Origin of the sequence: Gynuella sp. (genome assembly GCF_050297175.1) — a bacterium.
GTDB lineage: Bacteria > Pseudomonadota > Gammaproteobacteria > Pseudomonadales > Natronospirillaceae > Gynuella.
The window spans coordinates 1-57671 of record NZ_JBNKSF010000041.1 but is presented as its reverse complement, the minus strand read 5'-3'; the positions used below and the strand labels follow the sequence as shown (position 1 = coordinate 57671).

The window sequence follows — 57671 nt, the reverse complement described above, 5'->3', positions numbered from 1 at the left end:
TGGTCAGAGAAAGTCATACCGCGTTCCACTACCACGTGCGGTTTCGGGCACGCACGTTTCAGTTACCGGAATCTGTACTGGAGGAGGTAGAACCATGAAACCTGTGCCAACGAATCAACCTATTGAATATAGTTTGGCCTACCATCGTTTGAGTGTGGTTCAACAGTTGTTTGAATGCTCCATTGATGAACTCGATCAACAGCAGCGAGAGCGGGTTGAAACCGTCGTCGCGCGCAAGTACGAGCTGGAACATAAAGTACTGTCAAGTGATCAGGCCATGGGACTGAGCGTTCCAGAAACAGAAATTCAAAAGGCATTACAGGAAATCCAGCAGCGTTATGAACAGCCGGAAGAATTTTCTGCAGCGCTGGCGCAACATGGTTTGAATGATGACACTTTTGTCGAAGCACTGACTCGTGAATTGTGGGTCGATGCGGTACTGGACCGCGTTGGTGGGGAGGTGGCCGAGGTTGATGACACAGACATTGAACTTTACTACTACATGCATCCTAAGCAATTCGAAAAACCGGAAACTCGTATTGCCCGTCATATATTGATTACCATTAACGAGCAACTGGATGGCAGTAGACGCGAGCAGGCACTGGAAAAAATAACGGCCATTGCGCGGCGGCTGCAGAAAAAAATCAACCGTTTCCAGGAGCAGGCGGCCAAGCATTCTGAATGTCCTACTGCTTTGAATGGTGGGCTGCTGGGTGAAATCAAACCCGGTTTGCTGTATCCACAGCTGGACCAGGTATTGTTTCAACTGTCAGAGGGGCAATTAAGCCCAGTGGTGGAATCGGAGCTGGGCTGGCATCTGTTGTTGTGTGAAAAAATTCATTCAGCGGGTGTTATGCCATTATCTCAGGTGGCTGACACGTTGCGGAATCATCTCACTGAGCAGCGCCGTAAAGTGCACCAAAAACAATGGCTGGTGTCGCTGCGTAACTGAACGTTTGGAGGTTAACCATATGGCTAAAAACGCCGTTCAGGAAAATATATGTTGCTCTTTCTGCGGTGTGTCGCAAAGTCTGGACGTGCCCCTGATTGCTGGTAATGAGGGTAGAATCTGCGAAGCCTGTGCGCTATTGGCATTTCAGGTAGTCAGTAGTTGGGGAAAACGTAAACAAGCTAAGAATCTGCAGCAGCAGATTAAAACACCGGTGGAAATCAAAGCATTTCTCGATCAATTTATCATCGGTCAGGATGCTGCCAAATCGACCTTGGCGGTCGCAGCCTTCAATCATTATTTACGGGTGACTAACCTGGACAAAAACGTAACCTTCTGCGGCGATGGTGATGTGGAGGTGGAAAAATCCAATGTGTTGCTGGCTGGCCCGTCCGGTACCGGCAAGACATTGCTGGTCAGGACACTGGCGAAAATTATTGGCGTTCCTTGTATCGTGGTCGATGCCACGACACTCACTCAGGCCGGCTACGTTGGAGAAGATGTCGACTCCATGATTCAGCGATTGGTGGATGTAGCCGATGGTGATATCGATCAGGCCCAATGGGGCATGGTGTACATTGATGAGGTGGATAAGTTGGCCCGCAAATCGTCTGGACCGTCTTCGGGCAGAGATGTGTCAGGTGAAGGTGTTCAGCAGGCATTACTGAAGATGGTGGAAGGCTCAGAAGTTAAAATCAATAGAAATCCGCGCCAGGGCCGCCAGTCTCAGGGAGGTGAAAAAACAGTCGATACGCGAAATATCCTGTTTATTGCGGGTGGCGCTTTTGCGGGTTTGGAGGAGCTGATCGCGAGCAGAATGCAACCGGAAAAACAGGGCATTGGTTTTAATGTTCCAACACTGGAGCGTAAAAAACCTTCTGTGAATGATTTGCTCGCGGCGTTGCTGCCGGAGGACTTGCAGCAGTTTGGCTTAATTCCTGAGTTTATCGGTCGTTTTCCAGTGATTACGTTCTTGCAGGAACTGGATAGTGCAGATTTGATCCGGGTACTGCAGGAACCCAAAGATGCGTTGATCAAACAGTACCAGCAGTTATTTGCTTATCAGGGAGTGGGGTTGGAGTTTTCCAATGCAGCGTTGCAGTATATTGCTCACCAGGCTGTCTCTCGTAAAACCGGTGCCAGAGGGTTGCGTGGGGTTATGGAGGCCTGTTTGCGTGACACTATGTACCATCTGCCGTCTTCGTCTGAAGTACAGTTGTGCCGGGTGGATATCCGGCTCACGGAAAAGGGGGAGGAACTGGTGGTGGACAAGGAATATGCGGCCGAGTCTGAGTCTGACAGTTTAACCGCGGCTGATGTTTGAGGTGAACGGCTTACTTGCCGTTCACCAGTTCGAACAGATGGTCGATGACGTTTGACTTCGTTTCAATTTCCTCAATCTCTCCCTGAATGTCATTAATGTACCGAGTGCATTCCTCAATTTGCTGCGTCGCCTCGGCTGAAGAATTCAGCACCTTGTTCAGATGTTCATTCAGTGATGTTGAACCCGAGGTAATCCAGCTCATGAATTCTTCGGTATCGTTAATGGCTTTCCAAATCTGCTCCACTGCCGCTGAGACAGCATCAATGGTATCACCGGTTTTTGCCAGACTTTCCTGAGTATTACGCGATAGCTGACGGACTTCATCGGCAACGACAGCAAAACCGCGACCGGCATCTCCGGCACGAGCTGCTTCAATGGCGGCATTCAGAGCCAGCAGATTGGTTTGATCAGCAATGCCAGAAATTACTTTTAGAATGCTTAGTACTTCATCGGAGCTTTTTTGCAGATTCTCTACCTGGCTATGCAGGTTCTTGCGGCCGCCGGTCCGTGATCCAATGTTCTGAACATATTCGAGCAATTGCTGCTGAATGGTTTCCAACACCTCATTATTGGACAACGCATGTTGCGAGAGGCGGTTATAGTTTTCAATCAAATGCCCGGTCATCGTTTTATAGTCCCGCAGAATTGCCCCGGAATATTGTTGCATTTGATTAATGTGGGTCAGGCTGTTGATACGGGCCTTTAAAAAATACTCACGAAAATGACTATATTGAAATGGAAACTGGTCGGTATAGTTATCTGAAAATTGCTCACTTTCAGCGATTTTGAAGAAAAACAATGCTGTCAGGGTTTGATTCATATGAACCCCAAGCAGCTCTCCGAAGGTTGAAAAGCCAGCTACCGTGAAGTCCTTGAATGTCGTTATCTCGTTCAAATTTTGGGCATTATTGAGCCGCCGTAAAATACAGTCATTGGCCAGCATGGCAATTGGCTTTCCGGATTTTCCACGCATGAAATCATTAAATGCTGATGCGGTACTGGCGGCAAAATTTTTGCTTTTAACGAGAAATAGTTGATCGCCGAACCCGAGATCAGAGAAAAAGCTAACGCTGCGGTCGTTGGCATTGATCGATGCAACCGAACGGACAAATATTTCGTTGCCGATTTCTACGCCGAAAGTGTAATCGCTCATCTTCTCGGTCAGAACAGAAGCAGAACAGTTTAACAAATTACATAGTGCGTCGACGATAGAGATGACTTCATTGTTATGGATGACAGTATGCACTTCACGGGTGTAGGGATCAGAATCGGCGATAATAAATGACATGCCGGTCTTTTCGAAATTATGGGACTTCATAATGCCATAGCGAATATCTTTGGCCAGCTTTAGAAAAATGACAACGGCTTTGTTTTTAGCGACCTCTTTACCGTCGTATAGTAATGCTTTTTGAAAATCGAGTTTGCCGCCAGCGGAACCTCCGATGAAGTAGCATGGAAAACGATCAGCGGCATAAAGCCCCTGCATAAAGAAATTTTCACTTCGTGACATACCATCAAAAAACGTCAATGCAACGGTGTCCTGATAGTTGACTGGCAACGTTACTTTCAGATTTTTAATTTCTGTCCGAATTCTACGGATCCGCTCTTCGAGACTGAGCTTGATCTTTCCGGATGAAATATCTTCGCTGAATAAGGGAATGGAATGAACCTCCAAACTGGCGACGATATCGTGACTGAAACTTTGCAGCACAATATTATCCCAGCTGCCATCTGCGGAATGATACAGGTGTTGCTGGCAGGAACTCAGTTCACCGGCAGTCATGATACCGATTACTTGACTGACAAAAGGCATCGCTTGTTTAAGGTGATTAAGGGTTTTTTCAAATTCAAGATGAGGTGAAACAAATGCCAGTACCAGAGCCGTTTTGGTTTTGCCAAAATCAAGTGTTGAAAGAGTATCCTGGCTGATGTCTTTGCTGCTGATCGCTTGGACTCGGATGTATTGGCTTGCCTGGTAGGTGGTGAAGGTTTCTTGTTTGTTTTTTTTAAAAAACCACGACATATTTAAAATACCTTCAAATCTTCGCTTGTCGGCAATGAGCCAACAGCATGACACAAAAGAACTATTATCTCAGCGTAGTTCAAAAACGGCTAATGTCCATTAGACGGATATTATGGATGGCTTAGAAAGAAGCCTGAAAATGGAACGATATTTTTTTACTCATTCGGTTAATCAGATAATAATGAGTCTCAAAAACAGTTGAGTGGAATTCTTTGACTGGGGTGTCGGCTTATCCGATACCGTTATGAACATCAAGTTCCCACCCACCGGATAAACTGTTCAAGTATTCTGTCCTGAACAGGGGCCGGCGGGTTGGTAGAACCCGGCTACAGGTTCAGATCAAAATCCGCTGCGATACTTTTTAACCAGCGATTCAGACGTTCTTCAGTGAGGTTGCTCTGATTATCAAGATCCAGTGCCAGACCGACAAACTGATTGTCGACAACAGCTTCTGAGTGATCAAACTCATAACCTTCGGTCGGCCAGGCACCGACGACTTTTGCTCCCTGGTCGGTTACGACATCATAAATCTCTTTCATGGCATCGACGTATTCCTTCGGATAACCCACCTGATCGCCAAGACCAAAAATCGCAACAGTTTTGCCGCTGAAATCCTGATCTTCCAGCTGCGGTAAAAATTCTTCCCAGCTTTCGTTTTCACATTCTGCGGATAACCCGGGTAATTCACCTTCGCCCAGTGTCGGTGTACCAAAGATCAGATAATCATAAGCCATGACTTCTTCAACGCTGCAACGGTTAACATTCACCGGCTTGTCCATTGTGTCATCGTCGAACAGTTTTTTAATCATCTTGGCAACTTTGCGGGTTTTGCCGGTATCTGTACCAAAAAATATACCAATGCGAGCCATGCTATGTTCCTCCAATGGCTGTTTCATGTAGGTGCAGCAGAGGTTTTGCACACTGTGTGCCAGTGATCTGTTTAGATGCAGGATGCTAACTGATTGAAAAATAAAGAATATTTGGATGAGCTGTAAATTGTGGTGAGTAAAATGTCTCGAATGCGACAATCCGGATAGGGTAAAGAAAAAGCCGCTGTGTCGGTTTTACAACAAAAGTGCTGTGTAAAATGCCCCGTTCGAATCAGCGGCTGTCATTGGGTGACGTCATCTCATTAATAAATTGCGGGTTTTTTATGGGCAACACCTAGATGACAGTCCACGCAAGTTTCGTTGTTTTCCAGCCACGCTGCCGGATCATGATGATTTCTGGCCCGTATGCTTTGCATATCGGTGTTCCATTGTTCCGGGTTGTGGCAGTTTTTACATTCATTGGAATCCCGGTTTTTCATTGTGTTGTAAACCACTTCTGCCTGATGTACTCGTAACTGCTCAAAATTCTCCAGCGTTACCGTGCCTTTTAATTGATGATAAATGTCCTTGGTTGCGCGGATTTTAACCAGCATTTTGGGAAAGAATTCTTTGGGGACATGGCAGTCGGCGCATTGGGCCTGAACACCGGTTTCATTATTAAAGTGGATGGACTGTTGATATTCTTCAACGATGGTATCCATGCCGATATGACAGCTGTAGCAAAAGGCATTGGCATTGGTTGCGTTAATCGCTCCATGAAAAGTGCTCAGCATAACAGCTCCCACCGCCATGGCTGCGAAACCACCAACCGGAATACCCAGTAACCATTTTCTTCGTGAAGGAATCCAAAGTCGCCGCCAGAATGATTGTGTCTGGTTCATAAACACCTCGTGATGCCCCCGCCGGCAAACAGCGGGGGACGGTCGGTCATGTATTAATCTTCGTTGGCATAACGTTGTTTGAATTCCGCCTGAGCTTTCTGGCGAGCCTCTGTTACCTCTGCGGGTTCATTACCGGTAAACCAGAGATGTTCCGGGCTTTCCAAAATTTCAGCCAGTACTTTGCGGGCTGTTTCTGCGGCTTCGTGTTTTCCTGCTTTTTCGGCCTTTTCAATGTATTCGTTGTATTCCGGAATCAGTTCCATATAAAACCGTTCTGCGACTTCGTAGAGGCCATGCCATTGGGTGTAGTCCGGTGCCATCATCGCTGCACCATGACGCGCGCGGCGACCCTCGTGATGCCACAGATAAAACCATGTCCATTCGATTTTTTCGTCGAAGGCAACATCGGTCATCAACCCCTGTTCCTGTAGCGTTGCCATCATACGTTTGCCTGGAATAGCGAATTTGGTGTTATACAATTCGACCAGACTGTCAAACTGAGTGTAGAAAGAATCGATCATGGAGCTGGTATGGCAAGCATCACATACGGCACTCATATCACGTCGACGTTCCTGCCAGGTTTTGACGGTTTGGCCCTGCTTGATCGCCTTGGCATCAATTTTCTCCGATACTGCCGGGCGCAGAGTCCAGGAAATCCGGTTACCGACATCATGGGTGACTGGCAGTTCACGAGTGGCCGACATATGGCAGGTGGCACAAGTAGGGGCGGCGTCATAATCTTCACCAACAATCCATTTTGCCGATTCCATATTCATACGGTCGACGTTGGCATAAAAGTTAATGCCGTGTTTGGATTCATCGTAAATTTCTTTTTGTGGATGATCCGGACCCAGGTGACACTTTCCACAGGCTTCCGGACGGCGTGCCTGTATCATGGAAAACTCGTGCCGCTGGTGACAGGCAGTACAGGCACCCACAGAGCCATCCGGATTCAGACGACCTATACCGGTATTGGGCCAGGTGGTTGGGTCAAGGTCACCATTGGGCATGACTTTTACTTCCGATCCATGGCATTGCCAGCACCCGTTGACCGCTGCCGGTGATTTTCCGTTCATGGTGAGCGCTCCTTCTACTACCTCCGCCAGCATGTTATCAAGAGAACCAATTATCCTGCCGGCATTGGCGTGATGACTGGCGGAAAATTCCGCTACCTCTTCGTTATGGCAGGCGGAACAGTCTTTAGGTGAGACGATGACTGAAATAGTATGACCTTCATGACGAATGGCATCCGGTTCATCATTGCTAGCTTGATGACACTCATAACAGCCGACATTAGCACCGAAATGTTTGGAGCGACCCCACTGGGCATAGATACTGGGATCTTCCTGCTTATGACAGGCAACACATTCCTTACTTTGATCGCTCAGATTCTTAAACGGTTTGAGCATGAGTGCTTTTGCATTTGCCTGTCCGGAAATGGTTATTATGAAAACCAATAGGGCGACCCAGGAGAATAATAAATATATTTTTGATTTCATCGGGGCATATTCCTTTTAATGGTATTCCCATCTGAAAACTGGACAGACATTACTCAGTAGACAGCCAGGGTGCATTTTTATTTTGAATTTTATTTTTTAGCTTAGCTGACGATGAATAAATATCTTAATGGACTTCTGGTTCATTCGTAGGTGTCTGCTTTGACCTGAGTCAATAAGCGATGGTGATAAATTTGATTGTTGATTTTGGACTATTAAACGGAATTTATTGCAATACCTATTAATGGTTATTTTGGCAATTTATTCGTATTTCTTTATAGGTATTAAGGGTGTTTGCGACCAATACGCGTGGGATAAAAAAGATCAGACTCGTGAGTCTCTCACTTGTACTCACACATAAAGAATCAACGCCATCAAGCTGACTGATATATACATGAGGGACAGTACAAGTATGGCAAGTCAGCTTGATTGATTGAGATCAGAATCATCAGATCGGACCGAAAGCCCTTGTTACTTTAATCATCATCATCATCATCGTCATCATCCTGAACTTTGATGATCTGACGGTAGATTTCGACCCTGTCGCCATCGTGTAACGGAGTATCCAGCTTTACCAGCTTGCCAAAAATACCGACCCGTTGTTTGTTCAGGTCAATATCCGGAAAGCGCTGCAGAATTCCCGATTGTTCAATTGCCTGCTGCACATTGATATCCTCCGTCACCTGGATGGGAATCCAGGCACTGCGAATCTGCTCATTGTATGCAACGGAAACCCTCATCATGCCTCCTGTAATTGAGTTAGAGTATTGTTTGTGGCTGGCTTCATGCGGTGCTGATCAATCAAGCGTTTGATCGACAATAAAAACCCCAGCATGATGAAACCGCCAGGTGGTAGCGCCATCAACAGTGCGCCCTGATAGTTGTCCATGACTGTAGTATCCAGCCAATGCAAATGTTCACCCAAGAGCAACGATGCATTGTGAAACAGTGTGCCGTTGGCGATGAGTTCGCGTACTGCGCCGACCACGACCAGTACCCAGGTAAAGCCGAGTCCCATAGCCAGCGCATCGGCCAGAGATGCTCTGGCAGTCTGCTTGGAGGCGAATGCCTCAACCCGGCCAAGAATGGCACAATTGGTAACGATTAACGGAATAAACAGGCCCAGTACCTTGTATAACTCGTGCATCCAGGCATTAATAAACATTTCCACTACGGTGACCACAGAAGCAATCAAAACAATAAACGCGGGAATGCGAACCTGTGGTGTAATGACACCTTTCAGTAATGAAGATAGCAAACTCGCGGCAATCATCACCGCTATGGTGGCAAGGCCCATGCCGAGCCCGTTAGTGGCCGTGGTGGTGACCGCCAGTAATGGACACAGTGCCAACATCTGTTCGAGAGCGACATTGTTGCGCCATAGGCCATCGCTGAATATCTCTGCATAGGTAGGATTGCTCATTTATGGTTCCTCGCTGGCCGGCAAATCAATACTCATTGTCTGCTCGTTTTGTTGGACAAACAGAAGTGCTTCATAAACAGCCTTCACCACCGCTCTGGGTGTAATGGTTGCACCGGTAAACTGATCAAATTCTCCGCCATCTTTTTTGACATGCCATTGTTGGGCCGAGGTGTTGTTCAGCGAGTGGCCCTCAAACCGGGTGATCCAATCATCTTTGGCCACCTCGATTTTGTCACCCAGTCCAGGCGTTTCTGCATGGCTGATCACTCTGACTCCAAGAAGCTCACCGCCAAGAGTGACACCGATCATCAATTGAATATCACCGCTGTAACCTTTGGCTACTGTTTGAAACGCAATTGCCACCAGATGACTGTTTTGACGGGCCGGATAAATAACCACCGGTTCTGGCAAGTAGCTGGTATCTGTTACCTGAAAGGTTTCCTGATCAGGTTGGTTATCATATAAACCGGTTGGCAATACCTGCTGCAATAACGCTTGACGGTCTTCACTCATCCTCAGGCGAATATCCTCCGTGGTGGAGTGATAGCCCATGTAAATGATAATGCTGATCATACAGCACAGTCCGGCGAGCATGCCGGCCTGGTAGCTGACTTGAGTGCGGTAGCTTGGATCAGCCTGGCCTTTGATCACATCCTGATGCATCGTGTTACCTCTTCTGCCGTGTTGTTAATGGCTGGCCGCTACGTCTGCGGCCATAGATGCGTGGGCGTAAATATTGGTCCAGCAAGGGAGTGAGAGCGTTCATCATCAGTACTGAAAAGGCAACTGCTTCAGGATAGCCACCCCAGGTACGGATCAGAAAAGTCAGCCCGCCGCAGCCGGCAGCAAATATGATCTGCGCGCCTTTTCCAGCGGGGGAGGTGACCGGGTCAGTGGCAATGAAGAAAGCACCCAGCATCAGCCCTCCGGACAGGAGATGAAACGTAGCTGGCGGGTAAAGTGCCGGATTGAGGTGATGGAAAAAAGTTGCCAGCGCAACGACTGTAGTCAGCATAGTGACCGGAATATGCCAGCTGATCACCCGGGCCAGTAATAACCAGATCCCGCCAATCAGCATTAACAATGCCGATGTCTCACCCATGCTGCCACTGGTCAGGCCCAGTCCGGACGAATATATGGAAAATTGATGTAATGTCTGTTGCGCCGGGATATTTTGAGTTAAGGCTGTCTTTAACGCACCCAGCGCCGTCGCCCCAGTCATTCCATCAGCCAGTGGTAGCACTCCAAACGTGATCTGCAGGCCTTGCCAGAATCCCGGTGCATTAGGTGAAAATATTGGAGTTGCATGTGCCCAGGTAGTCATCGGCACTGGGAACGAAATTAACAGTGCCGTTCGCGCCAGCATGGCGGGATTAAACAAATTCTGACCCAGACCACCGTACAAATGTTTACCTATGGATACGGCAAAAACGCTACCGAATACTGCGATCCACCAAGGAGCCCAGGGAGGCAGGCACAGTGCCAGTAACCAGCCGGTCAGCACAGCTGACCAGTCCAGCAGGCGAGTGGTACTCTGGTGTCGTAATTTGAGCATGACATATTCCGTACCTATGGCTGTGGCCACACTGAACAACCAGAGATTGATGGCAGGCCAGCCAAAAATATAAAAGCAAAACGCTGTTCCTGGCACCAGAGCCAGACAAACATACGCCATGATTCGATTAATGCTTGAGCGATCATGGGCATGGGGAGCAGAAACCAGATTCACGATGGTCATGCGGTGCCCTCTTCAGTATGACTGGACTTTGATTTTCGTTTGGCTGCCTTGGCGGCTTTTGCTGCGGCTTTGGCCTCAGCTTCCTGTTGTTGCCGGGCGGCCTTGGCATCACTGAGCTGGCGGGTAAGGTCGAGTTTTTTCTGCTCATTCTGACGCTGACTCAATGCGCCTTTGGCATATTGAAAGTGGTGTACCAGCGGAATATGTGCCGGACACACATATGAACAGGAGCCACACAGAATACAGTCGCCCAAGCCATAATCCTGAGCACCGTCAAGATCGTTATTCTGGCTGTGTTGTGCCATGGCATTCGGCATTAACCCCATTGGACAGGCAGAAACGCAACGGCCGCAGCGTATGCATTCCATGATTTCGGTATTGCCGACTTCGTCACGAGTCAAGGCCAGCATACCGGAAGCTCCTTTGATCACAGGCACATCCAGTGAATGAATGATATGACCCATCATTGGACCGCCGATCAATATTCGTTCCGGCTCGGTGGTTAAACCGCCGCAGGCATCAATCAGAAAACGTGCAGGAGTGCCAATCAGTGCATTGACGTTACCAGGGTTTTGAATATGACCACCGGCCACCGTAACGATTCGGGAAATCAGCGGTTTGCCATCTCGCAACGCCATACTGATGGCACGGGCCGTGGCGACATTGTGCATGATCACACCAATATCGGAGGAGCGCCCGCCAGCGGGAACTTCACGACCTGTCACAGCCTGTATCAGCTGTTTGGCTGACCCCATGGGATACCGAGCCGGTACGACTTTGACATGAATGTCATTGTGGCTGTTGCAGGCCTCGGTCATGGCTGCGATAGCCGCTGGTTTGTTATCTTCGATACCAATGATAGTGTTGCAGGCACCGCTGATATACTGAATCAATCGCGCGCCATCCACTACAGCCCCGGCATATTCCTGCATGACCCGGTCATCAGCGGTCAGGTAAGGTTCACACTCGCTGCCATTGAGAATCAGCAGATCAACTTTTTCGCGGCTTTTATCGAGTTTGACGGCCGCTGGAAAAACGGCACCACCAAGACCGACAATACCAGACTCCGCAATTTTCCGTGCCAGCACCTCGGGCGCCAGTGTAAATGGATCTTCAACCTCCGGTAACTCACACCATTCGTCTTCCCCGTCACACGCCAGCACTATGCCGGGTGCCGTCAGTCCGGAAGGGTGGGGAACCGGAATATCCCCCAGGGCTTCGATGGTGCCAGAGCTGGGCGCATGTACCGGCGCAGAAACTGAACCGGCAGCCGTCGCAAGTAGTTGTCCTTTTTTCACTTGCATGCCAGGCTTAACAATAACTTCTGCCGCTGCGCCAGCATGCTGCCGTAGGGGCAGGTATAGACGCTCCGGAATACCGAGTGTGGTAATGGGAGTTTCGGCAGTATATTGTTTGTGTCCTTCTGGATGAACACCACCACGAAAAAAGCGGAAATTGAACATCATGTCATGCTGCCTTCGGTTTGGGCCATTGCCAGTTGTCAGCATTGGTTTTTATGCTGACCATTTCGATGCAGTCATCGGGGCAGGCGTCAAGGCATTTTCGACACCCGGTGCAAGCATCTGCAAATACCTGATGGATCTGTTTGTTGGCGCCGATGATCGCGTCTGTTGGACATACCTTGTAGCAGCGTGTGCAGCCCGAACAGTTCTCTGCCACGATCATTGCGACTTTTACCTCCGCAACGACTGCCTCGGCATCAAGCTCTACGCCCAATAATTCTGCCAGCTGGGTAGCCAGTTGCATGCCGCCTGGCGGGCAGCAAGTCACCGTGGCCTGCTGAGAGGCAATCGCTTCAGCTGCCTGAGCACAACCTGGCAAACCACACTGACCACATTGACTGCCGGGCAATAGTGATTGAATTTCCTGTACCAGTGGATTTTCCTCCACTGCAAAAAACCGGCTGGCGTAACCTAATATCGTTCCAATGATCAGACCGAGAGCTGTCATAACTCCTACAAGTGAGATGAATAACATAGTGATATCCTCCATTGGGTCAGGTCGTATTGTCGACCCCGATTAAATTAATCCGGAAAATCCCAGAAAAATCATTGACAGTAATCCAGCAGTAATCAGACCTACTGGAGAGCCGGCAAACACGGCTGGCACATTGGCCAGAGACAGACGTTGGCGCAGGCCGCCAAAAATTATCATGACCAGAGTAAAGCCAATTGAAGCACCAAGGCCATAAACGATACTTTCTGAGAAACTGTGTTCTTCGCTGACATTTAATAGTGCCACACCCAGAACGGCACAATTGGTTGTAATCAGTGGCAGATAAATCCCCAGTGTTTTATAAAGCACCGGGCTGATTTTTCGAATCACCATTTCTGTAAACTGAACCAGTGCTGCGACCACCAGAATAAATGTCAGAATGCGTAGAAATTCGATGTGCAGCGGTTCCAGAATCAGGTGCTCTAGTAACCAGCTACTCATGGAGGCCAGCGTGAGTACAAAAGTGGTAGCCAGCCCCATTCCCATAGCCGTAGACAAATTGTTAGATGCACCCATGAACGGGCACAGGCCGAGAAAACGAACCAGAACCACGTTGTTAACCAGGACGGTGCTAACAAAAAGATAGAAGTATTCCATCGTTGCCTTCCCTACAGTTTTTTAGGGGCAGGTGCAGCAATCATGCCACACGATCAGAGAGTGTTTTTAGGCGGGAACATGGCTTACAGAGATCGCTAAAACAACGAAGTCGTTGCTTTTGTCGGTTTTGCTACATTTTGGTTACCAAATCGTTTTGGATGCATTGTAACAAAGCTCACAATAAACCAGTGTGTTAATACCAAACCGCACCGTTGATGGCTTTATGTTGATAGGGCATAACATTTGCAATTCGACCATTACGAGATGAACCGGTTAATGATTGACAGGACCAAGTACATGGCAATAGATCCGGAAAAAAAGATCAACGCAGAAACCGATGTGGTCGTTGATCATTCAGTCGATAAAAATAATAACAATCAATCTCATGAACTGCCGATGGAAGTTTTTTTTCAGGCAGTCGAACATGCACCTGTGGCAATATCCATTACTGATCTTCATGCAAATATTCTTTATTCCAACCTGGCATTTCATCAGGTCACCGGCTATGAAAGTGATGAAGTGTTCGGCAAAAACGAATCTATTTTGTCAAATCATACAACGCCCAGGCTAGTGTACCACGCACTGTGGGGACGTTTGCGGCAGAAAAAAATATGGTCAGGTGTGCTGGTGAACCGGCGTAAGGATCAAAGTCGTTATCTGGCTGAGTTAATGGTCGCCCCGGTTGAGGCAGAGAATGGAGAAGTGAACCATTATCTTGGTATGCATCGTGATGTTACGGAGGTTCATTCTCTGCAACAACGATTATCTAACCAGAATAAATTGCTGGAACTGGTTTTGAATCAGACTCCCGCGGCTTTGGCTTTGCTTGATGAAGACCACAATCTGGTGCTGAGCAACAAATCCTATCAGACCTTGTGTCAGCAACTGGGAGCGGTGGAACCGGCTGAGGCCATTTTAGACATTCTTGTCGCTGAACAACCGGATCTACTGAATAACGAAGATGGTTTCGCCAATAAAGAAGTCAGCTTCGAAGGCAGTGGTGATGATCAGAGTTATTTCAGTTGCTTTGGCAACTGGATTGATGCCGGCATGGAAGGGGCAGAAAACTTTTTTGAGCAAACAACTGGTAAACATCTGTTACTGGTCATTAACGACATTACCCGATTAAGACATCGGCAGCAGGAAACCCAAATGAATGCTCTGCGGGTATTAATGGCAGAGGAAGAGCTGCTGGAAGGATTGCAGGAAGCTTTTAATGGTGCCATTCATCAACTGCAAGGCCCCGTTAACCTGATCGATGCTGCGGTTACAATGATCAAACGACGCGAAGAGGACAAAGACAGCGCCCTGTTAAAAGCATTGGAAGAAGCTCGCTACGCTGGTATTTCTGCGCTGGAGGGTTTGCGTGACCTGGTGCCGGCCAGACCGGTGGAGAAAAAAATCCCTGTCAACCTTAACCAGTTATTGCGGGAAGTCATCAGTATTTCCTCCAATCGTATTCTGGCTAACGGTATCGTTATTGACTGGAAGCCGGCCATGCACTTGCCATCTTTGATTGGACAGGAGCAACGATTGCGTTCGCTGTTCAAAAAACTGCTCGATAATGCCATCGATGCCGTCAGTGCGCGTGGAATTAAAGTGCGGGAAATTTGTATTTCCACCCGCTGGGAGAATCAAAACCTGATTGTTGACATAGCCGATACCGGTGAGGGAATTGCACCGGAGTTGATGATCAAAGTATTTGAACCGTTTTACAGTTCAAAACCCAAAGGCAAAATTGGCCGCGGCATGGGATTATCTCAGGTTCAGGATATTGTGAATGACCACCTGGGAACCGTGCATTTTGATCGTGACTACCGTCCTGGAGCTTTGGCAAGAGTCACTTTACCCGTATCACCATAGACCTTAGGCCCGAGTGAGTGAAGCGAATGAATGCGACTGAAACCATCGTAGTCAGCCGATTGCAACTGCTGGAAAAACAACTTCTGGTTTTGTACCGAGTGTCCAGCGTGTTGAATAAATCTCTGGATATGAAACAGACTCTGGCGGAAGTGCTAAAGATTCTCCATGATGATGCAGGCATGCATCACGGCATCGTTACTTTATCTGATCCCAGTCATGGCGGTTTGTCTGTCGGCTCCATCCACGTAGAGTCAGAGGAGATTAAGCGGTCCTCCAATTCCGTGCGTTATCGGCCTGGGGAAGGCATCATCGGACGCATATTCGAAAGTGGTGAAAGTATCGTACTTGGCCGCATATCCACTGAGCCAAGATTTCTCGATAAACTAGAATTGTATGATCTGGAACTGCCGTTCATTAGTGTGCCGATCAAATCCAGAGGGGGCAAAGTCATTGGTGTGCTGGCTGCTCAGCCGGCCATCCTGTCGGATATTCGCGTCATGTTACCTGACTGTACCCGATTGATGGAAATGGTTGCCAACCTGATCGTACAGACCATCTCTCTGGCCCACACTGTCGAAACAGAAAAACAGGACATCAAAGAAGAGCGTGATGAACTGCGTCGTCAGGTACGTAGTAAATATGGTTTTGATAACATGGTGGTTGGCCACACAGAACAAATGCGGCGGGTTTTTGATCAGGTTCGCCGGGTGGCCAAGTGGGACAGCACTGTACTGATTCGTGGAGAATCCGGCACAGGTAAAGAACTGATCGCCAGCGCGATTCATTACAACTCACCCTATGCTAACAATCCATTTGTTAAACTGAATTGTGCGGCATTGCCGGAAACTCTGCTGGAGAGTGAACTGTTCGGTCATGAAAAAGGGGCGTTTACCGGTGCCGTTCGGCAACGCAAAGGGCGTTTTGAACAAGCTGATGGTGGCACCCTGTTTCTTGATGAGATCGGCGAGATCTCGCCGTTATTCCAGGCAAAATTGTTACGGGTACTGCAGGAAGGCGAGCTCGAACGGGTCGGTGGCACCACCACCGTCAGAGTCAATGTCCGCATCGTTGCAGCCACTAACCGGAATCTGGAAGCGGAAGTGGAGCAGGGAAACTTTCGTGAGGATCTTTACTATCGGTTGAACGTAATGCCTATCAAAATACCGCCACTGCGGGAACGAATTGAAGATATTCCGGATTTAACAGAATTCCTGCTGGCACAACTTGGCAAGCAGCAGGGACGTAAACTGACGGTAACGGATAATGCTCAACGTATGCTGATGTCACACCACTGGCCGGGCAACGTGAGAGAACTGTCTAACTGTCTGGAGCGTGCAGCAGTGATGTGCGAGAACGGCGTCATCGATCGGGATGTGATTTTCTTAAGCGGTCTCGACATCGATTCGGCAGTTTCAATCAAACCTTCCATTGCTCAAACTAACCTGGATATTAATGATCCTGATATGGATGAACGGGAGCGGGTGGTTGCGGCACTTGAACAGGCTGGTTGGGTACAGGCCAAAGCCGCCCGATTACTCGGGATGACACCGCGTCAGATTGCCTACCGGATTCAGAGTATGAACATACGGGTGCGGAAGATTTAGGGGGCCTCAGAAAAATAGGAATCGTTTTGATGCAGGCGAGGAAGCACCACTCGCAACACCGCAATTTGCTGGATGGCCTTGAATGACAATATGCAGGTTTAAACATCTTGCCGAATAGAGGAGAAGAATATGTACATCTGTATATGCGAGAACGTGACTGAACGGCAGTTGCGCGCTGAAGTTCGGAATGGTGTGTGCTCCCTGAGTCAGGCCCGGCGCAGCTGTGGGGTTGCCAGGCGGTGTGGTGTGTGTGCACAGGAAGCCAAACTGGTTATTCTTGAAGAGCAACTCAGGGCAGCACCCGTGACGACAGCCACCGCAGGTTGAGTCGCTCAAACCAATGTTGCCAACATCAATTTTTTGCGCCACCTGAGTCTTTGTGATTGATTTTGTGAACCAGGACATTACGTTCATCCGCTCATTTCTGGTATAACCCTTACCTCTTAATGGAAGATGCCCCCCGCATCAAATTGTGTTCATTTCATAATGGTAAGGAAACGCCCTCATGACTGGCCCCTACTTCCCCTGGGATGACGATGACTCCCGGCAGGACTCATTGACAGACTCCTGTTCCCCGAACAACGACGAAGAGATTTCCACCCGCCCGGAAGGGTATCAACGTATCGATGAATACCGTTTGCCGGCACCTGTGCGTGACTTTGTACGCAAACAGGGTTTTGGGCATTACTGGCAGCAGCGCGAGGTTAACCGCATGCAGTGGGCCGGAGAGCCGGCTCCTGCGGGCATTGTACTGGTGATCTTTGACGGCCGTAGCGCCCGCCGTGTTGACCGTTATCAGCAGACTCAGCATGGTCATCAGCAGCTTTATGTATTCCGTAAACCGGGCGCTTTCAAACAAACCCGGGGTATCGGTGGCTCTGCCAGTACCGGGCGTTATGAACAGTACGACGCAGAAAGTGCCCAGATCCTTCAATCTCTCGATACTGCCCGTCCGGTCAAACTCGAACTCACCAACCTGGCCTGGCACCAGCGGCAGTACCGGTTTGAAGAGGAAGCCCTGCGCGGCTGGTTCAGTATTGCCCATCTGGCTGGTCATGAAGGTAAGCAGCTTAACGTGATTGTGAAGGGTGATAACGATGAACAGGGGCGGCGCATTGTCAGCCAATTTTTCGTCACCCTGAAAGCCGAACAATATCGTTATGAGTTTGAGGTACCCGGCCTGAAAGCCGACGACGTATTCGACCCGGCCGTCGGCGATTTGAGATTCAGCGTCAAAGGCCTGCTGGGCGAAGGCAAATTCAGCGGCCCGGCGACCATGATCAAACCCACCCAGCTGACCATTCAGCAGATCGCCGATCAACTCAAACAGATCGAACAGAACCGGGGCTACGAACAGGCCCGCTACGCCGCCAAACAACTCGATTACGACGCCATGTGCAAACTGGTGCATCACCGCGACCTGGCCGACAACGACCCCAACCTCATGCCCAGCCGTTTTATGCTGCTGCCGGGCGCCAGTGACGAACAACTGGAGGCCCAGGGCAACCTCGATGCCTTTCCCTGGTCGGTTCATGAAGATGGCCCGCAGTACTTTTCCGTCGCGTTTTTAAAACAGTGCCTGCAATTGAGTGGGCATTATCAGAGTGATGAGCCATTGCCGAGGTGGAGTTCTGAAGTTGATGACCAGGCGGTCGACGAACACGAGCATCCCATTCACCCAGCCAATACATTTGCTGATGATGACAGTGTTGATCGCCAACCCAACGAACTTAAAGCCGAATTCGACGATGCCCTACAGCAGGCCTACACGCAGTATCTTAGTGAACATGGTGTTAAAAAAGTCCTGAAAGCTTACCAGCCGAAATCGGAAGGCCGTTACATCGTACAACCGGGTGACAGCCTGCACAGTATTGCTGACACTCAGGGGTATCCATACTGGACCCTACTGTGGGAGGCCAATCGGTCAGAACTGGAATCCCCTGATCTGTTGGCTGCAGAGACCGAGCTGATCTTGCCGGAACTCAATGCCGATGAGCTGCTGGAATGGCTCACAGAACAGGGAGAACAAACCCTTTACTGGAGTCAGAAAGGATTCTTTTTTCCGGCTAACTACGTCTCCTACTCGCTGCTCGACGACGATCAACAGCCCCTGAGTGGACTTGATAGCTCACCCGAGTGGATCGCCGCTCAGCGCACTACTGACCAATATCGTTTCTACCATTTCTCCCTGACCCATCATGATGCCTGTTATCTGATGATGCCCAACGATCAGAACCTGGTTCTTGGTCTGGTTCGAGGTCAGCTTAGTTCTACTGGGCAGGCGCTACGGCGCATCCTGCCACCGCTTTGGAATGGCAGCGAAAACGATCCGGCTGCCGCCGTCGACCTGACTGAGTCCCTGTTTTTTGATGACGATCCGGACTATCACAGCGTTTAACCGATTAAGGATGATTTCATGACCCAATCACGATTTGATGCACTCAAAACCGCACTCAAGCAAGCGGATCAAACTTACACCATACAATCCGGTGATAATCTATATGACCTCGCCAAAGGCCTGGACTATGTTAACTATCTGGTGATCTGGCGTGCCAATACGGACAAAATCAAATCCTCCACCGATTCCTCCAGCCCTGTCCTTCATGTCGGTGATGAACTGACCCTGCCCAAATACACCGTCGCCAATTATCGGCCTGAGGTGGATCAGGCCATGAAAACAGCCTGGCAGATCGAGCAGGAACAGGCCAATCATCTGGCCCGTGCGCGAACTGGAGTCGTACATGGCACCGGTCAGCAGAATTGGCAAAGTGTGCGTATTTATTGGGGAAATGAAGATCTTGAAGATCTCAACACCACCTTTCCGTTTGCTCGCATTCACGAACTGCCAGACAACATCCTGAGCAGTAAAGAACGCCCGGCCGTTGCTGTACTTGATCAGGACGTGCGGATCAACCGTTTTGAAAATCTTGCCGGCAACGTCATCCTGCAACAACAAGAGGACAAAACCGTAGAGTGGGATCAGGCACTACGCACCCATGAAGATATGGCAGAAGCGCACGCTCAAGCGACCCGTATGCAGGTTGAAAGCGTTTATGTTCCAGATACCCAGCTTGATAAAAACTACGACTTCGATGATCGCAGTGGCCGATATGGAAAGCCGAAAAAACTGCGCAAGCTGGATAAATGTCGCCGTGGTCGTATAGCCTCAGCGGTCAGTCAGCACGTCATTGTTCGTATTGAAATGAGCGGCCCGGTCACCAAACCGGCCGAACTGCCGAGCCTTGATACCTGGGCATTTCTGCAACCGCCCAGTATTGGTGGCAACCCCTACCGGCTCAACGGCAACAACCAGTGGGTGACCGATGATGCCCAGAAAGCCGGCTGGTTCCACGGTTGGATCCTGGGTGTTGAAGCCGAAGAGATCGGCAAAAACCTGTATAAAGTGCCATTGACCCAATTCCGTCCACTGTTTACCGAGCAAGAGGGCACTGACAGTCATCAAAGCTTTCAGCAGGTACTTGAAGCCCGCATGAAAGTCGATGACAACAACCCTCGTGTGGTGTACGTAAAATATCCGGCTATCGTCTACAACGACTGCACCAAAGAAGACTTTAAACGCCGCCGCCAACAGCTGCTTGAAAAAGAGAAATACCAGGATGTGCTCAGCATCGAAGTCGGCAGTTACATGAAAATCTGGGTACGTAACCATACTTACAAATGGATGGATGATGGCCCTAAAGATGAATACAACGAAGACCTGCCCAACAGCATGGCGGTGGATGATCCCTACCTGTTTCCGCAAACCCTGAGCGACGGTCGCAGTAACCCCGGGTTTAATCCGCAGTTGTGCCGTAACCATACCTGGCGGCGGGAACGACTGGTGGATGGTCGTATCGAAACCGATCCCGACACCGGCAAAGTACGTGAACAAGCCGTTGACAGCGCCAGTAAAAGTTATGGTGATTTACTCTACGTCGGCCTCTATCCGGCAGAACTGATAAACGCGCTCAACCGCGTCAGCCAACCGGAGCAACCCGGCAAGCCGAGAGAACTGAACGTATTTAACTGGCTTGGTACCAGCGTTGCCTATGCCGTACTGCTCAATACCCTAAAACGTATTCTGCGCCACGCGGCCGCCAAAAAAGCCGCTAAACAATACGACCCCAGCCTGCCGGATCGACAAAAGCCGGAATACTGGGAATACGAATACGGCAAGACGATCAAAAAATTCCTGGGCACCGTCATGATTCCCGAACTGTTTGCCGTGCAGGCGGTAGACAGCTTTAGCAGTAAATTCGATTTCGATGTTGCACTGAACAGGATCAAAGGCATTTTCAAACAAGTGGGGGATGATGACGAACTGGGCAAAAAAATTGACCAGATCGACACCTCTAAAAGTGGTGCCGAGATTCGTCGGCAGATTCGCGACCTCAAATTACCTCAGGCCATGATTGAACGCTTTGACATCATTGTTGCCAAAAAAACCGGTGTCGCACTCAAAAAGGCCCTGGATGATGAAATCAAAACCGCCAAAAACGAAGTCAACATCGCCGGCACCTTCAAAACCACCCTGAAAATCTACGGCCACATCCTCAACTTCGCCCTGCTCGACAGCGACAATCCCTTCCTCACCGCAGATGAAAAAAAGGCCCGTCATGATAAAGATGCTGGAGCCCTTGCCCGGGTACTCGACAGCGGCAGTACCAGCCTGTTTGCTCGTCTGTGGGGGCGGTTCCAGAGCGCGAATAGCAAAGACCTGCTCAAGGCCATGAAAGAACTGATCGGCAGCCTGATGAACGGTGAGGAGCAACATGCTTTAAGCTTTGAAACCTCACTGGACCTGCTGAGCTTCAACGACGCCAAACTCTTTCCCACACCGGCCGGTTCCCCCTTACCCCCACCCCTGAGCTTTATCCTGTACTCTCTGATGGTGCGGTTAAAAGGCAAACTGCCGTTGACCCTGGCCGGGCAATACCAGGCATCGGCCAAAAACGCCCTGAACCTGGATTTTGAAACCCTGAGCGATGAAGCCCGACAGGAAAAACTCGATCAAAACAATGCGGTGATTGAAAAAGGTCAGCAATACGGCGGACTCACCATTGGCCTGGGAAGCGAAAAAGCACCCGTGAGTGCAAGTGTCGAAGTTCTGTTCCAGCTACAAGCAGCGTGGACAGCCGCGGTTCAACGATTCGATGATCAGAGCAACGGTATTCACTACACCGGTACCGCCAGCGATCAAGACTGGGATGAAGGCCTGCACGACATGCTGTGGGGGCCGTTGATCAAAGACATCTTTGATTACATTGAAGTCAGCTTCACCGTAGGCCCGAAACTCGAACTGAGCAACCACGTTCAATGGCAACTGGCCTACCTGTTCGAAGATGAACAAAACCTGCAAAACCCAACATTCGCATCCCAGTTCATCAACCAACTGAAAGACCTGGGCGGCCAGATCAAACTCAGCTGCCCGATCAGTGCCAAACTTTCCGTCTTTGCGTGGCAAACCGACATTATGACTGCACAACTGGCCACCCTGAAAAAAGAAGAAGCCACATTTTTTGATGATGTGACCTTGTTCGGGAAGGATGTAGTAGACAGTGGCGTGAAGGTGACATGGGGGGTTGGCCAGTATACAGAATATTTATTTCGTCATTATCGAACTCCAGAAGAAGTTTATATTGGAGATCAGATCAGTGTAATTTTAGGAGCGCTCAAACGGCCCTTGGATACTACATTCAAAGGTGAGTTCTTATGGGCCGAAAATCAAAACGATTCAACTAAACTACTAGTTAGTTTAAATGATAGAAATTTCCATATCCAGCGGTCTATAGATTACATCGATAGTGCTGAAGAAAGTTTAAGAAAAGATGTTGCTGAACAGGTTAAGGATTTTGAAGAAATTATAAGCATAGCATTACAGATCAGTTTTAACCAAAAAGCAGACTTAGAGATAGGAGCTCATGCTCAGCATAAGAAAATCAAGATCCTGAGCTTGTCTAAAGATCGGGACAATGCCTATTCTATTAGTGGTGATCAAAAACTCTGGGAATTGTTTAAGAAGAAGAAAGAAATCTATCTAAAAGCCAACATTTTGCCCAAAAATCGAACGGCTATAGAACTTTTCAATAACCAACCAATTAAACTTAAACTACCTGTGGTAGAAAATATCCGAGGCCATGTTACACGCAAAGGCCAGGATTGCTTGAAATTCAGTGTCTGGTTCCGAAATTTTAAACGCCAATATGAACACGTATGGATACAACTGGTGGAAACCGGAGATAGTGTGTTTGATCACCCTTTAGACGTAAAAATCCGGGCATGGGATGAGACCGAAGAAGCCTTTAAAAACAAACCATACTCAAAGTGGAACCTGGTTCGAATGAAACAGGATGTGGCTGATAAAAATAAATATACCGTTGAAATTCCGTTAGCAGGGTTAAACCCCAAGCAAATCCAAGAGGAATTTGATAGCTGGCTGGAGGACTTTGAGTTGGATATCGGTATTAAGTTTGGTTATTTTGAAGCAGTGGATGGTGATGAATATTTACTGGCAGAAGAGCTGGATGATCAAACTACTGCCAAGTTGGATATTGAGGCTTATAAGCCGTACATGAATAAATAATATATTTATCTATTAATGAGTTGAGGACGGTCTAGGTACCCGTCCTCAAAGTAATAGCTTTTAGTATTGAACGCCTTTAAGCTTCATATAAAGGCGGTATTCACCCGTCAGATTACTAATATTCCTGGCATCAAATATTTTTCCTGTGACTTTGAGGTTGGAGCTTTTATAAAAACAAGCTCCAGTCTCTTCACTGTATTCGCAGCGCTCGTCGCAGACATCTGCTGGTAAATTGGTTTCGTTTGGATAATTCAATAATGCTGTCAATTCTGGACCGGACTCTTTAAATATATCTTCTATGACAAAGGCTGGCCAATGATTAGCGTATATATATATAGTTATATCTCTATTAATATGCTTATCACCACTATGAACAGCAAGAATACACTGTCCATCCTTTGGTCGGTATCCTCCTGTAGACTTTGCACTATAAAAGTTCGTCACAGTCACTTCTTTCCCAAGATACCGTTTCTCAAATTCTTCAAACCCCATCTCGTCAATCATCGCCGGCGTAATCAACTTATCATCATCCACGGTACCAATGGTTCGAAGGTCTGGCTTACAGGCAGTAAAGGTAACCAGGCAAGCACCAATAGCAATAAGTGTTTTGAGGTTCATGGGTTCATCCTTAAATATCGACTCGAAAAGAATGCTGATCATTATCTGGTTTTGAGTGTGAAGTGCAAGGAACTGGTACTAAAAATGACGGAAGGCTGAGCGCCCACATTCCCCAGTTCAAAGTAGCTTTCAGATGATCGTGGAGTACTTGAATTACCTGCTGGTATGCAGTGTTTCTAAATCCCTGGTATTAGCCTCTCTCAGTGCTTGTATCTGTTGCCGCTCGCATTCATTGAGATCTTCAAATAATTGATTCAGCCGCTGTTGCAAATGTTCGAAAAACCCGCAGGCGGCATGCGCAATCGCGGCCGTTTTTTCGTCATCGTGTGAGGTCAGCATATGGATAATTGCCTGACCACCGGTCAGGGTGTTGGCGGTGATGTTCAGATCGTGTTTGATGGATTCGAGAGACGGAGGGGTTGTGGTCGTCATAATATCCTTCCTGTTTTGAAGCAGTTATGTGCCCCCTAAACCAGTTGCAAATGGTTTTGGGGGCAGGCCGAACGGGTTGCAACAACCGTCAAAACAGAAACGGCCCAGCCGAAGCAGGCCCGCCGACCTGCCATAATGAACAGGCGCGAAGGTTCGCAGGCGATAAAAAACACCAACTTGTTTTTTAGCCTCTGTTTTGACCTCGGGGTTGCAATCCCGGCGCTGGATTTTGCTAGCGCGTGGCAGATGCTACGTGATCAACCGTTGCAGGGTTAATATCAAAGATACCCATGGCCGAGGTACGGCCGGCTACAACCCACAGCTGTACTGCAATCACAGCTGGCGGCGTGAACGCATTATGGACGGTGAATGGGTTTCCGACGAAGACGGCAAAAAAGTCTGTCGCAGTACCGACCACTTCGCCGAAGGCGATATCCGGCGGGTAGACGGCAACATGCTGTACGTTGGACTCTATCCCTCAGAACTGATTGAAGCGCTGAACAAACTGGACCAGCCGGAGCAGCCGGGCCAACCACGGGAATTGAATTTTCCGGTCTGGATGGGCGTCTCCATTGCGGTCAGCAGCTTCGCCTGGTTAATGAGCAAACTCATGGACCGCCTGGCCGAACGCAAGGCTGGTAAACCGCATACCGATCCAGATCCACAAGCCAGGGCCAATAAGCAGAACAGTGCCTACTGGCAGCACCACTATGGCAAAGCGGTGTTGGAGTTTCTGGATCAATTTAAACTCAAAGAAATACTGGCTATGATCGCTGTGGATGGTCTGCGCAACGAGTTCGACCTGGAAAAAGTCATCGAATCGATCAGCCCCTTGCATGATTTTCTCAAAAGCAGTGACCTGGATACCCTGGAAGATCGCATCACCCAGGTGGATCTGAGCAGTCCGGAAAAGGCGGTCAATGATATGCAACGACTGATGCCGGAGATCTCGGAGGAAGCCCGGGCCGGCTTTGAAGCCACCGCCAAAACCTATACCAACCTGCAAGACGCGTATGACGACCTCATCAAAGATGTCAAAGCGGAGATCAATCTGGTACAGACCTACGAAGCGACCGTAAAAATTTACAGCCAGATCTTTCGCTTTGCCTTAATCGACCCCACCAACCCGTTTACCGAAGAAGAGCATCAGGAAGAACTGGATAAGAGGGATAAACAGGTTGCCAATCCGGATGCCGGCTTTTTCAAGCGACTGATGGGCAAAACCAAACTGGCCAAGGCCGAAAACTTTGAGGACGTCTTCAAAGAACTGCGCAACACCTTTATTGAAGGTCTGGGCGAAGGCGACCTGACCGCCAGCACCGGCACCATTGAATTGGCCTCCCTCAACGACACAAAATTCTCACCGCCACCGTACGGCCGCCCCTTACCCGGCTGGCTGGCTTTCCTGTTCTTTGCGCGCAAAGTGCATGTGCAAGGTCAGCTCAACCTGGAAGTCGAGGGCAAATACGTGACCGCCGAAGAACGCCAAAGCGTGGACGGCCGGGAACTTGATGAAGAGACCCACACCCTCAACAGCACAATCGCCGAAGCCGGCCAGTCCTATGCCGATCTGTTGATCAAACTTGGCTCCAAAAACCGCGATGACGGCGAAGCCCAGGCCGTGGAACTGGAATATGCCTATCAACTGATGGCGGCCTGGACTGCGTATAAACAAGGCAATGACGCCAAGACTTTCAAAAGCGATGACCCCCTGGCCAAACGGGATGGCATCCTGACCAAGGAGTTGAATCATGTCACCTGGGGACCGATGCTCAACGACGTACTCGACTACCTGGAAATCAGTCTTTCGGCGGCGGCAAAACTGAGTCTGACAACCGAAGTGGCCTGGCGGGTCGGTTATCTGTTCGAACATGAAAACAACCCGGGGCGTTTATACGGAGAACTGGGCAAACTGCTCAGTGACATCGACCTCACATTCCCGGTTAATGCCCGGTTATCGGTCTTCTCCTGGAGCTATCACATTGCCGAAGCCAAACTGGCGAATGTCAGAACCGAAGAAGCGAGTTTTTTAAGTGACCTGAAACTGTTTGGGAAGGACCTTTGGGATAAGGGGATTACGGTGAGTTGGGGGGTTACAGATTTCACTAGACATCTCTATCGTCACTACAACAATTCAACCCGGGAAGTCTATATTGGCGATGAAATTGGGGTAGTCTTAGGTTACTCAAACATGGAGCTGAAGCCGGATATGAGTGCGAGGTTCACCTATATTTCAGGTGGTACTGACCAGAAGCTGATTGAGTTGGATTCGGAGCAGTTTGAGTATGTTGATAAAGACGGCTATTTAAGCAAGGCATCAGATCATCCGAGTAATTCTACGGATGAATTCCAAAAAGCAATAAGAGCTTTAACCAATGTCGCAGGCACATATACCCAGATAACGTTGAGTGCAGCAGTAGAGCAAAAATTTGCTCAAATTCGAGGCACGGAAAAACAGCAAAAACATATTCTGGATTTATCCAAATACAATCAAAAAATGAAAGCACTCTGGAATGATATAGCAGGAGCCAGTGAGCTAGAACTGCAGTGTGCGGTGACTCCAAAGGCGGGTGATCGAAATGATCGATTACTGGAAAATGACGATACCTTTATCCTTAAGTTACCAGTAGTGCGTAGCATCTCTGCGCATTCTGAACTTGGCGATAAAGATACTCTTCATTTTGCGATTCGTATCGACAACTATAAACGTGACAACGAATACGCCTGGATTCGGTTGTATGACCGAGACCGAATGGGGACTGATGACTCTATCCGGTTCGCGGTACCGCAAGATCTGGATAAAGATAGCCAGTTGGATCAACCTGAGTACCAGGATTGGAACTTTATGCGTTTAAGCCGCAGCGAAACCCATCATAGGGAAGGTGATACCAGCAATGTTTATTACCTGGATATTCCCTTAAGTTGGTTGGATAAAGCCAGTGTTGAAGAAGCGCTGGATATGTCGGATCGTATAACCAATACGGTCGAGTTAACGGTTGAACTGGCCTATTTTGCCAGCACCAATCTGACAGGATTTGGTGAAAAATTGAAGTGGGATTCGTATTTGTTTAAGGAGGATCTGACAGAAGGGCGGGATGTGATTCATGTATCATTGGATCATCCGTTACTGCAATAGACTGTGAAAGGGATGACTGTGTCAGGGCATGGCACAGTCATCATTGATCATCCGGCAAATACTTAATATTCGACACCTTTAACTTTCATATATAAAAAGGATGTTCTTCCTTTTTCACTTCCATCAATTTCAAATAACTTTCCGGTGATCTTTAAATCCGGGCTTTTATAGAAGCATGCCTTGGTTTTAGGGTCATACTCACACCATTCATCACAGATCTCAGCGGGTAAATTGGCTTCTTGAGCATAGTGTGTGCGTTCAATGTCGAATGTGTCGAAGTCTTTGAAGGTATCTTTTAATACAAAGTCCGGAAAATAGTTGGTATATATATATATATTAAATTTTTTACCGGACTTTTTATCTTTGGTTGAAAATGCAACTTCACACTGCGCTTCATTTTTTCGATAAGTACCAATCAGACCCGATTGATAAAACCCGGTCACCGTCACTTCCTGCCCCAAATACTTCTCCCGAAAAGCGGTATATCCCATATCCGCTAATGTCTCAGGTGTAATTAACTTATCATCATCCACGGTACCAATGGTTCGAAGGTCTGGCTTACAGGCAGTAAAGGTAACCAGGCAAGCACCAATAGCAATAAGTGTTTTGAGGTTCATGGGTTCATCCTTAAATATCGACTCGAAAAGATTGCTGATCATTATCTGGTTTTGAGTGTGAAGTGCAAGGAACTGGTACTAAAAATGACGGAAGGCTGAGTGCGCATTCCCCAATTCAAAATAGTTTTCAGGTGCGCCTGGAGTCATTGGATCGCTATTGAATTATCTTATAAACAGTCGTTTAAACTCAAACTACCTGTGGTGGAAAATATCCGAGGCCATATCACGCGCAAAGGCCAGGATTGCTTGAAATTCAGTGTCTGGTTCCGAAATTTTAAACGCCAATATGAACACGTATGGATACAACTGGTGGAAACCGGAGATGGCGTGTTTGATCATCCTTTAGACGTGAAAATCCGGGCATGGGATGAGACCGAAGAAGCTTTTAAAAATAAACCATACTCACAGTGGAACTTGGTTCGAATGCAACGGGATGCGGGTGATAAAAATAAATATACCGTCGAAATTCCGTTAGCAGGGTTAAACCCCAAGCAAATCCAAGAGGAATTTGATAGCTGGCTGGAGGGTTTTGAATTAGATATTGGTATTAAGTTTGGTTATTTCGAAGAAGTGGATGGTGATGAATATCTACTGAAAAAAGATCTGGACGATGAAATTAGGGCCAAGTTGGATATGGAGGCCTATAAACCTTTTATGAGCTAATACAGATAAACACTGTATAACTTGAGATCAACAAGGGCTTTCAAAATTGATTGCCCTTGAATTAAGAATTTGCCATGTACTTAATACTCGACGCCTTTAAGTTTCATATACATATAGTAGTAAGTGCCTTCTTCAATTAAAAACGGTTTTCCTGTTATCTTTAGATGAGGACTTTTATAAAAACAAGCACCGGTTTTTTCGTTATATTCGCAACGTTCCTCGCAGACATCTATCGGTAAATCTGTTTCTTCAGAGTAATCCAGCAGACTCGTAAATTCCGGACTGGATTCTTTGAATTGATCTTCAATGACGAAATCCGGAAAATGGTTGGCGTATATATATACAACGAGATCTTTATTGATTTTATCATCACCATTGCGAACAGCAAACACACACTGCCCTTTCTCAAGATTGTAACCACCCGTAAATCTGGATTTATAGATATCGGTTATCGTCACTTCTTTCCCTAAATATTGCTTCTCAAACTCCTCAAACCCCATCTCATCAATCATCGCCGGCGTAATCAACTTATCATCATCCACGGTGCCGATGGTTTTAAGGTCCGGCTTACAGGCAGTAAAGGTAACTATACAAATGCTGATGGCGATGAGTGTTTTGAAGTTCATGGTTTCATCCTTAAATATCGACTCGAAAAGATTGCTGATCATTATCTGGTTTTGAGTGTGAAGTGCAAGGAACTGGTACTAAAGATGACGGAAGGTTGGGCGTGCATTCCCCAGTTCAAAATGGCCTTCAGGTTATCGTGGAATCTCTGTGTTTTTGTCCAATTTATTAATGAAATGCAAGGTCTTTAATTCCCTGGAATTGACTTCCTATAGTGCCTGTATCTGTTGCCGCTCGCATTCATTGAGATCTTCAAATAATTGATTCAGCCGCTGTTGCAGATGTTCGAAAAACTTCGTAGGTGTTGCTGTTGTCATGGTTGCGGTCTATTGGGATATCAAAAGCATATGCCCCTGTCAGTTTGCAAATGATCTGGGGTAGGTTGGATGGGGTGCGATGATTGCCCAAAGATATGCAGTCCAATCAACAAGCTAAAATGTACAAGCTCAAGGATAGAACAGTGTGGCATAGTTAGGAGGACACGTTTTATAATCCTTCCTTCCAAATTCGCTGTATGGCTTATTTCTGTATGCAAAAAATCATAATTTTGATCACTTTACTATTTGTTCTGTTTATTGCCCGTATTATTTTTTTGGCCGATACCGGTGCTGAAAGTATTTTCTTCGATCTTGTCAAAGCAACTCCTTATGGCGATAAAGTAGGGCATTTTTGTTTGTTCGGTTTGCTGACGTTGCTATTGAATTGGGCCACTCGGTTTCGTCAGCTTGGTTGTTACCGCTGGCGTCCTTATCTGGGGTCAATGCTGGTTGTGGTTTTTGTGGTGCTGGAGGAACTTAGTCAGGGCTTTTTTCCGACTCGTACTCTGGATATCACTGATTTGCTTGCTGATGCTGTGGGTATTACGGTGTTCAGTATCATCAGTTTTTGGTTGCAACGCATTCAGCAACGTAGCCGGGCATGTTAGTCAGGCATTGGTTATGAGTACACTTTGTTCTAGGGAATCTCTGAAAATGGCCTACTTTCGCACAGGACGTTGTCAGCCCCCGTCTCACATCCTCATTTACACCTGTAAATTGTGGTGTTGCGGGTGGTGCTTCCTCGTCTGCATCAAATCTATTCCTATTTTTCAGAGGCCTCTAGGTTGTATTCGTTTTTTCTGCGGTCAATCATTAAGAATATTATTCGATGTGATTTTTAAAACAGAGTATTGACTCACTAAAAATATGAGCGTAAATTTCGCCCTCGTTTTTAACCCACATCTCATTATCAGGAGGCTAAATATGTATCAGAATCAAATCATTGCGCGCCTCGTGTCTTTCTCTTTCCGGTAATACTCTTTTAGCCGGTCAGTCAGACCGGGGCTCCAATATTAACTTATTACAATTACTTTGAACGATTTATTTGTCGATGCAAATCTTATTTCGCTTGTGATTTGGCTAAGGACTCACAGATCGTTTGACGTTGAATTTTAAACGCTTCGATACCGTTATTTTTCTGCCCGATTGTGGTGGAGCTGTGCGGTATTGGTTGGAGTTTTATTGTGGCGATATCAAAAAAATGGCTGCACGAAGCCGAGCAGTTATGTGATGAGCCTGGTCCTGAAGATGGTTTGGATCCACGCTATCTGGCCAGGTTCTGTTTAACCCGAAAAACCAAACGCAATCAACCTCTGGAAAAAGTTGCCCAAAGAACTATATCACTTCTACTCATGGCCGAACTGGCGGATGACGTATTCAGAGATATTGAGGTTGCAGCAGTGCAACTCTCGGAGGATGGACAATTTTTGTGGGTATCAATATATCACTATTCATCTGTACAGGCTCAGTTGGAAACGGTTTTGCAAGAGCTCAATGCAGTTCAAGGATATCTGAGGGCTCAGGTGGCCAGAGTGGTGAACAGAAAGCGGGTTCCGGTTTTAAAATTTAAAGTATTGAAGATGGATCGATAGGAGGAAAATAGGATGCCTATACAAACGTTGATGACCAAGGGAAAAGCCCCGGTCAAAATATACACCGATGAGGTGGAACCGGCTGCTATGCAGCAACTGTATAATTTGTCGCAGCTGCCATTTATTCATAGTCATATTGCGGTTATGCCAGATGTGCATATGGGGAAGGGGGCGACGGTTGGTTCGGTGATTCCCACCAAAGGTGCCATTATTCCTGCTGCTGTTGGTGTGGATATCGGATGTGGTATGAATGCAGTGAGATTGTCGGTTAATGCATCGCATTTGCCAGATAACCTGCGCCGTATCCGTTCAACTATCGAAGCGGCGATCCCGGTTGGTTTTAACATGCATAAATCCGATCGGGCGCGGCCGACTTCAATTCGCGCCCTGGCTGTGGGGTTGGATCGAATAATTGGTAAGCATCGCAAGATTTATTCGATGCAAAAAAAACCATATCAGACCTGGATTCGGCAGTTGGGCACCTTAGGGGGTGGTAATCATTTTATTGAGTTGTGTCTGGATGAAAATAACGATATTTGGATCATGTTGCATTCCGGTAGCCGTGGCATCGGCAATGCAATCGGTCAGTATTTTATTGAACTGGCTCGCCGCGATATGGGTCGCCATCTGATGAATCTGCCGGATAAGGATCTGGCTTATTTTTCCGAAGGAGCTGAGCACTTTGATGACTACATCGAAGCGGTGGAGTGGGCACAAGAATATGCCATGACCAATCGGCGGGAAATGATGCGGATGATCCTTGATTCATTACGCAAACAGTTTCCAGGCTTTAAGGTCACCAAGGAAGCGATCAATTGTCATCACAATTATGTCAGCCGTGAATATCATTTTGGTGAGCATATTTATGTCACCCGTAAGGGAGCGATACGGGCGGGAGAAGACGAATTAGGCATTATTCCCGGTAGTATGGGAACAAAGTCTTTTATTGTGCGCGGTAAGGGACAGCCGCAGTCTTTTTGCTCGTGCTCTCATGGTGCCGGCAGGACGATGAGTCGCAGTGCCGCAAAACGGAAATTTACTGATATGGATGTGGAGTATCAGACCGCAGGCGTAGAGTGCCGTAAAGACAGTGGTGTGATCGACGAGATACCCGCTGCATATAAGGATATTGATACGGTAATGGCTCATCAAAGTGATTTGATTGAGGTGGTGCATACTTTGAAGCAGGTGGTTTGTGTCAAAGGATGATGAAATATGGAGTCTGTTCTTGTGACGGGCTCCTCCGGCATTAATGATTTGCAGATCGTCGCCGGTGAATGATGTTCAGGCTGCCAGTATCCATTGGGTTTGGCAGCCTGATCAGGATGGAATATGAAACAGGAAATGGTCACCGAGGTAATCGCTTGTCTTTCTGAAGACAGGACACTATTTCGATATTTTAAAGGGCAGTACGCTGCTTATTTGTTATCGTGTATCAGTCGGTCTGGTACGACTGTCCAGGCTGTGAAGCAGTCGCCGTTCAGAAGATTATTGGAACAACCCGATGTCAGAAAAGTACTTTCGATCAATGGAAGTGGTTCTCTTATGTCTGGTTTGTTTGATTATGTCTGGAGTGAATCGTGTCAGTCGTTTGTGTTGACTCTAGGACAATGGGGTGCCAAGCGATGGAGCGCTCAGACCACCCGTAATGGTTATAATCTGGTATTACAGATGAATTTTTCCGAGCAGCACAATCGCGCTTATCAGCGACTGTTGAAACCTACCCGGGATCATGTGTTTAATTATGTGGGTCATCCCGTTGCTGAGCGGCAAAAAAATGCTCTGTATCGTGATACCCTGGCTTGGGCACGATTGGACTTTGATCTGGACACTGGAGAAGCCTTAATTGAGGAAATACAGAGTGATTGGGTTCGACGGGTGAGAACGGCATTGTCACAGTTGAATTCAAAAGGAAAAATTGCTGCTTATTATGGTCGTTGTCTACAGTGTGATGGTAATACCTTCCGACGCTATGCGGAGGAGATATTCTTGCCGTTTGCGTCAATCTGGTCCGAAGCCATGTTAACGGCAGCCATACGTTTTATCCGTGAGGAGCTTGGTATTGATCGTATTTATTATCATGCTCATGAGTCTGGGGCATTGTTGAAGGGTATTCATGGCAGTCAACCGCCGAGATCCTTATATACTGATTTGCCGAGAAAATTTTGTTTTCAGGTGACAGACCAATCACCGGAATTTATTCGTGAGGATCGGATATTCAAGCGTAAATGTCGTGCCATTCGAACAAAACTGTTATGGCATGAACTGATTTTATAGAAACTGAAAAACAGGAGAAAGACATGATGCAATCTGTGTTAATCCAGTGTCTGCGTGCCGATACCCAGCGTATGCAGGCATTGCAGCAGGCTGCATTACTGTCGCTACCGGACTGGTGTATCGCCGCGGGTTTTGTACGAAATCTGGCCTGGGATTATTGTCATCATAAAACTGTCGCAACGCCGCTCAATGATCTGGACTTAATTTACTTTGATCCAAAGGATACTTCACGGGAGCGTGATCGCGATTATGAGCGACAGTTGCAGCAGATGACCGGATTACCGTGGTCGGTAAAAAATCAGGCGCGCATGCATCTGCGTAATGGTGATCCTCCTTATCATTCATGTACTGACGCCATGACTTATTGGGTAGAGTGCGAAACTGCTGTAGTTGCCCGTCTGTCAGGTGATGAGGTCGAAATCGTGGCACCATTTGGGGTTGAAGCGTTGTTCCAAAAAACGATCACGCTGAATGCCAAGCGTCCTAAACCAGATGCCTTTCAGCAACGTATTGAGCAGAAAAACTGGTTGCGTAATTGGCCTGAGCTGGTGGTTCGCTATGAACAGTCTCCAACTTAAAAAGCCTCGATTGTTGTTGGCTACGGTAAGACTTGCGCATCATTATTGACAACCCGGTGATGGTATCTGGAATGGTCGGACCCTTGGCTTTACAGGTTGAAAGCAATGTCAGTACCACTAATGTAAGCACCGCTGAAATTATAGCCCGGTAATATAAATTCTGATATAAATGAGATATATTCTCATTTTCAATACAGAATCAAGAGGCGGGTTGCCATGATAAACAGACGGGATTTTCTTGGATCGATGTTATCCACGGTTGTCGGTGCCGGAGCGCTGGGTATTCCCAGGTTTTCGTTGGCCGCCAGCGGTAGTGATGATCCCTATGATTATATACTGACAGCCGAGCCCGCTGATATTTCACTGGTTCCCGGGGGCGTTACCCATGCCCTATGTTTTGACGGTGGTTATCCAGCACCGATTATCCGTGGACGCCAGGGCAAAACACTGCGGATTCTGTTCAAAAACCGCCTTAATGAACCCACCACAATTCACTGGCATGGTTTGCGGATACCAATCGAAATGGATGGTGTTCCATTTCTGTCGCAACCACCCATCGCCGCCGGTGAGGATTTTCTCTACGAATTTGTACCGCCGGATGCTGGCACTTTCTGGTATCACCCACACGTTAACAGCATCATTCAGCTGGGTAAGGGGTTGGTGGGAGCGATCATTATCGATGAAGCAGAGGCTGTCGATTTTGATCATGAAGAAGTGTTGTTGTTAAAAAACTGGCATGTGAATGATGACGGCAGTTTTAGTGAATTTACCTCGCCGCGTAATGCAGCCCGGATGGGCACCCCTGGGCGGTGGGAAACGGTTAATGGCCAACATAAACCGACGTTTCCGGTGCCAGCTGGGGCCCTGACCCGTATCCGGTTGCTGAATGTTGATAATACGCTGATTTATAACGTCGCTATCCCGGATCATTCGGCCTGGGTGATTGCTATTGATGGCAGTCCGGTGGATCAACCATATCCTCTGCAGGTGCACGCCATGGGGCCAGGCATGCGCCTTGATTTGGCGCTGGTAACGCCAGTTGCAGGTGAGTTGGTCAGGATCAAGAATGCCAAAGGCCGGTTGATGTTTGATCTGGTGAACCTCCAGGCTGAAGCATCTGCATTCAAACGCCAGACTGTTCCAGTTAAACCGTTACCAGCAAACCCGATACCAAAACCAGATATCGAACACGCTGAAACCGTCAATTTTGTCTTCGAGTGGGAAGGTGCTATCAGCCCGGCTGATAAGGATGGCAATAGCGATCCGAAATTCTGGACCATCAATCGCCGTGCCTGGGACAAAATGACAGCAGATTATATTCCGGATCCGGTAGCCAGACTGGTGTTGGGCAAAAATTATATATTTAATCTGCGTAATAACACGCCCAATCGCCATCCCATCCATTTGCATGGATTTATCTGGAAGGTATTGAACTCCAATAAAAAAGAGATTGTGCCGTTCCATACGGATACGGTTTTACTGGAAAAATACGAAACTGTTCAGGTTGCATTTGTGGCCGACAATCCAGGCCGTTGGATGTATCACTGCCATGTGATTGAGCATATGAAAACAGGGCTGATGGGGTATATTGAGGTTGTCTGAGGTTTGAACTCTGCAAGTATTGATATTTTATAAACCGGTAAACCCGCTGATATCGATCAGCGGGTTTTTTATAGCGGAGTCGTCAGAGATCAGTTTGTAGTGATACTCGGGAAGCCGCTTTGAATTTCCATAGAAAGGCGACTAACGCTACGACTGTGGCCCCAATACCCAGCACAGTGGAGATCTGCATGGGTAGATTAAAGCCGATAGTGGCATTGGCAAGATAGGTGATGGTGACCGCTGTCATAAACGCAGCGGGTATCGTGCATATCCAATGCAATTTACCTTCTTTAGCCAGGTATGCAGCAGCAGCCCAGAGCATAATCATGGCGGTGGTTTGATTGGCCCAGCCGAAGTAACGCCAGATCACACCAAATTCCGCTTTGCTGACGATGAAGCCGATGATGAACATCGGAACGGCGATCAATAACCGGCGTGACATGACTTGTTGCGGCAGTTTCAAAAAATCCGCCACGATCAGACGGGCGCTTCTAAACGCTGTATCACCGGAAGTAATTGGCAACACAATGACGCCGAGTACTGCTAGAACACCACCGACGCTACCGAGTAATGAAGTGGATACTTCATGAACAACGGCAGCCGGGCCCCCGCTAGCCAGAGTAGCGTTTAGAGCCTCAGTGTTGTCATAGAAGGATAGCCCTAGTGTACACCAGATTAACGCAATCACTCCTTCACCAATCATCGCTCCATAAAATATGAACCGGCCGGCACTTTCATTTTGCATGCAGCGGGCCATAAGAGGAGATTGTGTGGCATGAAAGCCGGATACTGCGCCGCAGGCGATGGTGATAAACAAAAGTGGCCATAAGGGCAGATCGGTTGGATGCAGATTGTCAGCAAAATTCAGACCCTGGGAGTAGAAACTGTGGTCGCTGACCGCCAAGCCAATTACCAAACCAATAGACATAAACAGCAGTAGAGCTCCAAAGAACGGATAAAAGCGACCAATAATCTTGTCGATAGGTACGATGGTGGCGATGATGTAATAGGCGAAGATGACCGCAACCCAGAAAGTCACGCCCATATCGGCCAGGTTAGCCAGAAGCTTGGCTGGGCCCAGTACAAAGACGATGCCGACCAGCAGTAATAAAATAACTGCGAATATGTTCATGAAGTGACGGGCGATGACACCCAGTTGTTCACCCACAACATTGGGTACGGAGCCTCCGTTAGAGCGCACGGATAACATGCCGGAAAAATAATCATGTACCGCACCAGCAAAAATACAACCGATGACAATCCACAACATGGCCACCGGGCCATACAGTGCGCCCAGAATCGGTCCAAAAATAGGGCCCAGGCCGGCAATGTTTAACAACTGAATCAGATAGATTTTTTTATTGGACATCGGCACATAGTCCACGCCGTCTGCCGAAGTGGTTGCTGGTGTTGGGCGTTCTGGCATCGGGCCGAAGACCTTTTCCACAAATTTTCCGTAGGTAAAGTAGCCAGACAATAAAATGCCGACACAAATCAAAAACCAGGCCATATAGTATTCCTCTGTTATTTTTATCGTTGGAGTTCCCAGACAGCAAACTAACGCCACCAGAAAACAATTGCCTTTACCATATTTTGAACGGCGATATACTGGGTTAAACGGTGATATTTGCCAGCTGAGTGGTTTTTGTTGGCGTGCCTGGGTGAAGCGATCAGACAATGCTCGGGTTGTCAGAATGACTGGCAAAGCGTCTTTCCAAGAGTTACGGATGTCGATTGGCTGTGTCCAGAGTTTTTCAACCTTATTAAATGAAGCTGTTATGGAAATCGAATTAACACCGGCTAGAGACTCAATGTTGATTGAGAATCTATTTCAATATTATCTTTATGATATGAGTGAGTATATGGGCTGGTCTCCGGATGTCACTGGTTCATATGCAGTCGATAGTGCTGTTATCGGGCTGCATGATTATTGGCAAAAAGACGGACATTACCCGTATTTGATTCTGTGTGATGGTAATCTGGCCGATTTTTCTCTTTTGCGCCGTTATCCCTTTGATCCTGATTATCATGATATCGGGCAGTTTTTTGTCTTGAGAAAATATCAACGTCAGGGTGTGGGTGTCATGGCGTTCAGGCAATCTGTCAGTCAGTTTCCAGGACATTGGCTGACCAGAGTCTTACCTCATAATTTCAGAGCTTTATGCTTCTGGCGTAAAGTGATTACTGATATGTCTGTGCGGCAACCGGTTGAGCAAGAGGAAGACTATGGTGATAAAAAGATGGTGTTCATTCGTTATGAAATTGAACCGTTGCTGCTTAATGTCTGAGAGGATTGTATGAATATTGAGGTTGCCTGCAAACAGGATTTTGATGATATCTGGCCGGTATTTGAGGAAATTGTTCGTGCCGGCGAAACCTATGCATTTGAGCGCAATATTGAACGACAGCAGGCATATGAACTATGGATGGAAGCGCCCAGACAAACATATATTTGTCGGGAAGATGGAATCATGCTTGGCACTTATTACATCAAATCCAACCAGATGGGGCCGGGAAGTCACGTGTGTAACTGCGGTTATATGGTATCGCCGGCTGCCAGGGGAAAAGGCATTGCCACGAAGATGTGTGAGCACTCGCAAATAATGGCCAGACATTTTGGTTACAAAGCCATGCAGTTTAATTCGGTTGTTTCAACTAATACGGTAGCTGTTAATTTATGGCATCGGCTTGGGTTTGAAACCGTAGGTCGTTTACCTAAAGCCTATTGTCATGCCCGGCTCGGCTATGTGGATACTTTGGTCATGTATAAATGGCTGGAAAACGGCGACTGATTTTCATTTAAATGACTCTGTGTGTGTCTGAAAAGTATGGGGATAGATTGGATGACATACGTACAGCTTTTTGACGCACTCAGATCGAATTCATATACCGTTTTTAGTGTAACTCAGTTATTTCCGGTTTGTTAAAGTGAACAGTATGCATTTCATAAAATGTGAATGTTGTGTTGATCTTTGTTTTATATTTTTTGAAATACCAAATTCCCACCTCTTTTGTAGACGTTGTATATGGCGGGCTTTTCTATCTGAATCGATAGTCCGAAAGTATGATGTTTTTTTCCGTAAATAGGTCTAGTCTTTTTTTATTGATTTCGTTTTTAGTATAGATTTTACATTCTGAATAAGTAAAACAAGAAAACAGAAAAAACATAGAACAATAAAATAGTGTTGCTAGAAAGCCATATGAATTGCTCAGTATAAATTCTTAAAGAAGCTCTAAAAAATAGGAGCAGTTTTAATTCAGGCTTAAAAATACCGATCGCACAATCACAGTTTGCTGGTATAAATGAGGGTTAGAGAGGGGGTTCTATTTAGATGAAACTGACCAAATTCGGCAGGAAAATAGTTCGTTTTTAAGAGCTTCTCTAGGAAATCAGTTTTATTTTCAAGAATATTGTTTTGTGAAGTCTTCGTTTTGAATGTATTGATAAAGATTTCAAAGAACTAAAATGAACGAAACAGTGATGAGAGATGTTTTTGTTTTAGCTCTCTGCATGTTGAATTCCAGAACAGTTGTAGAAGGGCTTTTTTATAAACTGACTTTTTATAGGAGGAAATTTGCTATATTTCATTAACCTGTAAAAACCCCATGTCAGGTTAATGTATCTTTTAATTTTGAAAGAACAGTTCTGTGAGTTTTTCATGGTCGGGTATGGGCTGATTCTGCAAGGTTTCATATTCGGGAAGAATTGCTTAAACACTGAACTGCCTTTTCGTTGCCATATCTACTTGGGCCTGTTAAGGCCCTTTTTTAGTTGTATTGAGTCGCTTTTCTTAATTCCTCTTTTTGTACATTTCCCAATGCAAAGTGTATAGACAGTCCACCCCTTGCACAGCACTGCCACTGCCTCTATGAATCGTTTTGCACTACCTTACATATTGTTGAAGTCCAATGATTGTGTGGTTACCATCGCCGCACTGTCTCTTTAGGCTGGAACGATGGAGCCGATTATATCGGCTTCGGATCAGCTGCTGTGGGTCAGCGATCGTGCTTGCGGCACTTGTCAGATGTTGCAGCCGATATTGTTGTTTTGTTTCGTTAGGGAGTGGTCGATATGGCCGTAGGTCAAGAAAAAATCGTGGAAAAAATCAAAAAGGGAAATCATGGAGAGCTGATTAGTTCAGGTTTCTGGTTGAGCCAGGTCTTTATGCTGATAGCGACGGTGCTGGGGGTTTATCTTGCTGCTCAGACCGGTTTAAAGCAGGCAATTATCTTTGACGACCTGTCAGATAAACAGGAACAATACTATCTTCGCCAGTCCCTGTACGACGAAGTGACGGATAATGTCGCGATATTGAAAGAATATGATAAGAATTTTCTGAAACAGGGTGTGTTACTGGATCGCTCAACCAAAGCTTATCCGGATGTGGGATTTTATGTCTGGGAAACCATGAAAAACTCGCCAGCCACGCTTGAAATTCCCAGCTATTTTATCAGTGAGACTCGCCGGTTTTATAGTAAGGTTGAGTTTATTATTCGTCTGCTGGAGCAGCGGAAGCTGGCAACTGGTTATGCCAGTAAAATGTTGAGAGCTGAAATCGCCGATATAGAACCTGTGTTACAGAAACTTAAGCAGAATCTGGATGGCATTGCACTTGAGTTGAAGCAGAATGATATTGTCGTGACAAGCGACCTAAACGCATACTAGTGTAGTGTCTCAAATAAAACGCATATTGTAATGGGCCGCCGAATTCACTTCTCTACGTTAAGTTCAGCCAACGGCGTCCCACTCTTCGAGAAGCCCTCAAGACGCCCACCGCTTCATTCCAGCGCTTGACAAGGGAATGCCCATTGCCTGCGAGCTGCGCCTCGCTGTGAACATCTTGAGGTGCTTTTTTAATATAGGCTTTATTCAAGACACTACACTAGTGCGATGTTTGAGGTGAGTACGCTTTGACTCAGACCGTCAGGGCACTGTGATAGTTGTGCCCTGACAGATACTGAACGGGTGGAGCCGCTTACAGTTTATCGATACTGAACGGCAGGGCCGGCAATCCCGCGGAGTTGTAGAGATTCACTTCCGGGAAGTCCGCCCAGGCATATTTCAGTGATACCGGAACGTCCACCTGTTCGCTCCATACACGTATCTTATGGCCTTTGATCATGGCTTCCGCTGGATAATACTGCCCATCTGCACCGGCCAGAATAAACCCTTTGACAGATTCTCCCTCGCTCAGCGAAAAGCCTTTGCCGACATGATCAAAACGGATGCTGACAATGTTACCTTTTACTTTATGGCGACGGTAAGTCGGGCCCTGGCTCAGCACCTTTTCATGAAAACTGACACGCCGTGCTTCGCCCCAAAGTCGTGAAGCGACATCCTGTTTGTTACGCGGGTGAACATCATTTTGCTCGCCAATATCGATTGCGGTTGCCATGCCGGTATTTGGTAAAGACAGTGCTTGAGCCTGCATGTCGCGCAGTAAAGCCCATTGGCTGTCAGGCTGAGGGTATTGTGCCTCCATAAAGCCGGCCAGTTGTACGAACAGGAAGCTGAAATCCTGTTGCCATTGCTGTCGCCAGTCTTGAATCAGCTGAACGAACAAATCACCATAGTATGATGCAGCTTCTGTATTGCCTTCTCCCTGATACCAGATGACACCACGGATGCCGTACCCCTGCACTGGATGGATCATTGCGTTATACAGAAAGCCGGGTGTCCATTCATAACGAATATAATCCGGAATAGGGGGTTCCACCAGGTTGCTGTAGTGCCAGTCATGGCTGATATCCATGGTTTGGTCGTTCACGGTCAGGGTGACCTGGCCTTCACGCCCGGCAGCGGGATGATTGTCCCAGCTGTTACCTACCCGGACCGCTATCAGGTTGCGCCCCTGTTTCAGCAGACCGGCTGGCAGTGTGTGTAGTGAACCCTGAACTTTCCAATCTTCAAACTTAATCAGTTGTTCGTTGACAAAAATAAAGGCTTCCTGCACCAGTTCTCCGAGATTCAGCACCGCTTCTCCATTAGGAGCTTGATCAAGTATGACCTCACGGCGCAACCAGGCCAGGTGTTCAAAAGGCTCCTGATTGGGCAGGCGAACCACGGACCAGTTGGTATCCGGGTAATCAAAGCGGTAAGCGCCCGTTGCCAGAGCATCCTCTTCACTGACCAGCCGGCCGAACTTTTCCTGCGCATTCCGTTCATTCTGGGCAAACAGAGAAGTCCAGTCATGACCCTCTTGGTAGATGTCTAGGGTTTTCGGTCGGTAATAATCCAGTTTCAGCAGATTGTCAGGACTGACCCAGGCTTCAGCGGGTGTTCCTCCCCAGTTGGCTTCCACTATCCCGACCGGTACGTTCTTTTGCAGGTGATTGTGCAGGGCAAACAGGTAACCAATGGCGGAAAAGTTGCCGACACTTTCCGGCGCGGCCTGTTTCCATTGGCTTTCGCCGGTATCGTTTTGAGGAGTGGCCGAGACAATTTTGGGAACTTCAAAGAAGCGAATTAACGGGTAGTTAGCGTCCGCGATCAACTCTTCGCCGTGATTGATTTTCCAGTCTAGCTTCCATTCCATGTTTGACTGGCCGCCTGCTATCCAGACATCTCCAAAATAGAGGTCTCGAATATGGTGTTCCTGAGTGGTTGTTTGAATCGTCAGGTCATAAGGGCCACCCGCTTTATGGGGTTTCAGGACAATACGCCAGGAACGATCTTCATTTGCCTGAGCATGATAAGTGTGACCTGCCAGCGTGAGGGTAATTTGGGTGCCGACGTCTGCCCATCCCCAGATCGGATTTGTCTGATCCCGCTGAAGTACCATGTGATCGGAGAAAATATATGGAAGTTTCATATTTGCGTGTGCCATAGAAGCCAAAAACAGCAATATTGCGCAGGTAAGTAGCGCTGTCATGTTTCGTATCATAGCGAACTCCCGAAGGAAGGTTAACGGAAAGGGAAAACGTTTATTCATTATTGTTGTTTGATTTCTGCGCAACCCATACAGATTGTTCGGTCAGGAACGTTTTTCAGTCGCCTGGTACGAAAAATCTGTGAGCAGGGAGGCTATTGATTCACAATCGAAGGCAAAAGTGCATCCATCATTTGTCTTATTAACGAGATTGCTTAGGTACAAATAGTTGTCGGGCCAGGAGTTTTATGGCTTTGATTTTTTTCTACCAGAGTAAGTTCTTAACCAAAATGTGATTTGTTTGCCTGTTTAACAGGTAAGGCGGAGGTGATAAATGATGGAAGACTGTATTCATTAACGAATTGGCATTTATATTTGAGGGGTTAACCAGGCTTTCAGATATGGATAAAAACGTTCTTTTAACGGTAAATTGTTATGAAGGGCACAAAAATTTAATGCCAGTGTCTGCATTAATAGTGCTTCGATTCCTTCCACCAGAATATGTAACGGGACATCTGTGCGAAAATGTCCGCCACTCAGCCATTGTCCCATGACTTCCTCAAAGCGTCCGAATGTGGTGGCGATCGGACCTATCTCCTCAATAGCCGCTGCGCCCGAACGGCGCAAAATTACATCAAACACATACCGCTCAGAAGACATGAAATGCAGTAGTGGTAGCAATTGGTCTGTCATGTCGGAGACATCTTTTGGAGTGGCTGCACGTTCCAGCTGATCCAGATAGTGGTCGATTTCATTTCCGATCAACAGGTCCATCAATGAGTCTTTGTCTTTAAAGTGGGCAAAAAAAGTGCCTTTCGCGACCCCCGCCTGTGCGACAAGTTCTTCTACACGCAACGCTTCATAGCCGTTTGTACGAATCATTTCGACGGCAATATTGATCAATTTGTCGCGGGTTTCTATCGCTCTTTTTTGGGTGGATTTTCTCATTTCGGCAATATGTCATAAAAACTGACTGTGGTCAAAAAAAATATTGACCGTGGTCATTATTTGGGTTTATAAAGTGACCGTGGTCAATATTTGGAAAATCATCATCATGAAAACAAAACGTATATTCATTCTGAATGGGCATCCTGGGGAAAAGTCTCTGTCCCGTTTTTTAGCTGAAACCTATGCTGCAGCAGCGCTGGACGCAGGGCACTTGGTTCGACTGTGTCATATACATGACCTGGAGTTCGACAGCGATTTCGGTTTTGGCGGTTACCAACAGGTAAAGCCCCTGGAACCCGCGCTGGAAGGTGTGTTGGAGGATATTGAGTGGAGTGAACACATTGTCCTGACGACTCCAATGTGGTGGGGTGGTCTGCCGGCCAAACTCAAAGGTCTGATTGATCGGGCGTTTTTGCCTGGGCGTACGTTTGACACGCATAACACCCGGTTTGGTCTGCCTGCACCATTGTTGGAAGGACGCTCTGCACGAGTGATCATGACTGCTGATACGCCCGGGTGGTTTATGCGATGGGTGTATAAAAATGCGATGTTAATACAAGTGCGCCGGCAGATTTTGGGGTTTGTTGGCATCAAACCTTCCCGGTTCAGCTATTTTGCCGGTGCCAGTCATCCTAAAGAGGGGATGGTAGAGCGATGGGCTGAACGTATTAAAAGAATTGCGGTAATCGCCAATTGAGCATTATTGTCCGATCCTAAAAAGGCAAAAATGTTTATTAACCTGGCAATTAAATAGATCGACCTGATCGTTTTGATGGTCTCCCTGAAAAATCCGTTGTTGTGATGCAAGATATTTCGATTTTTCGGGGCTTGTTTTGACTGAGGGGATCTCTGAAAAATAGGAATAGTTTTGATGCAGGCGAGGAAGTACCACTCGCAACACCGCAATTTACTGTCGTAAATGAGGATGTGAGACGGGGGCTGACAACGTCCTGCGCGAAGACAGGCCATTTTTCAGAGGTTCCTGAGGTCAATAGTGTGACCCGGTTTCTCGGTAGTTCCCTCCATGACAATATTTGCCCTAGCTCAATTTTCACCGGACGAATATTCAGTTTTTTTGGCGATTTTTTGTCCGTTTAAACAGCGGTATCGCCCAATCTGATGATACCGATGCTCTGACAAAACGCGCACACTAAGGCCGGGTGCGCTCAGGGTGAATTTTCTAAGTAGATTCATATTTGCCCGGTTCGTGGATGTCGCCCCGCAAATAGCCCCGCATGATCATTGCCAGGTTAATAATAACAATAACGTTGATTTTACCTCGTGCATGATCCGCATACCGTACAACCTGTACGTAACGAGGTACAGATATTTATGAAACAAACTATCAGAGTGTTTTCTGGTTTTGCACTGTCCATTGTTCTGCTCGGATGCCAGCCAACATCCTACCAACCTATTGAGCATGGTGTTGTCATTCAGCCCCAGGAAGGAGAGGCGCGGCTGATTGGTGTGCAGGTTTATCGTGATAACATTTTCCGTATTACTGCGTTACCGCATACCAGTCCCGGTGTTCTGAGTAACAGTATTCAAGTTGTGGCGGAACCTGACGCGAAATTCAAGGTCCGTCGTGAGCGGCACAATATCAGAGTGACTACTCGTAAAGGCAGCGCTTTGATCAATCCTAAGAATGGAAAGGTTGCGATTTATGATGCCCGTGGCCAACTATTATTGGATGCCGTAAACAGTGGTGAATTCGGTCCGGTCACAGAAGACCCGACAACTCCGGATCTCAACAGCTATGCGTTGAGGCAGCAGTGGAATAAAAACTCGGATGAAGGTTTTTTCGGTCTTGGTCAGCATCAGAATGGGCTTGTCAATTATGCCGGTGAGACTGTTGAACTGAGTACGCATAACCTGGAATTTTCCGTGCCTATGCTGGTTTCCAGTCGTGGCTATGGCATGCTCTGGGATAATGCGTCCATTACCCGGCTGGGTGATCCAAATGGCTATCAGGCTTTGAATGAAAGTCTTGTCTTATATGATGAAAACGGAGTTGCCGGTGGTTTGACCGCTCGTTACTACGATGGTGACGAGCTGCTGCTGACTCGTACTGAGGCTGAACCAGATTATCAGTTTCTGGTGAATAACAATGTTCGGGAGCATCCATTTCCGGCAGAGCTTCAAGATGTCTCGAATCCGCATGTTATCTGGAGTGGTAGTATTCAGTCAGACACCAGTGGTGAGCATGTTTTTAAAATGTACAGCAGTGGTTATACCCGTTTAAGTCTGAACCACGAAGAAGTCTTGAACCGTTGGCGTATGAACTGGAACCCTTGGTATCACGATGTGCGCTTGAATATGACAGCCGGTCAAAAAGTACCCATTGAGATCGACTGGGATTCGCAGGGAGGTTATTTTCGCCTTAACCATATTCCACCTCGCCCCTCTGCTGAACAACATTCTTTGTCATTGGCTTCCGAATCTGGCAAGGCGATCGATTACTATGTCATTGTCGGTACGGATTATGACAGTGTGATTTCTGGTTATCGGGAATTGACCGGTGATGCGGTGATGTTACCAAAGTGGGCTTATGGGTTTTGGCAAAGCCGGGAGCGTTATCAGAATCAGGATGAACTGGTGGATGTGGTTCGTGAGTATCGCCAACGGGGGATCCCGTTGGATAATATCGTATTAGACTGGTTTTATTGGCCAGAGGATGCCTGGGGCAGTCATCAGTTTGAAGCATTGAATTTTCCCGATCCACAAAAAATGGTTGATGAAGTGCATGAGCTCAATGCCAATATTATGATTTCCGTTTGGCCTAAATTTTATCCCACGACTGAGCACTATAAAGAACTGGACGAAAAAGGTTATATGCTTAATAAAAATGTTGAGGTTGAGGCCAACCGCGATTGGGTGGGCCCCGGTTACCTGAACGGATTTTATGACCCTTATCCACGGGAAGCACAGCAGATCTTTTGGCGGCAGATACGTGATAATCTCAATGTGCTCGGATTCGATGCCTGGTGGCTCGATGCCACAGAACCGGATATTCATTCCAATCTGACCATTAGCAAGCGTAAGGAAATTACCACACCGCTGGCCGTTGGCTCTGGTACGGAATACTTTAATTCCTATGCGGTACCCAATGCTGAAGGAGTATATCTCGGAGAGCGCGAAACCGATCCTGAAAAACGGTCATTCATTTTGACCCGATCCGGGTTTGGCGGTATTCAAAGAACCGGTGCGGCAGTCTGGAGTGGAGATACTGTCAGTCGTTGGTCAAATCTGAAAGATCAGATTGCAGCTGGCATTGGTGCAGGCCTGGCGGGAGTACCAAACTGGAGTATGGATATCGGTGGATTTACACCGGAAAACCAGTACCGCTATGGTAGTGATGACATTGTACACAACTATGCCGACATGCCAGCGGACTACGTACAGAACTGGCAGGAGTTGAATCTAAGGTGGTTTCAGTTTGGCGCGTTTGTACCGTTGTTTCGTTCCCACGGCCAAAACCCCTATCGGGAAATCTATAACATTGCCGAGCAGGGATCAGACATTTATGAATCTATGGTGTATTACGCCAAGCTACGTTATCGATTAATGCCTTATATTTATAGCGAGGCCGGTCACCTGTATTTGAATGATGGTACGTTGATGCGCGGATTGGTCATGGATTTTATGGATGATCCAAATGTCTTTGATATTAATGATCAATATATGTTTGGACCAGCGCTACTGGTGAACCCCGTATACCAGCCAGGAGCTACTTCCCGTCCGGTTTATTTGCCTGAAGGAACACTCTGGTACGATTTTTATTCTGGCAAAGTATTTGATGGTGGACAGAATGTGGAAGCAGCTGCACCATTGAATCGCATGCCGATATTTGCCAGGGCTGGAGCGATTTTGCCTTCTGGACCTGAGATTCAGACGGTATTTGAACAACCGGATGCACCTCTACAGTTAACGGTTTATGCAGGCGCAGATGGTCGATATGATCTCTACGAAGATGATGGTAGAAGCTATAATTATGAACATGGTAAATACAGTATTATTCCCATTTATTACGATGATGAAAGTCGTACCCTCAGAATAGGGGCTCGTCAGGGAAGTTATAGCGGGATGCTAAAAGAACGTGAGTTTCGGGTCCGTCTGGTGGAAGGTGAAAACTCTGATGCCAGTAACTTTGATTCTGCGGCACTCACGGTTAATTATCGCGGTGAGACTGTGGATGTGACGTTGTAATCCGTTAACCTGACAATCAAAGAGATTATTTTGATCTCTTTGATTGTCGCTAGATTGATAAAGTCTTCTGCCTGTCCATATGGTAGGAGAAGGTCACCATTCTTAGAAATACGCTGCTCTTAAAGCTTGAACATATCCAGAAAGCCTTTCATGAAACGCCGGCTCACCGGCAGCTCTGCACCAGTACGGGTATGAATGCTCGCAGAGCCATTCTCCATCACTTCTATTTCGGCGATGGCTTGAGGATGTACCAGATACTGTCGGTGGCAGCGTAGCATTGAGGTTTTTTCTTCGAGAACTTTCAGGCTCAATTGCGAATGCAGTTGCGTATTTGCTGTATTGATATGTACGCCGCTTTGATTCGAAAATGCATATTCCACATCCTGTAGCTGAATCAGTTTAATGCGGTTCTGATAGTAACAAGGTATCAGTTTCAGTTGTTGATGTGGAATTGCCTGAACCTGACGAGAGGTGAGGGTTTGACTCAGACGCCTGACCGTTTTGGCCAGACGTTTTGGCTCCACAGGTTTGAGTAGGTAGTCAAACGCATTATCTTCAAATGCCTGGATGGCGTATTGATCATACGCGGTTACAAAGACAACCAGAGGTCGCTCCTGTTCATCCAGCATATTTACCAATTCAAGCCCGGTGACCTGAGGCATTTGTACATCGACAAACATGACATCGACGGGTAGTTGACGGATATGCTTTAAACACTCTATGGCATTCGGGAATTCTGCAACGACCTCACACTCACCCAATAAGGCCAGTTGCTCTGCCAGTTCTTCCCGTGCCAGAGCTTCATCATCAACCAATATGGCTTTCAACATGTTTTCAGATACCCGCTATTGTTGTTATGGGTTGGATCAAATTACTCGTTTTGCAAGGGTACCAGCACCCGGGTGTAATGGTGCGGTTCAGATTCCACCCGTAAACCTTTATGTGAGCCCAGCAGGTTTTTTAGACGGGTGTTGACGATATGCAGGCCAAGCCCTTGATGTTCAGGTTTGTTACTTTGTAGAGGGTCCTCATTGGGATACAGGCCGGCATTATCTTCGATAGCCAAGTAAGGTTGGTCCTCCCGAATAGTACTGTACAGTTTTAATTCGCCGGTTTCGAGTGACTGAGAGGTACCATGCTTAATCGCGTTTTCCACCAAAGGCTGAATCGTAAAACTGGGTAACCGGAACTGTTCGAAAGTGGCGTCTATATCCTGAGATATAATCAGTTGATCAGAAAATCGGGTTTGTTCTACATGCAGGTAAGATCGGGTATGCTCCAGCTCCTGAGCCAGAGTTGAAATATCCTCTGTACGCTTCAGGTTAGTGCGCAAAAAAATCGCCAGATCACCTACCAACTCCCTGGCTTTGGTCGCATCCTTACGAATCACGGCTGTGATGGTATTCAGAGCATTGAAAAGAAAATGGGGATTAATTTGAGCTCGGACGAGTTTAAGCTCAGATTCGATCAGCAATTGTTTTTGTTGTTGATAACGACTGTTCAATAGTTGTTCTTCCAGAATATGAGCGATCCCTTCACCCAACGTCCTATTAATATTTAAAAACAACCTGCGTTTGGATTCGTAAAGTTTGACTGTACCAATCACCTCATTATCTGACCGTAACGGAATGACCAGTGTCGAACCCAGCGGACAGTTCTTTTGTCGTGAACATTTGTAAGGCACGTCAATCCCATCCACAAACATAACCTGATTATGTTCAATGGCATGCAGTGTCACTTTTGAGGAAATAGGTTTTCCGGGCAAGTGGTGATCTTCCCCCATGCCAACAAAGGCGATGACCTCTTCGCGATCGGTCAGCGCAACTGCAGACACTCCAGTTTCCTCAAGAATGATTTTGGCAACATCGCTGGCATGTTCCCTGTCAAAACCATGGCGGAAAATTCCCATCATCCGGGAGGCCAGTTGCAGGGCTTTGGCGGAGTAAGTCACACTGTATTTTTCATAAATGGACTTACGGTCCCGTATCATCGCCATGAATAAACCTGCACCAATGGAGTTAGCCACCAGCATGGGAGTGGCAATCAGGCTGACCAAATGAACCGCCTCCGTAAACGGCTTGGCCACTAACAGGATTATCAGCATCTGACAGGCTTCAGCACAAAACGTCACAATTGCAGCCAGTATCGGTGAGTATAAAGCATCCGGGGTGCGACGATATTTAAGAATAAAGAAGTTTACCAGACCTGCCAGTAACCCTTCCCAGGTGGTTGAAATGGCGCAGGCAAGATCCGTAAAGCCTCCCAGCGTGTAACGGTGTATCCCTCCAGTCAGGCCAACCAGAAAACCGATAACCGGCCCTCCAAATAACCCACCCAGTACCGCACCCACCGCACGGGTATTGGCGATTGCGTCATTGACCGGTTGACCAAAATAGGTTCCCAAAATACAGAAGCCGGAAAAAATCAGATAAATCAGAATTTTATGGGGCAGTCGTAATGACAAATTAGTCATGGGGGCAAAAACGGGGGTGCGACTGAACAAATAGGCGATAACCAGAAAAATGCTCATCTGTTGCGCCAAGGATAACAACAAACGCCAATCGAAAGACATAATACGGCCTTACTTCATCCAAAACAGCTTTGCAAGTGTAGCACGGACCTGCTGCTACACATCCTGTCTACTGGCTAGCGAACCACTCACAACGCCCAGCTTTGTGGTTTTGTAAGCAAATGGTTTTCTGCCAGATCCCTTATGAAGGAACATTGCTTTAATTATATTTGTTATTAGGGTAACAAATTAGCAGAAATTGGTGCGGACAGACAATTACCAGCCTTAAATTATTTAAATAAAGGCAGCTGAGTCATTAAATCCAGAGTAATTTAGAGTGATCACGAGAGTTAGGATGCTTGAAACTGTCTGGGTATAAGACGGATAAACTCAGGGTGTCGACACTACTTTTTACCAATACAGACTTCTAAGGGGCCTCAGAAAAATAGGAATAGTTCTGATGCAGGCGAGGAAGCACCACTCGCAACACCGCAATTTACGGGCGTCAATGAGAATGTGAGATGGGGGCTGACAACGTCCTGCACGAAAATAGGCCATTTTTCAGAGGTTCCCTAAACATTTGAGTTCTGCAAGGTGCTCATAAATTGCCCCCTTTTGATTGCATACTTTATTCATAAGAAAAAGAAGACAGAGATTAGCCTCTGCTCGCAAGGCATGTTATTGAGCCGTTTTCCCCTGTTCATCTGCGACACATTCTCAATTACACCTCGCCTCAGCCAATTAGAAGCTTTCATGTGCCCAGAAGGCCCATAAATTTGATTTTGGTTATTTTTTACACAAAAATGCTAGATATTTTATTGATTTTAAAAAAAAGCAATAAAATTTGATGGTTTTTTTTGTGATTAATATCACATATTATATGAGAACTGAGTTTGTTGAATGCATGGTAGATCATGCATAATCTACAAAAAATTTAGTAAAGGACTGTGTTTTTTTTGTTCAAAAAACACTCAGTTAAATTTGGTGTTCCAAGGATGATGATGGATATGTTGTATGAAAAGGATCAGGTAAAAAGCCCCTTTCTCCCACTGAGTATTCCATTTTCTACCCCCCACCATGATGAAATTACTTCGTTCAGTGCTTGTTTTTGAGCTCGGCTAGTCAGTGTTTAAGCCGCTGTTACGATGTTGAATTTAAGTTTTCGATATTGAAATAAGATATTAAAAAAGTGAGTTAAAAATATGAAAAAAATCAGAAGTTTTGCACTTGCCTGTGTTTTGTTGTGCCCGGTTTTTGCTTTTTCAGGAACTATCGAAAACGCAACTATCAAGAGACTGGAAATGTCAAAGTCGCAAGAGAATTGGGTGCTGATCGATATGGATGGCTCCAAGAGCGATTGTACGGTTCTTGCTAGTTGGGATTTTGCTTTAAAAACAGACACTGATTATGGAAAGCAGATGCTGTCACTCCTGATGTCTGCATATATCGCCGGCAAAAAAGTTACTCTGATAGGTTACTCTTCTCCGGTATGTGGTTATTTGGGTATAGAAGAGTTGGATAAAATACGAACGGTTAAATAAGATTGAGTGCGACTTCGAACTTTCTCTATCAAAGATAAGTTGAAGCCAGCACAAGCCCCTTTGTAGTGGTCAACTAATTTTGGCCACCCCTTTATAGTTTTTAACGTACTCTTTTTCTTTCTGATTTGGTGTTAGTCCACTATTAAATACATGTGGCCTTTGTTGGCTATAATAGTCTACCAAGTAGCTTACTATGCGCTGTTTAGCCATTTCCAAATCTCCATCCCCCTTCACTGGAATCCATTCCGTTTTTAATGCGCGAAAGGATCGTTCCATTGGACTGTTGTCCCAGCAATTTCCTTTGCGACTCATGCTTTGTTTAATTTTGTTGCACCACAACATTTGTCTAAACTCTGTACTGGTATAATGACATCCTTGCTCGCATACAAATCCATCACAACTGCTAAGTATACCTATCGACCATCGACCACCGATCCAGATATAAGTGACATCACCACACTTGGTTTGGAGCGCGGGGGTAAATTGCCGATGCAACAAGTTAGGGGCGATTGAATGCTCCAAGCCTCCACGTTTATATCGGTGCTTCGGAACTTGGCAACTCATCAAACCTAACGCCTTCATCGCCTTACGAGCCCGATAACGGCTAACCTTATAATCGGCAGTGGACGCAATTGTAGCCACGGTGCGAGATCCTGCAGAACCACCACTTAGTGCATGCGCGTATTTAATTTTGAATGCAATAACCATGTTGATCTATTAGGCGTTTTTGGGTGCTGTAGCCAATATTTAAAACGACTGCGATGTACGTCAAAGACGGTGCACAAACAACGGATGCTGCTCTCTTTCAGTCGCTGAATAAGCGCAAACCTTTTATCGAGTCGGACATCAAGAGAGCGGTAGCCTTTTTAGAATTTCATTCTCTTCACTTATCCGTTCGACTTGTCGCTCGAGCGCTTTAATCCGTTTTTGATCTTCTGTCATTGGAATCGCAGAGATAGCGCCACCGCTTAACTCTTGTCGAAGTTGATGACCCCACTGATCCATGGTTGATTTGTCGACATTCATGGCGTCTGCGGCTTCCAAAACTGAATACCCTTGATTCACAACAAGCTGGGCCGTTTCTAACTTAAATTCGTCACTGAAACGACGACGAGATTTTTCACTCATATATCCACCTGTTTTCATTATGGTGATAGTATCGCCTCTTAACAGGTGGCCAAATTAACTATGCTACTACACTTATCAGCACTCAGGAGCGGGCAATGCAAAAGGAGAACCGATAGGGAAGGTGGGATACTCTTGACAAAAATAGAGACAAAGGTTTGCCATAATCCATCTAACCTATTGTTTTCAAAGTAAATTCGCGAGACTGGACTCGCTTTCCGGATTGGGAGTTGAATCAGATCTATATTGAAGGGTTCCACGACAGCACTGCTTCCATTTGCCTCGTCCTATCGTACCGCTTACATTTCATAAGAAGGGCAAAAGATGATTTATACTTCTTATGCCCTTTTTAGTTGTTTGTTAAAACCCGGTTACGGACACTAAACCATTACCATTTTTACTGAAGTACATTTCATCACCAACCATTTCTGGGAAGCTACCCTCTTCGAGCAAATGTACAGACGAGGTGAACTTTATTCTCCCATTCTCATATTTAAACCGTCGAACTTCCCCATTTACTATTAATACTGGTATTCCATTCAAATTTTGAAGTCGGAACTTAGACTCGATCTCATAAGAAATATCTTTTGGCATGAGTACTTCTGTATGAATTTTAACAATTCCATCGTCATTTTGACGAAATATATTAAGGGACAACTGTGTTTCATTGTTAATAGTTTCGGATTCTAGAGAATACAGGTATTCATTATCTGAAGCGATCTCTATAGGGTGGCCAGAAAATGTAACAGTGTCAGGTTTGGGTAGCACTGAAGGAATTTCTTCGCCTACCATAAAACGTTCGCATGTGAAGAATACATTGCAATATAAAATATAAGGATTGACATAAAAAAGATAAGAATTCAATTTAATCTCTCCCAGTTCGTGTACTTCAATAGTATTGCCATCAAAGGAATAGCCATATAGCTGCTCGTCAACTACTGCGTAAATATGATTTGAGTCTATCTTTATCGATTTTTGTGCAATAGGGCTTGTAGCACTAATTTTTTTCTGATTAACCAGCTGAATCATTGTTGCTTCCGCCTGGCTGAAATCGGCCATGTAGGAATACCCAAATAGTCGATCAACATATGCAATTTTATTATCTGATGTTATAAATTGAGTGTCAGTCCCAACGGAACTAAACTGTACAATACTGGCTATTTCCTCAGATTCTGTAGTATCCATAGAAACCTGGGCAAGTTTTCGTATATTGTTGTAAGGCCTTAGATGGTCAAAACCTGTAAACGCTTGATTATTTGAAATATGAAGTTCGTGGTGCGCTCCCAAACCCGAAGCTTTTTTCTTGGTTGCCTTCTTTTGACTAGTAGAGGCTTTAGATATGCCCCAAAAATCTGTTGCCATCAGTAACCCATCATTTTCAATTAACATATCGCTTACGAAAGCCGGAACAAGAAATAGGCTAACAGGGTTATCCATATTGAGATAATCAAATTCTTTTGCTTCTCGAAAATCGACAATTGTGAAGCCTGAAGCTCCTAATGACACTCTGATTGCGGGGGAATCCAAATTTATTCTAGGCTTAGCTATCCACTGCTGAACGTCTTCGTTAAATTCTAAGAGTTTGATAGATGGTGTTCCTACATCTTCGAGAATAATATAACGTGACATAAATGAAACGACCATTCTGGAGTCATCAACATCCACAGCTAAAGGAGGACTAATCTCAATAGAAAAATAATTTGTGTCAATAATATTTCGAGTCCAGTTTAAGGGCTGGTCAGCAATATCAGGAATAGTCACTTCTACCGTCGCAGTTGCATAGTCGCCAGCTGGCTGAAAGAAGTAAAAAGCTCTGGAGTTTGCGTAGATGCGGTATTCTGCTGCGTTATACACGTCTACATTCGATGTGCCCAAGTCAAAGGATCTGATATCTTTGGGGTTTGAGGGATTAGTTGTATCAACCAGGAACACGCGCATGTTAGTCGTAATGCTACCAATATGGTTTTCTTTTATTCCTCTGTAGGCTACATATCCTTTTACAACCGCTAAACTCCTGATTTGGGGGTATTCGGAATCGGCACTATTAAAATTACCCAGCTCGCGAATATTTGACAAGTCAGATATGTCAAAAATTTTAACACCATCATCGCCTAGTGCGGCATATAGCTTGTTATCATCGATTTGAACATCAAATACGGTACCAATACCGTCGATTTTTGTGAGATAGCTATAACCAGATTTCTCATCTAAATAGAAATAAATACCTAATTCCTGTTCGGCAACGGCTAAGAGATTATCTTTTTTTGTAAACTTCAGGGCTGTTCTTATCGGATCAAAGTTGACAAGGTCCTCATGATATTGATCAAGTGTTGAATCGATAAGAGTGGATTCCATTTCAGAAGATATCAGGAGTTTATCTCCTAGAGCCTGTATATCGGAGATTTTTGTAATACTGGAGGTTACGCCGGTTCTTTCATATTTGTTCTTTCCAGAATTGAACTGGTATCTGTAAAGCATGTTTTGGTAATTATAGGCAGGAAGAGTATAGAAAATACGAGATGAATCGTGTTGGTGGTATTCGGTACCTACATATGAATTAAAGTCCATAGCAGTATCATATGAGATATATAGTACATCGCCGACCGTATATATGTTATTTGGGAGTCTTTCATGGCTTGTTATAATTTCAATTTCATCAGTTGATAAACTCAATATTTTAACAGAGTGATCATGGTAGAAAATTATTTTTCCATCCGCAGCATTTATCAAAGATAGCTGCTCGTCTGATTCAAACAATACTTCGTCGCTTGAATTAATGCCTTTACTGATTTCTGCGAGTTTAATAAAGCGTTTGTTTCCTTCTGATATTAAGTATGCAAATTCAATGTCCGATAATTTCTGTAACGAATGAATATTTCCCACAACGTTATTTGAATAGTCAATTGTAAAAATGTTATTTGACAAAGTAATTTTTGAATATCGAGCATTAGGATATTTACCATTAGCAACAGCAATTATTGAATTGTCAAAGATAAGCATACCGTTCAAAGCACTGATTTCGGGTAATTGGTATTTAAAATTCAATAGGCGCTTATCAGCCCATGTCGAAACGTCAGAAACTGCAAAGCCTTTGCCACTACAATATACGACAATTTGGTCGTCTTTTAGATGTTTGACACGAAATGAATTTCCAAAACCATTGCAATCAAATTTTTGCCCATTATTTGACAGCACCGGTAAATTTCCTTTTAAGTCCAAAATAGCCACCGAGTCGTTTCTGATGCCTAATACATAGTTATCCGTTTCCAGAAAAGTCAGGTTTGTCAGTGCATCGATACTTTTATTTACGACGACAGAGCAGTCTATATTAATACTTTCAGGATCATCTCTTTGAAGATTATATGAGGGGTGTTCAATCACACAGCTTCTATCCTGTGGTTGGCTGATAAGCTGAGGCCAGAGCCGCTCTCCCTCGTAAAACGTATTTTGTAAAATTACTTGTTCCTGACCGGTTATTTCGAGCGACTGACCGTTTATGTCTATCTCTATTTGCTGATCACTGGGCAATGACATTGTTGTTACTACAACATCTACTGGAGAAGCCTTAGCCTCTATGGGGCTATCCTTTGAATTGCATGCTTGAAGCAGGCCTATTAGTAATAGGATGTATGTAGCTCTGTTTAACATGTGTTTTCCCTAGGTTCTTTGAACAGGTATTTCTAATTAGAGATTTTTGATATTGGAGGGAGAAATCAATGATCTGCGAGGTCACGCTAATATATGGCTCTACAACTGATCAACGTGCGGAACTTTGTATTCCTTCGGATATCTCCCTGCTGTTACTTTTACGCTTACAGCGAGTCTCTTAGTGTAACGATTTTGTCAGATTAAACATATAGGCTGTTGAAATTTTTAACGCTGTTAGGATAGAAATTCATAGGATTGTTGTAGCCACTTTTCTCTTGCTCGGCACTCCACCCGCTATTCCCTAATGTGTTCTTCGTTAACGGATATTGAGCTCTCCTTTTTGGTTGAGATTCCTACTGATCCGCTATCCAGAGTTGCTATATCTATGCGGCCGGGCAGTTACTGGCCGAGCAGATCGTTTCTAATAAAAAGGATGTTCAGACTCGTTACCTACATAAGGATGCTCTGGGAAGTGTGGATCTGGTAACCGATGCATATTGTAATGTTAAAGATGCAGGAAGTTGACCTGATTCATATGACCGAACGGATGTATGATGCGACACTGGCTCAGTTTATCAGTGTAGATCCGAATATACGGGCTGACAGTTTGAGCCAGAGTTATAATCGCTATTCCTATGTGATGAATAATCCCATGAAGCACACCGATCCAAGTGGGTACTTCTGGAATAAATTGGGGCATGCGATAGTCGGGGCCTGGGATGCCATCAAGCCATATGCAGGTATTATAGTAACCGGCATTGTGATGATTGCCTGTACTATATGTGGCCCTTACGTAGCATCTATTTTAGGAGCTATGGCTGGAGGAGCGACGCAGGCAGCTGTTGATGGTCAAGGAGTAGGCGGTATTGTCAGAGCCGATATCTTGGGCGGGATCCAGGCTGCTGTGTATGGCGGTATTGGTGCTAGGTTGCCAGGTCCCTGCTATTTTTGCGCATGGGTTTGCAGGAGGTACATTTACTGTCATACAGGGTGGTGATTTTGGACAGGGCTTTATGAGTGCGGCCTTTGCAAAGGCCGTCAC

General features: G+C 46.3%; 44 protein-coding genes and 1 pseudogene (1 of these 45 running past the window's edge). 23 read left to right on the top strand and 22 right to left on the bottom strand.

Features of this window, described 5'->3' with window-relative positions; genetic code table 11:
- The 3 genes in view from ACQY6I_RS17475 to clpX are tightly spaced (at most 19 nt apart) and all read left to right on the top strand, a layout consistent with a single transcriptional unit that may run on beyond the window.
- Positions 1–98, top strand: partial view of a nitrogen fixation protein NifZ gene (locus ACQY6I_RS17475; RefSeq protein ID WP_428242789.1) — the final stretch only. The gene continues 343 nt to the left of window position 1, outside the view; the window shows 98 of its 441 coding nt (coding positions 344–441); its start codon lies off the left edge, out of view; the stop codon is at positions 96–98.
- On the top strand, positions 95–952 hold the full coding sequence (gene nifM / locus ACQY6I_RS17470; protein WP_428242788.1) for a nitrogen fixation protein NifM: 858 nt from the start codon (positions 95–97) through the stop codon (positions 950–952). Before ACQY6I_RS17475 ends, nifM begins: the two co-directional genes overlap by 4 nt.
- A 19-nt stretch (positions 953–971) precedes the next feature.
- Complete coding sequence (clpX, locus tag ACQY6I_RS17465; RefSeq protein WP_428242787.1) at positions 972–2273, top strand: ATP-dependent Clp protease ATP-binding subunit ClpX; 1302 nt, start codon at positions 972–974, stop codon at positions 2271–2273.
- Positions 2274–2283: 10 nt separating this feature from the next.
- On the opposite strand, the gene ACQY6I_RS17460 is transcribed toward clpX, so the two are convergent.
- The 11 genes from ACQY6I_RS17460 to rsxA form a co-directional block, all read right to left on the bottom strand.
- Positions 2284–4296, bottom strand: coding sequence for a methyl-accepting chemotaxis protein (locus tag ACQY6I_RS17460; RefSeq protein ID WP_428242786.1), 2013 nt, complete (start codon positions 4294–4296; stop codon positions 2284–2286).
- A 326-nt stretch (positions 4297–4622) separates the two neighbouring features.
- Complete coding sequence (locus tag ACQY6I_RS17455; protein WP_428242785.1) at positions 4623–5165, bottom strand: flavodoxin; 543 nt, start codon at positions 5163–5165, stop codon at positions 4623–4625.
- 263 nt (positions 5166–5428) lie between these two features.
- Positions 5429–6007: a NapC/NirT family cytochrome c gene (locus ACQY6I_RS17450; protein ID WP_428242784.1), complete on the bottom strand. Its 579-nt coding sequence runs from the start codon at positions 6005–6007 to the stop codon at positions 5429–5431.
- Between the two features lie 53 nt (positions 6008–6060).
- On the bottom strand, positions 6061–7506 hold the full coding sequence (locus tag ACQY6I_RS17445; protein WP_428242783.1) for a multiheme c-type cytochrome: 1446 nt from the start codon (positions 7504–7506) through the stop codon (positions 6061–6063).
- 473 nt (positions 7507–7979) lie between these two features.
- Complete coding sequence (locus ACQY6I_RS17440; protein ID WP_428242782.1) at positions 7980–8243, bottom strand: RnfH family protein; 264 nt, start codon at positions 8241–8243, stop codon at positions 7980–7982.
- Positions 8243–8926 carry an electron transport complex subunit E gene (locus ACQY6I_RS17435; protein WP_428242781.1) on the bottom strand — a complete coding sequence of 228 codons (684 nt, stop codon included), beginning with the start codon at positions 8924–8926 and terminating at the stop codon, positions 8243–8245. The genes ACQY6I_RS17440 and ACQY6I_RS17435 overlap by 1 nt, the downstream gene beginning before the upstream one ends.
- Complete coding sequence (gene rsxG, locus ACQY6I_RS17430; protein ID WP_428242780.1) at positions 8927–9589, bottom strand: electron transport complex subunit RsxG; 663 nt, start codon at positions 9587–9589, stop codon at positions 8927–8929. It abuts the gene before it with no gap.
- A 4-nt stretch (positions 9590–9593) separates the two neighbouring features.
- Entirely contained in the window at positions 9594–10664 is a 1071-nt protein-coding gene (locus ACQY6I_RS17425) for an RnfABCDGE type electron transport complex subunit D (RefSeq protein WP_428242779.1), read from the bottom strand.
- On the bottom strand, positions 10661–12130 hold the full coding sequence (rsxC, locus tag ACQY6I_RS17420; protein ID WP_428242778.1) for an electron transport complex subunit RsxC: 1470 nt from the start codon (positions 12128–12130) through the stop codon (positions 10661–10663). Before rsxC ends, ACQY6I_RS17425 begins: the two co-directional genes overlap by 4 nt.
- 1 nt (position 12131) lies before the next feature.
- The gene (locus ACQY6I_RS17415) at positions 12132–12662 is read right to left on the bottom strand and encodes an RnfABCDGE type electron transport complex subunit B (protein ID WP_428242777.1); all 531 of its coding nucleotides are present in this window, start codon (positions 12660–12662) and stop codon (positions 12132–12134) included.
- 42 nt (positions 12663–12704) lie between these two features.
- Positions 12705–13277 carry an electron transport complex subunit RsxA gene (gene rsxA, locus ACQY6I_RS17410; protein ID WP_428242776.1) on the bottom strand — a complete coding sequence of 191 codons (573 nt, stop codon included), beginning with the start codon at positions 13275–13277 and terminating at the stop codon, positions 12705–12707.
- 297 nt (positions 13278–13574) lie between these two features.
- Here rsxA and nifL point away from each other — a divergent pair, with 297 nt between their 5' ends.
- The 5 genes from nifL to ACQY6I_RS17385 all read left to right on the top strand — a co-directional run bounded on the left by nifL (position 13575) and on the right by ACQY6I_RS17385 (position 23327).
- Positions 13575–15140, top strand: a complete 1566-nt coding sequence (nifL, locus tag ACQY6I_RS17405) for a nitrogen fixation negative regulator NifL (RefSeq protein WP_428242775.1) — start codon at positions 13575–13577, stop codon at positions 15138–15140.
- A 26-nt stretch (positions 15141–15166) separates the two neighbouring features.
- Positions 15167–16744, top strand: coding sequence for a nif-specific transcriptional activator NifA (gene nifA / locus ACQY6I_RS17400; RefSeq protein ID WP_428242774.1), 1578 nt, complete (start codon positions 15167–15169; stop codon positions 16742–16744).
- A 129-nt stretch (positions 16745–16873) separates the two neighbouring features.
- Positions 16874–17071 (top strand): (2Fe-2S)-binding protein, encoded by a 198-nt coding sequence (locus ACQY6I_RS17395; protein ID WP_428242773.1) that lies wholly within the window; start codon positions 16874–16876, stop codon positions 17069–17071.
- Between the two features lie 178 nt (positions 17072–17249).
- Complete coding sequence (locus ACQY6I_RS17390) at positions 17250–19142, top strand: LysM peptidoglycan-binding domain-containing protein (protein ID WP_428242772.1); 1893 nt, start codon at positions 17250–17252, stop codon at positions 19140–19142.
- Positions 19143–19160: 18 nt separating this feature from the next.
- Positions 19161–23327 (top strand): LysM peptidoglycan-binding domain-containing protein, encoded by a 4167-nt coding sequence (locus ACQY6I_RS17385; RefSeq protein ID WP_428242771.1) that lies wholly within the window; start codon positions 19161–19163, stop codon positions 23325–23327.
- Between the two features lie 60 nt (positions 23328–23387).
- On the opposite strand, the gene ACQY6I_RS17380 is transcribed toward ACQY6I_RS17385, so the two are convergent.
- A complete protein-coding gene (locus ACQY6I_RS17380) occupies positions 23388–23945 on the bottom strand; it encodes a hypothetical protein (RefSeq protein WP_428242770.1) in 558 nt (185 codons plus the stop codon).
- Positions 23946–24098: 153 nt separating this feature from the next.
- A complete protein-coding gene (locus ACQY6I_RS17375) occupies positions 24099–24377 on the bottom strand; it encodes a hypothetical protein (protein WP_428242769.1) in 279 nt (92 codons plus the stop codon).
- 253 nt (positions 24378–24630) lie between these two features.
- On the opposite strand from ACQY6I_RS17375, the gene ACQY6I_RS17370 reads away from it, so the two are divergent.
- Entirely contained in the window at positions 24631–27513 is a 2883-nt protein-coding gene (locus ACQY6I_RS17370; protein WP_428242768.1) for a hypothetical protein, read from the top strand.
- A gap of 62 nt (positions 27514–27575) precedes the next feature.
- On the opposite strand, the gene ACQY6I_RS17365 is transcribed toward ACQY6I_RS17370, so the two are convergent.
- The gene (locus ACQY6I_RS17365) at positions 27576–28130 is read right to left on the bottom strand and encodes a hypothetical protein (RefSeq protein ID WP_428242767.1); all 555 of its coding nucleotides are present in this window, start codon (positions 28128–28130) and stop codon (positions 27576–27578) included.
- A 309-nt stretch (positions 28131–28439) separates the two neighbouring features.
- Here ACQY6I_RS17365 and ACQY6I_RS17360 point away from each other — a divergent pair, with 309 nt between their 5' ends.
- Positions 28440–28793: a hypothetical protein gene (locus ACQY6I_RS17360; protein ID WP_428242766.1), complete on the top strand. Its 354-nt coding sequence runs from the start codon at positions 28440–28442 to the stop codon at positions 28791–28793.
- Between the two features lie 80 nt (positions 28794–28873).
- Here the strand turns inward: ACQY6I_RS17360 and ACQY6I_RS17355 are convergent, their stop codons facing one another.
- Positions 28874–29419 carry a hypothetical protein gene (locus ACQY6I_RS17355; RefSeq protein WP_428242765.1) on the bottom strand — a complete coding sequence of 182 codons (546 nt, stop codon included), beginning with the start codon at positions 29417–29419 and terminating at the stop codon, positions 28874–28876.
- Positions 29420–29946: 527 nt separating this feature from the next.
- On the opposite strand from ACQY6I_RS17355, the gene ACQY6I_RS17350 reads away from it, so the two are divergent.
- The 6 genes from ACQY6I_RS17350 to ACQY6I_RS17325 all read left to right on the top strand — a co-directional run bounded on the left by ACQY6I_RS17350 (position 29947) and on the right by ACQY6I_RS17325 (position 35783).
- On the top strand, positions 29947–30342 hold the full coding sequence (locus tag ACQY6I_RS17350; protein WP_428242764.1) for a VanZ family protein: 396 nt from the start codon (positions 29947–29949) through the stop codon (positions 30340–30342).
- 576 nt (positions 30343–30918) lie between these two features.
- The gene (locus ACQY6I_RS17345; RefSeq protein ID WP_428242763.1) at positions 30919–31326 is read left to right on the top strand and encodes a ribosome-binding factor A; all 408 of its coding nucleotides are present in this window, start codon (positions 30919–30921) and stop codon (positions 31324–31326) included.
- A 12-nt stretch (positions 31327–31338) separates the two neighbouring features.
- Positions 31339–32535, top strand: a complete 1197-nt coding sequence (locus ACQY6I_RS17340) for an RtcB family protein (RefSeq protein WP_428242762.1) — start codon at positions 31339–31341, stop codon at positions 32533–32535.
- Between the two features lie 123 nt (positions 32536–32658).
- The gene (locus ACQY6I_RS17335; protein ID WP_428242761.1) at positions 32659–33603 is read left to right on the top strand and encodes a hypothetical protein; all 945 of its coding nucleotides are present in this window, start codon (positions 32659–32661) and stop codon (positions 33601–33603) included.
- A gap of 23 nt (positions 33604–33626) precedes the next feature.
- Entirely contained in the window at positions 33627–34181 is a 555-nt protein-coding gene (locus ACQY6I_RS17330; RefSeq protein WP_428242760.1) for a nucleotidyltransferase family protein, read from the top strand.
- Positions 34182–34397: 216 nt separating this feature from the next.
- A complete protein-coding gene (locus ACQY6I_RS17325) occupies positions 34398–35783 on the top strand; it encodes a multicopper oxidase family protein (protein ID WP_428242759.1) in 1386 nt (461 codons plus the stop codon).
- 82 nt (positions 35784–35865) lie between these two features.
- Here ACQY6I_RS17325 and ACQY6I_RS17320 read toward each other — a convergent pair whose 3' ends face one another.
- On the bottom strand, positions 35866–37488 hold the full coding sequence (locus tag ACQY6I_RS17320) for a carbon starvation CstA family protein (protein ID WP_428242758.1): 1623 nt from the start codon (positions 37486–37488) through the stop codon (positions 35866–35868).
- 73 nt (positions 37489–37561) lie between these two features.
- Here ACQY6I_RS17320 and ACQY6I_RS17315 point away from each other — a divergent pair, with 73 nt between their 5' ends.
- The 3 genes from ACQY6I_RS17315 (at position 37562) to ACQY6I_RS17305 (ending at position 40449) form a co-directional block, all read left to right on the top strand.
- Positions 37562–38071: a GNAT family N-acetyltransferase gene (locus ACQY6I_RS17315; RefSeq protein WP_428242757.1), complete on the top strand. Its 510-nt coding sequence runs from the start codon at positions 37562–37564 to the stop codon at positions 38069–38071.
- 9 nt (positions 38072–38080) lie between these two features.
- On the top strand, positions 38081–38575 hold the full coding sequence (locus tag ACQY6I_RS17310; protein ID WP_428242756.1) for an N-acetyltransferase family protein: 495 nt from the start codon (positions 38081–38083) through the stop codon (positions 38573–38575).
- A gap of 1280 nt (positions 38576–39855) precedes the next feature.
- Positions 39856–40449, top strand: a complete 594-nt coding sequence (locus ACQY6I_RS17305; protein WP_428242755.1) for a hypothetical protein — start codon at positions 39856–39858, stop codon at positions 40447–40449.
- A 310-nt stretch (positions 40450–40759) separates the two neighbouring features.
- Here the strand turns inward: ACQY6I_RS17305 and ACQY6I_RS17300 are convergent, their stop codons facing one another.
- Together ACQY6I_RS17300 and ACQY6I_RS17295 are read right to left on the bottom strand one after the other, a co-directional pair.
- Positions 40760–42655, bottom strand: a complete 1896-nt coding sequence (locus ACQY6I_RS17300; protein ID WP_428242754.1) for a sialate O-acetylesterase — start codon at positions 42653–42655, stop codon at positions 40760–40762.
- 366 nt (positions 42656–43021) lie between these two features.
- Positions 43022–43600, bottom strand: coding sequence for a TetR/AcrR family transcriptional regulator (locus ACQY6I_RS17295; protein WP_428242753.1), 579 nt, complete (start codon positions 43598–43600; stop codon positions 43022–43024).
- Between the two features lie 106 nt (positions 43601–43706).
- Between ACQY6I_RS17295 and ACQY6I_RS17290 the strand changes: the two genes are divergently transcribed.
- Entirely contained in the window at positions 43707–44297 is a 591-nt protein-coding gene (locus tag ACQY6I_RS17290) for an NAD(P)H-dependent oxidoreductase (RefSeq protein ID WP_428242752.1), read from the top strand.
- Between the two features lie 635 nt (positions 44298–44932).
- Complete coding sequence (locus ACQY6I_RS17285) at positions 44933–47806, top strand: TIM-barrel domain-containing protein (protein ID WP_428242751.1); 2874 nt, start codon at positions 44933–44935, stop codon at positions 47804–47806.
- Between the two features lie 119 nt (positions 47807–47925).
- On the opposite strand, the gene btsR is transcribed toward ACQY6I_RS17285, so the two are convergent.
- On the bottom strand, positions 47926–48636 hold the full coding sequence (gene btsR, locus ACQY6I_RS17280) for a two-component system response regulator BtsR (RefSeq protein ID WP_428242750.1): 711 nt from the start codon (positions 48634–48636) through the stop codon (positions 47926–47928).
- A gap of 41 nt (positions 48637–48677) precedes the next feature.
- A complete protein-coding gene (locus ACQY6I_RS17275) occupies positions 48678–50378 on the bottom strand; it encodes a LytS/YhcK type 5TM receptor domain-containing protein (protein ID WP_428242749.1) in 1701 nt (566 codons plus the stop codon).
- 1139 nt (positions 50379–51517) lie between these two features.
- On the opposite strand from ACQY6I_RS17275, the gene ACQY6I_RS17270 reads away from it, so the two are divergent.
- The gene (locus tag ACQY6I_RS17270; protein ID WP_428242748.1) at positions 51518–51856 is read left to right on the top strand and encodes a hypothetical protein; all 339 of its coding nucleotides are present in this window, start codon (positions 51518–51520) and stop codon (positions 51854–51856) included.
- A gap of 69 nt (positions 51857–51925) precedes the next feature.
- On the opposite strand, the pseudogene ACQY6I_RS17265 reads toward ACQY6I_RS17270, so the two are convergent.
- Both ACQY6I_RS17265 and ACQY6I_RS17260 read right to left on the bottom strand, forming a co-directional pair.
- Positions 51926–52984: pseudogene (locus ACQY6I_RS17265) on the bottom strand (transposase).
- A 357-nt stretch (positions 52985–53341) separates the two neighbouring features.
- Complete coding sequence (locus tag ACQY6I_RS17260; RefSeq protein WP_428242747.1) at positions 53342–56629, bottom strand: hypothetical protein; 3288 nt, start codon at positions 56627–56629, stop codon at positions 53342–53344.
- Between the two features lie 490 nt (positions 56630–57119).
- On the opposite strand from ACQY6I_RS17260, the gene ACQY6I_RS17255 reads away from it, so the two are divergent.
- Positions 57120–57626: an RHS repeat domain-containing protein gene (locus ACQY6I_RS17255; RefSeq protein WP_428242746.1), complete on the top strand. Its 507-nt coding sequence runs from the start codon at positions 57120–57122 to the stop codon at positions 57624–57626.
- The last annotated feature ends 45 nt before the right edge of the window (positions 57627–57671 follow it).

Coding starts and splice junctions, on each gene's coding strand:
- nifL (WP_428242775.1), top strand. CDS start 13,575: ATGGCAATAGATCCGGAAAAAAAGATCAACGCAGAAACCGATGTGGTC.
- ACQY6I_RS17290 (WP_428242752.1), top strand. CDS start 43,707: ATGAAAACAAAACGTATATTCATTCTGAATGGGCATCCTGGGGAAAAG.
- ACQY6I_RS17300 (WP_428242754.1), bottom strand. CDS start 42,655: ATGACAGCGCTACTTACCTGCGCAATATTGCTGTTTTTGGCTTCTATG.
- ACQY6I_RS17455 (WP_428242785.1), bottom strand. CDS start 5,165: ATGGCTCGCATTGGTATATTTTTTGGTACAGATACCGGCAAAACCCGC.
- ACQY6I_RS17460 (WP_428242786.1), bottom strand. CDS start 4,296: ATGTCGTGGTTTTTTAAAAAAAACAAACAAGAAACCTTCACCACCTAC.
- nifA (WP_428242774.1), top strand. CDS start 15,167: ATGAATGCGACTGAAACCATCGTAGTCAGCCGATTGCAACTGCTGGAA.
- nifM (WP_428242788.1), top strand. CDS start 95: ATGAAACCTGTGCCAACGAATCAACCTATTGAATATAGTTTGGCCTAC.
- btsR (WP_428242750.1), bottom strand. CDS start 48,636: ATGTTGAAAGCCATATTGGTTGATGATGAAGCTCTGGCACGGGAAGAA.
- ACQY6I_RS17325 (WP_428242759.1), top strand. CDS start 34,398: ATGATAAACAGACGGGATTTTCTTGGATCGATGTTATCCACGGTTGTC.
- rsxG (WP_428242780.1), bottom strand. CDS start 9,589: ATGCATCAGGATGTGATCAAAGGCCAGGCTGATCCAAGCTACCGCACT.
- ACQY6I_RS17260 (WP_428242747.1), bottom strand. CDS start 56,629: ATGTTAAACAGAGCTACATACATCCTATTACTAATAGGCCTGCTTCAA.
- rsxC (WP_428242778.1), bottom strand. CDS start 12,130: ATGATGTTCAATTTCCGCTTTTTTCGTGGTGGTGTTCATCCAGAAGGA.
- ACQY6I_RS17385 (WP_428242771.1), top strand. CDS start 19,161: ATGACCCAATCACGATTTGATGCACTCAAAACCGCACTCAAGCAAGCG.
- ACQY6I_RS17450 (WP_428242784.1), bottom strand. CDS start 6,007: ATGAACCAGACACAATCATTCTGGCGGCGACTTTGGATTCCTTCACGA.
- ACQY6I_RS17425 (WP_428242779.1), bottom strand. CDS start 10,664: ATGACCATCGTGAATCTGGTTTCTGCTCCCCATGCCCATGATCGCTCA.
- rsxA (WP_428242776.1), bottom strand. CDS start 13,277: ATGGAATACTTCTATCTTTTTGTTAGCACCGTCCTGGTTAACAACGTG.
- ACQY6I_RS17355 (WP_428242765.1), bottom strand. CDS start 29,419: ATGAACTTCAAAACACTCATCGCCATCAGCATTTGTATAGTTACCTTT.
- clpX (WP_428242787.1), top strand. CDS start 972: ATGGCTAAAAACGCCGTTCAGGAAAATATATGTTGCTCTTTCTGCGGT.
- ACQY6I_RS17445 (WP_428242783.1), bottom strand. CDS start 7,506: ATGAAATCAAAAATATATTTATTATTCTCCTGGGTCGCCCTATTGGTT.
- ACQY6I_RS17435 (WP_428242781.1), bottom strand. CDS start 8,926: ATGAGCAATCCTACCTATGCAGAGATATTCAGCGATGGCCTATGGCGC.
- ACQY6I_RS17380 (WP_428242770.1), bottom strand. CDS start 23,945: ATGAACCTCAAAACACTTATTGCTATTGGTGCTTGCCTGGTTACCTTT.
- ACQY6I_RS17335 (WP_428242761.1), top strand. CDS start 32,659: ATGAAACAGGAAATGGTCACCGAGGTAATCGCTTGTCTTTCTGAAGAC.
- ACQY6I_RS17340 (WP_428242762.1), top strand. CDS start 31,339: ATGCCTATACAAACGTTGATGACCAAGGGAAAAGCCCCGGTCAAAATA.
- ACQY6I_RS17285 (WP_428242751.1), top strand. CDS start 44,933: ATGAAACAAACTATCAGAGTGTTTTCTGGTTTTGCACTGTCCATTGTT.
- ACQY6I_RS17295 (WP_428242753.1), bottom strand. CDS start 43,600: ATGAGAAAATCCACCCAAAAAAGAGCGATAGAAACCCGCGACAAATTG.
- ACQY6I_RS17310 (WP_428242756.1), top strand. CDS start 38,081: ATGAATATTGAGGTTGCCTGCAAACAGGATTTTGATGATATCTGGCCG.
- ACQY6I_RS17415 (WP_428242777.1), bottom strand. CDS start 12,662: ATGTTATTCATCTCACTTGTAGGAGTTATGACAGCTCTCGGTCTGATC.
- ACQY6I_RS17255 (WP_428242746.1), top strand. CDS start 57,120: ATGCATATTGTAATGTTAAAGATGCAGGAAGTTGACCTGATTCATATG.
- ACQY6I_RS17270 (WP_428242748.1), top strand. CDS start 51,518: ATGAAAAAAATCAGAAGTTTTGCACTTGCCTGTGTTTTGTTGTGCCCG.
- ACQY6I_RS17390 (WP_428242772.1), top strand. CDS start 17,250: ATGACTGGCCCCTACTTCCCCTGGGATGACGATGACTCCCGGCAGGAC.
- ACQY6I_RS17365 (WP_428242767.1), bottom strand. CDS start 28,130: ATGAACCTCAAAACACTTATTGCTATTGGTGCTTGCCTGGTTACCTTT.
- ACQY6I_RS17440 (WP_428242782.1), bottom strand. CDS start 8,243: ATGAGGGTTTCCGTTGCATACAATGAGCAGATTCGCAGTGCCTGGATT.
- ACQY6I_RS17375 (WP_428242769.1), bottom strand. CDS start 24,377: ATGACGACCACAACCCCTCCGTCTCTCGAATCCATCAAACACGATCTG.
- ACQY6I_RS17330 (WP_428242760.1), top strand. CDS start 33,627: ATGATGCAATCTGTGTTAATCCAGTGTCTGCGTGCCGATACCCAGCGT.
- ACQY6I_RS17305 (WP_428242755.1), top strand. CDS start 39,856: ATGGCCGTAGGTCAAGAAAAAATCGTGGAAAAAATCAAAAAGGGAAAT.
- ACQY6I_RS17315 (WP_428242757.1), top strand. CDS start 37,562: ATGGAAATCGAATTAACACCGGCTAGAGACTCAATGTTGATTGAGAAT.
- ACQY6I_RS17350 (WP_428242764.1), top strand. CDS start 29,947: ATGCAAAAAATCATAATTTTGATCACTTTACTATTTGTTCTGTTTATT.
- ACQY6I_RS17275 (WP_428242749.1), bottom strand. CDS start 50,378: ATGTCTTTCGATTGGCGTTTGTTGTTATCCTTGGCGCAACAGATGAGC.
- ACQY6I_RS17395 (WP_428242773.1), top strand. CDS start 16,874: ATGTACATCTGTATATGCGAGAACGTGACTGAACGGCAGTTGCGCGCT.